General features: G+C 58.0%; 56 protein-coding genes and 1 other annotated feature (1 of these 57 only partly in view). Of the genes, 47 read left to right on the forward strand and 9 right to left on the reverse strand.

Annotation, left to right across the window (positions count from 1 at the left end; genetic code table 11):
- Nucleotides 1-6: 6 nt before the first annotated feature.
- The 4 genes from ACI5FR_RS21020 (at nt 7) to ACI5FR_RS21035 (ending at nt 2,525) form a co-directional block, all read left to right on the forward strand.
- On the forward strand, nt 7-489 hold the full coding sequence (locus ACI5FR_RS21020) for a LysM peptidoglycan-binding domain-containing protein (protein ID WP_405457931.1): 483 nt from the start codon (nt 7-9) through the stop codon (nt 487-489).
- 440 nt (nt 490-929) lie between these two features.
- Nucleotides 930-1,148, forward strand: coding sequence for a DUF896 domain-containing protein (locus ACI5FR_RS21025; protein ID WP_405457933.1), 219 nt, complete (start codon nt 930-932; stop codon nt 1,146-1,148).
- Nucleotides 1,149-1,172: 24 nt separating this feature from the next.
- Nucleotides 1,173-1,703 (forward strand): hypothetical protein, encoded by a 531-nt coding sequence (locus tag ACI5FR_RS21030; RefSeq protein WP_405457936.1) that lies wholly within the window; start codon nt 1,173-1,175, stop codon nt 1,701-1,703.
- Between the two features lie 33 nt (nt 1,704-1,736).
- On the forward strand, nt 1,737-2,525 hold the full coding sequence (locus tag ACI5FR_RS21035) for an HAD family hydrolase (protein ID WP_405457937.1): 789 nt from the start codon (nt 1,737-1,739) through the stop codon (nt 2,523-2,525).
- A gap of 72 nt (nt 2,526-2,597) precedes the next feature.
- Here ACI5FR_RS21035 and ACI5FR_RS21040 read toward each other — a convergent pair whose 3' ends face one another.
- A complete protein-coding gene (locus tag ACI5FR_RS21040; protein ID WP_405457939.1) occupies nt 2,598-3,140 on the reverse strand; it encodes a 1,2-dihydroxy-3-keto-5-methylthiopentene dioxygenase in 543 nt (180 codons plus the stop codon).
- Nucleotides 3,141-3,419: 279 nt separating this feature from the next.
- On the opposite strand from ACI5FR_RS21040, the gene metH reads away from it, so the two are divergent.
- From metH to murC, 4 genes are all read left to right on the forward strand, one after another.
- On the forward strand, nt 3,420-6,866 hold the full coding sequence (gene metH, locus ACI5FR_RS21045) for a methionine synthase (RefSeq protein ID WP_405457941.1): 3,447 nt from the start codon (nt 3,420-3,422) through the stop codon (nt 6,864-6,866).
- A gap of 41 nt (nt 6,867-6,907) precedes the next feature.
- A complete protein-coding gene (gene rnz / locus ACI5FR_RS21050) occupies nt 6,908-7,858 on the forward strand; it encodes a ribonuclease Z (protein WP_405457942.1) in 951 nt (316 codons plus the stop codon).
- Nucleotides 7,855-8,799 carry a DNA-3-methyladenine glycosylase family protein gene (locus ACI5FR_RS21055; RefSeq protein ID WP_405457944.1) on the forward strand — a complete coding sequence of 315 codons (945 nt, stop codon included), beginning with the start codon at nt 7,855-7,857 and terminating at the stop codon, nt 8,797-8,799. Before rnz ends, ACI5FR_RS21055 begins: the two co-directional genes overlap by 4 nt.
- A gap of 112 nt (nt 8,800-8,911) precedes the next feature.
- On the forward strand, nt 8,912-10,216 hold the full coding sequence (gene murC, locus ACI5FR_RS21060) for a UDP-N-acetylmuramate--L-alanine ligase (RefSeq protein WP_405457945.1): 1,305 nt from the start codon (nt 8,912-8,914) through the stop codon (nt 10,214-10,216).
- Between the two features lie 54 nt (nt 10,217-10,270).
- On the opposite strand, the gene ACI5FR_RS21065 is transcribed toward murC, so the two are convergent.
- Nucleotides 10,271-10,585, reverse strand: coding sequence for a heavy metal-binding domain-containing protein (locus tag ACI5FR_RS21065; RefSeq protein ID WP_405457947.1), 315 nt, complete (start codon nt 10,583-10,585; stop codon nt 10,271-10,273).
- Between the two features lie 164 nt (nt 10,586-10,749).
- On the opposite strand from ACI5FR_RS21065, the gene ACI5FR_RS21070 reads away from it, so the two are divergent.
- The 3 genes from ACI5FR_RS21070 (at nt 10,750) to ACI5FR_RS21080 (ending at nt 13,018) form a co-directional block, all read left to right on the forward strand.
- Nucleotides 10,750-11,190, forward strand: a complete 441-nt coding sequence (locus tag ACI5FR_RS21070) for a CidA/LrgA family protein (protein ID WP_405457949.1) — start codon at nt 10,750-10,752, stop codon at nt 11,188-11,190.
- On the forward strand, nt 11,187-11,882 hold the full coding sequence (locus ACI5FR_RS21075; protein ID WP_405457951.1) for an LrgB family protein: 696 nt from the start codon (nt 11,187-11,189) through the stop codon (nt 11,880-11,882). Before ACI5FR_RS21070 ends, ACI5FR_RS21075 begins: the two co-directional genes overlap by 4 nt.
- Nucleotides 11,883-12,055: 173 nt before the next feature.
- On the forward strand, nt 12,056-13,018 hold the full coding sequence (locus ACI5FR_RS21080) for a metal-dependent hydrolase (protein WP_405457953.1): 963 nt from the start codon (nt 12,056-12,058) through the stop codon (nt 13,016-13,018).
- Nucleotides 13,019-13,095: 77 nt separating this feature from the next.
- On the opposite strand, the gene sufU is transcribed toward ACI5FR_RS21080, so the two are convergent.
- Complete coding sequence (gene sufU, locus ACI5FR_RS21085) at nt 13,096-13,545, reverse strand: Fe-S cluster assembly sulfur transfer protein SufU (RefSeq protein ID WP_405458128.1); 450 nt, start codon at nt 13,543-13,545, stop codon at nt 13,096-13,098.
- A 164-nt stretch (nt 13,546-13,709) separates the two neighbouring features.
- Here sufU and ACI5FR_RS21090 point away from each other — a divergent pair, with 164 nt between their 5' ends.
- Entirely contained in the window at nt 13,710-13,922 is a 213-nt protein-coding gene (locus tag ACI5FR_RS21090; RefSeq protein ID WP_405457955.1) for a hypothetical protein, read from the forward strand.
- A 181-nt stretch (nt 13,923-14,103) separates the two neighbouring features.
- Here the strand turns inward: ACI5FR_RS21090 and ACI5FR_RS21095 are convergent, their stop codons facing one another.
- Nucleotides 14,104-15,909, reverse strand: a complete 1,806-nt coding sequence (locus ACI5FR_RS21095) for an ABC transporter ATP-binding protein (RefSeq protein WP_405457957.1) — start codon at nt 15,907-15,909, stop codon at nt 14,104-14,106.
- Nucleotides 15,910-15,915: 6 nt separating this feature from the next.
- Entirely contained in the window at nt 15,916-17,748 is a 1,833-nt protein-coding gene (locus ACI5FR_RS21100) for an ABC transporter ATP-binding protein (protein ID WP_405457959.1), read from the reverse strand.
- A gap of 327 nt (nt 17,749-18,075) precedes the next feature.
- On the opposite strand from ACI5FR_RS21100, the gene ACI5FR_RS21105 reads away from it, so the two are divergent.
- A complete protein-coding gene (locus tag ACI5FR_RS21105) occupies nt 18,076-20,322 on the forward strand; it encodes a DEAD/DEAH box helicase (protein WP_405458130.1) in 2,247 nt (748 codons plus the stop codon).
- A 32-nt stretch (nt 20,323-20,354) separates the two neighbouring features.
- Nucleotides 20,355-21,929: a ribonuclease H-like domain-containing protein gene (locus ACI5FR_RS21110; RefSeq protein WP_405457961.1), complete on the forward strand. Its 1,575-nt coding sequence runs from the start codon at nt 20,355-20,357 to the stop codon at nt 21,927-21,929.
- 78 nt (nt 21,930-22,007) lie between these two features.
- Here ACI5FR_RS21110 and ACI5FR_RS21115 read toward each other — a convergent pair whose 3' ends face one another.
- Complete coding sequence (locus ACI5FR_RS21115; RefSeq protein ID WP_405457963.1) at nt 22,008-22,745, reverse strand: S24 family peptidase; 738 nt, start codon at nt 22,743-22,745, stop codon at nt 22,008-22,010.
- Between the two features lie 159 nt (nt 22,746-22,904).
- On the opposite strand from ACI5FR_RS21115, the gene ACI5FR_RS21120 reads away from it, so the two are divergent.
- From ACI5FR_RS21120 to ACI5FR_RS21235, 24 genes are all read left to right on the forward strand, one after another.
- A complete protein-coding gene (locus ACI5FR_RS21120) occupies nt 22,905-23,171 on the forward strand; it encodes a hypothetical protein (RefSeq protein WP_405457965.1) in 267 nt (88 codons plus the stop codon).
- A gap of 61 nt (nt 23,172-23,232) precedes the next feature.
- Nucleotides 23,233-23,658 carry a hypothetical protein gene (locus ACI5FR_RS21125; RefSeq protein ID WP_405457967.1) on the forward strand — a complete coding sequence of 142 codons (426 nt, stop codon included), beginning with the start codon at nt 23,233-23,235 and terminating at the stop codon, nt 23,656-23,658.
- A gap of 78 nt (nt 23,659-23,736) precedes the next feature.
- Nucleotides 23,737-24,159 carry a hypothetical protein gene (locus ACI5FR_RS21130; RefSeq protein ID WP_405457968.1) on the forward strand — a complete coding sequence of 141 codons (423 nt, stop codon included), beginning with the start codon at nt 23,737-23,739 and terminating at the stop codon, nt 24,157-24,159.
- 25 nt (nt 24,160-24,184) lie between these two features.
- Entirely contained in the window at nt 24,185-24,526 is a 342-nt protein-coding gene (locus ACI5FR_RS21135; RefSeq protein WP_405457971.1) for a phage holin, LLH family, read from the forward strand.
- Between the two features lie 140 nt (nt 24,527-24,666).
- The gene (locus ACI5FR_RS21140; RefSeq protein WP_405457973.1) at nt 24,667-24,960 is read left to right on the forward strand and encodes a YolD-like family protein; all 294 of its coding nucleotides are present in this window, start codon (nt 24,667-24,669) and stop codon (nt 24,958-24,960) included.
- A gap of 41 nt (nt 24,961-25,001) precedes the next feature.
- Nucleotides 25,002-25,802 (forward strand): TIGR01457 family HAD-type hydrolase, encoded by an 801-nt coding sequence (locus tag ACI5FR_RS21145; protein ID WP_405457975.1) that lies wholly within the window; start codon nt 25,002-25,004, stop codon nt 25,800-25,802.
- 97 nt (nt 25,803-25,899) lie between these two features.
- Nucleotides 25,900-26,709: a bifunctional DNA-formamidopyrimidine glycosylase/DNA-(apurinic or apyrimidinic site) lyase gene (mutM, locus tag ACI5FR_RS21150; protein WP_405457978.1), complete on the forward strand. Its 810-nt coding sequence runs from the start codon at nt 25,900-25,902 to the stop codon at nt 26,707-26,709.
- 10 nt (nt 26,710-26,719) lie between these two features.
- Nucleotides 26,720-27,568 carry a deoxyribonuclease IV gene (locus ACI5FR_RS21155; RefSeq protein WP_405457980.1) on the forward strand — a complete coding sequence of 283 codons (849 nt, stop codon included), beginning with the start codon at nt 26,720-26,722 and terminating at the stop codon, nt 27,566-27,568.
- A gap of 12 nt (nt 27,569-27,580) precedes the next feature.
- Nucleotides 27,581-27,955, forward strand: a complete 375-nt coding sequence (locus ACI5FR_RS21160; RefSeq protein ID WP_405457982.1) for a cyclic-phosphate processing receiver domain-containing protein — start codon at nt 27,581-27,583, stop codon at nt 27,953-27,955.
- Nucleotides 27,956-28,042: 87 nt separating this feature from the next.
- Nucleotides 28,043-28,813, forward strand: a complete 771-nt coding sequence (locus ACI5FR_RS21165; protein WP_405457983.1) for an ABC transporter ATP-binding protein — start codon at nt 28,043-28,045, stop codon at nt 28,811-28,813.
- 46 nt (nt 28,814-28,859) lie between these two features.
- Complete coding sequence (locus tag ACI5FR_RS21170) at nt 28,860-29,897, forward strand: SAM-dependent methyltransferase (RefSeq protein ID WP_405457985.1); 1,038 nt, start codon at nt 28,860-28,862, stop codon at nt 29,895-29,897.
- Nucleotides 29,898-29,929: 32 nt separating this feature from the next.
- Nucleotides 29,930-30,213: a binding site (T-box leader), on the forward strand.
- Between the two features lie 68 nt (nt 30,214-30,281).
- Nucleotides 30,282-31,262 carry a threonine ammonia-lyase gene (gene ilvA / locus ACI5FR_RS21175; protein ID WP_405457987.1) on the forward strand — a complete coding sequence of 327 codons (981 nt, stop codon included), beginning with the start codon at nt 30,282-30,284 and terminating at the stop codon, nt 31,260-31,262.
- A gap of 133 nt (nt 31,263-31,395) precedes the next feature.
- Entirely contained in the window at nt 31,396-33,081 is a 1,686-nt protein-coding gene (locus ACI5FR_RS21180) for a protein kinase domain-containing protein (RefSeq protein ID WP_405457989.1), read from the forward strand.
- Nucleotides 33,082-33,246: 165 nt separating this feature from the next.
- Complete coding sequence (locus ACI5FR_RS21185) at nt 33,247-34,401, forward strand: nucleotide-binding protein (protein WP_405457992.1); 1,155 nt, start codon at nt 33,247-33,249, stop codon at nt 34,399-34,401.
- Nucleotides 34,385-35,683 carry a TadA family conjugal transfer-associated ATPase gene (locus ACI5FR_RS21190; protein ID WP_405457994.1) on the forward strand — a complete coding sequence of 433 codons (1,299 nt, stop codon included), beginning with the start codon at nt 34,385-34,387 and terminating at the stop codon, nt 35,681-35,683. Before ACI5FR_RS21185 ends, ACI5FR_RS21190 begins: the two co-directional genes overlap by 17 nt.
- Nucleotides 35,655-36,437, forward strand: a complete 783-nt coding sequence (locus ACI5FR_RS21195; RefSeq protein ID WP_405457996.1) for a type II secretion system F family protein — start codon at nt 35,655-35,657, stop codon at nt 36,435-36,437. The genes ACI5FR_RS21190 and ACI5FR_RS21195 overlap by 29 nt, the downstream gene beginning before the upstream one ends.
- 17 nt (nt 36,438-36,454) lie before the next feature.
- Entirely contained in the window at nt 36,455-37,231 is a 777-nt protein-coding gene (locus ACI5FR_RS21200) for a type II secretion protein F (protein WP_405457998.1), read from the forward strand.
- A gap of 29 nt (nt 37,232-37,260) precedes the next feature.
- Nucleotides 37,261-37,488: a Flp1 family type IVb pilin gene (locus ACI5FR_RS21205; RefSeq protein ID WP_405458132.1), complete on the forward strand. Its 228-nt coding sequence runs from the start codon at nt 37,261-37,263 to the stop codon at nt 37,486-37,488.
- An 8-nt stretch (nt 37,489-37,496) separates the two neighbouring features.
- Nucleotides 37,497-38,507, forward strand: a complete 1,011-nt coding sequence (locus tag ACI5FR_RS21210; protein WP_405458000.1) for a hypothetical protein — start codon at nt 37,497-37,499, stop codon at nt 38,505-38,507.
- A gap of 111 nt (nt 38,508-38,618) precedes the next feature.
- Nucleotides 38,619-40,883 carry a hypothetical protein gene (locus ACI5FR_RS21215; protein WP_405458003.1) on the forward strand — a complete coding sequence of 755 codons (2,265 nt, stop codon included), beginning with the start codon at nt 38,619-38,621 and terminating at the stop codon, nt 40,881-40,883.
- A gap of 20 nt (nt 40,884-40,903) precedes the next feature.
- Nucleotides 40,904-41,578, forward strand: a complete 675-nt coding sequence (locus ACI5FR_RS21220; RefSeq protein ID WP_405458006.1) for a TadE/TadG family type IV pilus assembly protein — start codon at nt 40,904-40,906, stop codon at nt 41,576-41,578.
- Nucleotides 41,579-41,601: 23 nt separating this feature from the next.
- Nucleotides 41,602-42,141, forward strand: coding sequence for an A24 family peptidase (locus ACI5FR_RS21225; RefSeq protein ID WP_405458008.1), 540 nt, complete (start codon nt 41,602-41,604; stop codon nt 42,139-42,141).
- Between the two features lie 16 nt (nt 42,142-42,157).
- Complete coding sequence (locus tag ACI5FR_RS21230) at nt 42,158-43,720, forward strand: DUF6382 and FHA domain-containing protein (RefSeq protein WP_405458009.1); 1,563 nt, start codon at nt 42,158-42,160, stop codon at nt 43,718-43,720.
- Between the two features lie 156 nt (nt 43,721-43,876).
- The gene (locus tag ACI5FR_RS21235; protein WP_405458011.1) at nt 43,877-45,817 is read left to right on the forward strand and encodes an ABC-F family ATP-binding cassette domain-containing protein; all 1,941 of its coding nucleotides are present in this window, start codon (nt 43,877-43,879) and stop codon (nt 45,815-45,817) included.
- A gap of 154 nt (nt 45,818-45,971) precedes the next feature.
- Here the strand turns inward: ACI5FR_RS21235 and ACI5FR_RS21240 are convergent, their stop codons facing one another.
- Nucleotides 45,972-47,402 carry an NAD-dependent malic enzyme gene (locus ACI5FR_RS21240; RefSeq protein WP_405458012.1) on the reverse strand — a complete coding sequence of 477 codons (1,431 nt, stop codon included), beginning with the start codon at nt 47,400-47,402 and terminating at the stop codon, nt 45,972-45,974.
- 196 nt (nt 47,403-47,598) lie between these two features.
- Between ACI5FR_RS21240 and ACI5FR_RS21245 the strand changes: the two genes are divergently transcribed.
- From ACI5FR_RS21245 to ACI5FR_RS21270, 6 genes are all read left to right on the forward strand, one after another.
- The gene (locus ACI5FR_RS21245) at nt 47,599-49,215 is read left to right on the forward strand and encodes an ABC-F family ATP-binding cassette domain-containing protein (protein ID WP_405458014.1); all 1,617 of its coding nucleotides are present in this window, start codon (nt 47,599-47,601) and stop codon (nt 49,213-49,215) included.
- A gap of 142 nt (nt 49,216-49,357) precedes the next feature.
- Entirely contained in the window at nt 49,358-49,897 is a 540-nt protein-coding gene (locus tag ACI5FR_RS21250; RefSeq protein WP_405458015.1) for a hypothetical protein, read from the forward strand.
- Entirely contained in the window at nt 49,894-50,217 is a 324-nt protein-coding gene (locus ACI5FR_RS21255; protein ID WP_405458017.1) for a thioredoxin family protein, read from the forward strand. The genes ACI5FR_RS21250 and ACI5FR_RS21255 overlap by 4 nt, the downstream gene beginning before the upstream one ends.
- A 16-nt stretch (nt 50,218-50,233) precedes the next feature.
- On the forward strand, nt 50,234-50,623 hold the full coding sequence (gene kapB / locus ACI5FR_RS21260; RefSeq protein WP_405458020.1) for a kinase-associated lipoprotein KapB: 390 nt from the start codon (nt 50,234-50,236) through the stop codon (nt 50,621-50,623).
- 34 nt (nt 50,624-50,657) lie between these two features.
- The gene (gene udk, locus ACI5FR_RS21265) at nt 50,658-51,290 is read left to right on the forward strand and encodes a uridine kinase (RefSeq protein ID WP_405458022.1); all 633 of its coding nucleotides are present in this window, start codon (nt 50,658-50,660) and stop codon (nt 51,288-51,290) included.
- An 89-nt stretch (nt 51,291-51,379) separates the two neighbouring features.
- On the forward strand, nt 51,380-51,859 hold the full coding sequence (locus tag ACI5FR_RS21270; protein ID WP_405458024.1) for a hypothetical protein: 480 nt from the start codon (nt 51,380-51,382) through the stop codon (nt 51,857-51,859).
- Between the two features lie 9 nt (nt 51,860-51,868).
- Here ACI5FR_RS21270 and mraY read toward each other — a convergent pair whose 3' ends face one another.
- Together mraY and ACI5FR_RS21280 are read right to left on the reverse strand one after the other, a co-directional pair.
- Nucleotides 51,869-52,822, reverse strand: a complete 954-nt coding sequence (gene mraY, locus ACI5FR_RS21275; protein ID WP_405458027.1) for a phospho-N-acetylmuramoyl-pentapeptide-transferase — start codon at nt 52,820-52,822, stop codon at nt 51,869-51,871.
- 90 nt (nt 52,823-52,912) lie between these two features.
- Nucleotides 52,913-53,515, reverse strand: coding sequence for a biotin transporter BioY (locus ACI5FR_RS21280; protein WP_405458029.1), 603 nt, complete (start codon nt 53,513-53,515; stop codon nt 52,913-52,915).
- Between the two features lie 102 nt (nt 53,516-53,617).
- On the opposite strand from ACI5FR_RS21280, the gene ACI5FR_RS21285 reads away from it, so the two are divergent.
- The 3 genes in view from ACI5FR_RS21285 to ACI5FR_RS21295 are tightly spaced (at most 35 nt apart) and all read left to right on the forward strand, a layout consistent with a single transcriptional unit that may run on beyond the window.
- Nucleotides 53,618-54,451 carry an ATP-binding cassette domain-containing protein gene (locus ACI5FR_RS21285; protein WP_405458031.1) on the forward strand — a complete coding sequence of 278 codons (834 nt, stop codon included), beginning with the start codon at nt 53,618-53,620 and terminating at the stop codon, nt 54,449-54,451.
- Nucleotides 54,448-56,457: an ATP-binding cassette domain-containing protein gene (locus ACI5FR_RS21290; RefSeq protein ID WP_405458033.1), complete on the forward strand. Its 2,010-nt coding sequence runs from the start codon at nt 54,448-54,450 to the stop codon at nt 56,455-56,457. The genes ACI5FR_RS21285 and ACI5FR_RS21290 overlap by 4 nt, the downstream gene beginning before the upstream one ends.
- 35 nt (nt 56,458-56,492) lie before the next feature.
- On the forward strand, nt 56,493-57,003 hold the 5' portion of the coding sequence (locus ACI5FR_RS21295; protein ID WP_405458035.1) for a histidine phosphatase family protein. 65 nt of this gene lie beyond the right edge of the window; 511 of the gene's 576 nt are visible here — the first part of the coding sequence; the start codon lies at nt 56,493-56,495; its stop codon lies off the right edge, out of view.

Consider the following 57,003-nt stretch of genomic DNA (forward strand, 5'->3'; position numbering starts at 1 on the left):
TGACTCATGAACGCTGTATCCAATATGTCCGGTTATTCCACTCAACATCGCGACGGTTCCGCTTACGGAATCTCTTCCTATACGCCTACTCCTTCTCGTATCCGCACCCACAGTCAGTCAACGCCGTCTGTCCGTGCCCGCCAAGGTCGCTATACGATGTTGTCCTTGAAAGCGGTTCGACTGTATATGCTTTGCGCCGCGATTCTGGTCAGTTTCTTCATGGGCGTCATCGTCCATATGGTATCCGGCGGCGACGAAGTCCAGGCCGCCTCGATTCTGCCTAACTCGGCCCAAGCGTCTACTGCTGCGCCGGCTGCGCAGCCTGCCAGGCAGCAAGTGCTCGTGGGCCCTGGGGATACGCTCTGGTCGATCGCCGAAGCTCACGTGTCTTCCGGTCAAGACGTCCGCGCCTATATCCAGAAGCTCAAACAAGTCAACCGTCTCAGCTCGAGCGCTCTGCAAGCCGGCCAAGCCCTTTATTTGCCTTAATGCTTGACGTACCGCCTGATGGCACAAGCCAATATCCCCTTGCTTACATAAGCTATAGTCGAACGATTTGTTCGGGTATGGCTTTTTTGATTTTTCTCTGCAGAAGGTGACTGTACCTAAGGATGCCCGTCATACTTAGCAAGAGGTAACGCCCAGAGGGGACGTAGCTCAAAAGAGGGCACAGGGATGGAGTGGAGAAGCGCCAGCGGTCGCCTTTGAAATCGGGTGCTCACCATAGAAAACTAGAATCCAAGGAACCTGATTTCAACAGCGATCGGAACCCAGCCCTGTGCCCTCCCCCCGCGCGAACGTAACGGACTCGTCTCAACCTTTCCATCCGTAATGCTGCAAACTTGACAATAGGTTTGGAATAATGGCAAATTAATAGAGACTGTTCGACGATACTGAACGGATGTCACGCACAAGAGGAGACCTGCACGATGATCAACGACGAGATGATCGCCCGCATTAACGAGCTGGCGCACAAGGTGAAAGCCGGTCCATTGTCGGATGCCGAACTGGAAGAACGCAATGAGCTCCGCAAGCGATATATAGAAGCGTTCCGAACGTCTTTGCGGTCCCAGCTGGACACGATCGAATTCGTGGACGAGCCGGGCGGCAAGCCCCACAAGCCCCAATTGAAGCCCAAGAAACGCTAGTAAATGAAGTAGGGGGAGTCACACATGTCCCGTAGCTGGGAACGGATGGTTGCGAAAAACAAGAAACAAATCAACAAAAAACGGGTGAAGCTGGGTCAGCCCCGGATCGACGATTCGCCTCGCGAGCAGATGGACACGTTTTATGGCCGGAGCTGGTTTCTACCGGCGTTGTTCGTCGCGATCTCGGCGTTTTTCGGCACGATCTCGGTCGCCTATTACGAAGACAACACGATGACGTGGGTCATGATCGCGGCTTACCTCGCGCTTGGCGTCATGTATTACTTGCGCAGGCCGTACTTGAAGGTCGGCAAATCCCAGATCGCTACGAAAAAAATGGGCGTGGAGCGTGCCTTGAGAGCCGATGAGATGGAATCGATCTCGGTTCAGCCGGGTAGCGTTACGATCAAGCTGAAGCACAAAAATACGCGCTGGGTGTTCACGAAGTTCCAGAACCTGTACGACATTCCAGCGATGGCGGCGAAGCTGAAGCAATTCGCTCAGCAGCATCAAGTGCCGTTCGAGGACAATGGCGGAACTGCCAGCAAAGCCGGTTAAACACACAATGGGGAGCTAGGGGAGAAGAGAAGCATGGCGATTCGAGCGGTACTGTTTGATTTGGATGATACGCTGTTATGGGACGAGCGCAGCGTACGGGAGGCGTTCGAAGCGACGTGTGCGGAGGCCAAGCGGGAAGCTGGGGTTAACCCAGAAGAGCTGGAGCATGCCGTTAGGCGAGAGGCGCGGGCGCTGTATGAATCGTTCGAGACGTTCCCCTTCACGAAAAATATCGGCATTAACCCGTTTGAAGGCTTGTGGGCCAACTTCACCGGAGGCGAGCAGCCGGAGTTTCGAAAGCTGGAGCGGCTCGCGCCGGGGTATCGGGCCCAGGCGTGGACACGTGGACTGAAGGCGCTGGGGGTGGACAACACAGCGCTGGGGCTCCGGTTAGCCGAGCAGTTCCCCGCGGAGCGCCGGTCACGTCCGATCGTATATGAGGAGACGTTCCGCGTGCTGGACGAGCTGAAGGGCCATTTCCGGCTGCTGCTGCTGACGAACGGAGCACCGGACCTGCAGCAGGAGAAAATCGACGGGGTCCCGCAGCTCGCGGGCTACTTCGATCAGATCGTCATCTCCGGGACGTTCGGGCAAGGCAAACCGGCGGAGGCGATCTTCCGCCATGCTATGGAGCTGCTGTCGATCGGTCCGGAAGAAGGGGTGATGGTCGGGGACAAGCTGACCACCGATATTAAAGGCGCGAACGGAGTCGGCATGCGGTCCGTCTGGCTGAACCGCCACGGGATCGATCGGACCGACGAAATTGTACCCGCCTATGAAATCGCCAGCTTAAACGAGCTGTTGACGATCGTAAAAGCATGAGAAAAAACCCGCCGTCTCTCTCGGAACGAGAAAGTCATGCGGGTTTTCTGCGGCTATACGTTCCGTGATCATTTACGCCTTTTGGAACGCCGGGTCGTCGTACGGCTGGGCAATCCAGCCATCGGTTTCGATGAACAGCCGGACGGCTACGATTTGCTTGTTCTCCATCAAGGTGAAGAAGTGCGGCTTATTCTCGGGTACCGAGATCACGTCGCCGGCTTCCAGCTCGACATCGAAGTAGCCGACATCGTCCGTGCCTTTAATGATGAAGATGCCTTTGCCGGCCGTGATGGCGCGAATTTCGTCTTCGGTATGCGTGTGCACCTGCTCGAACTTTTTCAGGAGCTCCGGCAAATTCGGGTTTTCCTCCGAGAGGGAGATCAAGTCCCAGATCTTGTAACCGCGGCGGGCGGCCAAATCCCGGATTTCCTCGTCGTAGGTTTGCAAAATTTGCGCTTTCTCCTCGTCGGTTAGGACGAATTTCTCTTGCAGGTTAGGAGCGAGCTTGGATTTATCCCAGTGCTCATACAACACTTCCTGGCGCTCCAGGAACGATTTCACATTGTGTTCGCCTTGAATGCGTTCATTCGTGGCGCGAATCCGTATCTCAGCCATTGAAATCCCTCGCGATCATAAGAATTATTGGATCAGTTAGTATGTATTATAGACGATCTGACTGGGGATGTCGATGTAGCGGCATAAGATGAACCGATAAATCCGATAAGATAACTATATATTGGACTGGCTTTTCGAAAATGGCCGATTCTGGTACACTAAAGGTTAACTTGCCGCCTTAGCAAAATCACGTGCTTCGCCGAACGGAACGCATGTGCAGTCAGGTTTCATAAGGTTCAACCGAGTAATAATGGTGGATGGAGAGAAGGAGTGGTCGCGATGCAGAAGCTGGCTTTGGCCGAGCAATTAAAAAATAAAATTATGGTGCTGGACGGCGCGATGGGGACGATGATCCAGCAGGCGGATTTGAAGGCGGACGATTTCGGCGGGGAGGAGTATGAGGGCTGCAACGAGCTGCTGTGCGTGACCCGTCCGGACGTGATCTCCCGCATTCACGAGCAGTACTTGGAGGCTGGGGCCGACATTCTCGAGACGAATACGTTCGGCTCGACCAGCGTCGTCCTCGCGGAATACGACATCCAGGAACGGGCGCGCGAGCTGAACTTGGCTGCGGCCAAGCTCGCCGCTCAGGCCGCCCGCAAATATTCGACGCCCGAATGGCCGCGCTATGTGGCGGGGGCGATGGGGCCGACCACGAAGACGTTGTCCGTTACCGGCGGCGTGACGTTCGATCAACTGATCGACAGTTATTACGAGCAAGCCCTGGCGCTCATCGAAGGTGGAGTCGATGCGCTGCTGCTGGAGACATCGCAGGATACGCTGAACGTAAAAGCCGGGAGCATCGGAATTCGCAAAGCGTTCGAGACGCTGGGCGTAAAGCTGCCGATCATGATTTCGGGTACAATCGAACCGATGGGCACGACGCTCGCGGGCCAGAACATCGAGTCGTTCTATATTTCGCTGGAGCACCTGAACCCGATCTCGATCGGGCTCAACTGCGCGACCGGGCCTGAGTTCATGAAGGATCACATTCGTACGTTGTCCAACATCGCCAAGACGGCCGTCAGCTGCTACCCGAACGCGGGCTTGCCGGACGAGAACGGCCAGTACCACGAATCGCCGACCTCGCTTGCGCTGAAGCTTCGCGGGTTCGCCGAGCAAGGCTGGATCAACATCGCGGGCGGCTGCTGCGGGACGACGCCGGCTCATATTCAGGCGATTGCCGAGACGATGAGAAACTTTGAGCCGCGTGCTCAGCAAGGCAACCATCCACCGGCGGTGTCCGGCATTGAGACGGTGTACATCGAGGCCGAGAATCGGCCTTATATGGTCGGGGAGCGTACGAACGTACTAGGCTCGCCGAAGTTCAAGCGGCTGATCGCCGAAGGGAAATTCGAGGAAGCGGCCGAGATCGCCCGGGCCCAGGTGAAAGGCGGAGCGCACGTAGTAGACGTGAGCCTGCAGGATGCCGAGCGGGACGAAGTCACGGACGTGGAAGCATTCATGAACGAGCTGGTCAAAAAAGTGAAAGCTCCCGTCGTTATCGACACCACGAACCACCTCGCGGTAGAGGCGGCCCTGAAATATACGCAGGGGAAGGCGATCATTAACTCCGTTAACTTAGAGGAAGGCGAAGAGCGGATCGAGAAAATCGTTCCCCTCGTACATCGTTACGGAGCTGCGCTCGTCTTCATGTGTATCGACGAAGAAGGGCAGGCGGTCTCGAGCGACAAACGGTTTGCGGTAGCCAAACGCGGCTATGAGCTGTTGACGCAGAAATACGGCATTCCCGCGGAAGACATTATTTTCGACCCGATGGTGTTCCCGGTCGGAACCGGCGATACGCAGTACCTAGGCTCGGGAAGCGAGACGATCGAGACGGTGCGGAAGATCAAAGCGGCGTTCCCGGAATGCCACACGATCATGGGCGTCAGCAACGTGTCGTTCGCCCTGCCGCCGGCCGGCCGGGAAGTGCTGAACTCGATCTACCTGTACCACTGCACGAAGGCCGGACTCGACTATGCGATCGTCAATACTCAGCGCCTCGAGCGCTATGCCTCGATTCCGGAAGAGGAGCGCCGCCTGACGGAAAATTTGATTTTCAACACGAACGATGAGACGCTCGCCGAGTTCGTCGCCCACTTCCGCGAGAAGAAGGTCGAGAAGAAGGAGAAAATCTCCAACCTTTCGCTCGAAGAGCGCCTGGCCTCCTATGTCGTGGAAGGAACGAAGGAAGGGCTCCTCCCGGATCTGGAGCTAGCGCTGCAGAAATATGCGCCGCTCGAAATCATCAACGGTCCGCTCATGCGCGGGATGGAGGAGGTCGGCCGGCTGTTCAACAACAACGAGCTGATCGTCGCCGAAGTGCTCCAAAGTGCGGAAGTGATGAAGGCGTCCGTCGCCTACCTGGAGCCTCTCATGGAGCGCAACGAAAGCGCTGTGAAGGGCAAGATTCTTCTCGCCACGGTGAAGGGCGACGTGCACGACATCGGGAAAAACCTCGTCGAGATCATTCTCTCGAACAACGGCTATCAGATCATCAACCTGGGGATCAAGGTTCCGCCGGAGCAGCTGATCGAGGCGTACCGCAAGGAAAAGCCCGATGCGATCGGCTTGTCCGGACTGCTCGTGAAGTCGGCGCAGCAGATGGTCACGACGGCGCAAGATTTGAAGGCGGCCGGTATCGACGTGCCGATCCTCGTCGGCGGCGCCGCCCTGACGCGCAAATTCACGCGCACGCGCATCGCGCCGGAGTACAACGGCCTCGTCGTGTACGCGAAGGACGCAATGGACGGCCTCGACATCGCGAACAAGATCAGCGATGCCGATCAGCGGCAGATTATGATCCAAGAGCTGAGAGAGGCGATTCAGTCGGATGTGATGGAAGCCGGCTCCCGTGTCAAGGACGGCGAGGCGAAGCCGACCCGCGCGGCTCGCTCCATGGTCGCGAAAGACGTGCCGGTATATATGCCGCCGGATCTCGATCGTCACGTGCTGCGGGATTATCCGGTCGACCACATCTTCCCGTATGTGAACATGCAGACGCTGCTCGGCCATCACCTCGGGCTGAAGGGCAAGGTCGAGCAGCTGCTCGCCGCCCGCGATCCGAAGGCGGTGCAGCTGCGCGAAGTGATCGACGAGCTGTTCGTGCAGGCGAAGGCGACGGGCACGCTGCGGGCGCAAGGCATGTACCGCTTCTTCCCGGCGCAGTCGGACGGCAACGATATTCTGATCTACGATCCGCAGGACACGACCAAGGTGCTGCACCGGTTCAGCTTTCCCCGCCAAGACGTCGAGCCGTTCCTGTGCCTCGCCGATTTCTTGCGATCGGTCGACAGCGGAGAGATGGACTACGTCGGCTTCCTCGTCGTTACCGCCGGCCAAGGCGTTCGCGAGCTGTCAAACGATTGGAAGGACAAGGGCGACTACCTGCGCTCGCATGCGCTGCAGGCGTTCGCGCTGGAGCTGGCCGAAGGGTTCGCCGAGCGCGTGCATCATATGATGCGCGACGTGTGGGGCTTCCCGGATTCGCCGGAGCTCACGATGCAGCAGCGCTGGGGCGCCCGCTACCAAGGGATCCGCGTCTCGTTCGGGTACCCGGCGTGTCCGAACCTGGAAGACCAGGAGCCGCTCTTCCGCCTCATGCAGCCGGAAGATATCGGCGTCAACTTGACGGAAGGCTACATGATGGAGCCGGAAGCGTCCGTGTCGGCGATGGTATTCGCCCATCCGGAAGCCCGTTATTTCAATGTCGACAAGGCCTGATTCAGGCTGTTATCCCATAAACTAAGAAAGGACGACCCGGAATGGACCTGTATTTTCTCGGAACGGGGGCGGGGATGCCGTCCAAAGGCCGCAACGTGACCTCGATCGCCCTCCGTCTCGCCGAGGAGCGGGGGACGTTCTGGTTGTTCGATTGCGGCGAAGGAACGCAGCACCAGGTGCTGAATTCCCCGCTAAAACTGGGCAAGCTCGAGTATATCTTCATTACTCATCTTCACGGGGACCATATTTTCGGGTTGCCCGGGCTGCTCTCGAGCCGCTCCTATCAAGGCGGTGACACGCCGCTTACGCTCTTCGGTCCGCCGGGGATCCGTACGTACTTGGAGACCGCGCTTACGCTCAGCCAGACGCACCTGGCCTATGAGCTGAAGGTGCAAGAGATCGCAGGCGGCATCGTGTTCGCCGATGATCAATTCGAGGTCACCGCCGCGGAGGTGGAACATCGCATCGCGTGCTTCGGCTACCGCGTCCGCGAGCGCGATCGTCCAGGCAAGCTGGACGAAGCGCGCCTGCGGGCGGACGGGGTACCCGCCGGGCCGCTATACGGCCGGTTGAAGCGCGGCGAAGACGTCGCGCTGGACGACGGCCGGATCGTGCGCGGTGCGGATTATGTCGGGGCGCCGATCGCGGGGCGTACCGTGGTCATCATGGGCGACACGCGGCGCTGCACGGCGGCGGTCGAACTGGCCCGCGGCGCCGACGTGCTCGTGCACGAGGCGACGTTCGCCGCGGACCTGTCGCCCATGGCGCAGCAGTATTACCACACGACGTCGACTGGCGCTGCCGAGGTAGCGGCGGAGGCGGGTGCGAAGGCGCTCATCCTGACGCACATCAGCTCCCGATATGCCGGTGAAGAAGCGGAAGCTCTGGCAGCGGAAGCGCGAAGCGTGTTTCCCAACACGGTCGTCGCCTACGATCATACGGTAGTTTCAGTGCCATTCGGTTCGGAACCATCAGAGGAGGAGCGAGAATGAAGGGAACTGTGCCGCTTACGGTGGTATTGGAGCCTAAGCCGCCCTACGATTTCTCCCGCATGGTCCGCCGTTTGGAAGGCGTAGGGCACGAGCTGTACCGATATGAGGATGGCGCGCTTGTACGGACGATCCGGGTCAATGGCTCCGTCTATGGCGTTCGTATGCGCTCCGAAGGGACTGTGGAACAGCCAAGGCTCGTGATCGAGGTGTCTGGCAGCGGAAGTGCATCCCTGGATGCATCCACGGACCGGATGGCGATCACGGCTCATCTCAAGCGCATGCTGTCGGTCGATACGGAGCTGGACGGCCTGTATGAGAAGCTGGACGCCGATCCGCAGCTCGCCTTGCTTAGCCGGCGCTTCCACGGCTTCCGGTTCATTCTCGAGTCGGACCCGTTCGAGTGCATGATTAAGACGATTATCGGGCAGCAGCTGAATTTGTCGTTTGCCGCTACATTAAACCGCCGCCTGATCGAAGCGGTGTCCGAACCGTTCGAGATGAACGGCCGGCTCTATCCGGTGTTCCCTTCGCCGGAGCAAGTGGCCGCGTTAACGGTGGATCAGCTGAGGGAGCGGCAGTTCAGCCAGCGGAAGGCGGAATACGTCATTCATTTCGCCCGAGCGGTAGCGGAGGGGACACTCCCATTCGATGCAGCGGCGCTGGACATGATGACCAACGACGAGCTCATGGAGCGGCTGCTTCCGTTCCGAGGGATTGGCCGGTGGACGGTGGAATGCTTCCTCCTGTTCGGCCTGGGCCGTCCCGACCTGCTGCCTGCGGCCGATATCGGGCTGCGCAACGGGCTGCGCCATCTGTACCGGATGGAGCATCAGCCTGCCGAAGATGAGGTGCGACAGATCGGAGCGGCGTGGTCCCCCTGGTCGAGCTATATCACTTACTATTTGTGGGAAAGCTTAAAGGAGAAAGACCTGCACGGCTAACTGTCAATAGGCAGAAGCATAGTTCCGGGTTGCGTCATATAATGTGGCGAGACCTGTTTTTTGTCAAAACCGCACCGCCCATTTTTAAATATGCAAGTCTGGAGGGATCCTCGTGACCAAATTTCATCTGATAGGGATCAAAGGGGCCGGCATGAGCGCCCTGGCGCAAGTGCTGCACGATATGGGGCACGATGTTCAAGGGTCTGACATAGACACTTATTTATTCACCCAAGCGCCGCTGGAACAGAAGCACATTCCGCTGCTGCCGTTCGACGAAGGCAATATTCATCGTGACTCGACCCGTTGCATCATAGCGTCCAATGCATTCAAGGATGACCACCCCGAAGTGGCTGCCGCCGTTCGCGAGGGAAGGCCCTTTTATCGCTACCATCATTTTCTTGGGGAATGGATGAAACGGTTCACGACCGTAGCCGTTACGGGGGCACATGGGAAGACGTCGACGACCGGCATGATGGCCCATGTGTGCAAGGCGGTTCAGCCCACTTCCTACCTGATCGGAGACGGCACGGGGGCCGGAGTCCCGGACAGCACCCATTTTATATTCGAGAGCTGCGAATACCGGAGACATTTCCTCGCCTACTCGCCGGACTATGCGATCATTACGAATATCGATTTCGACCACCCGGACTATTTTAAAGGAATCGAAGACGTCACGGCGGCCTTTCAATCGATGACCGATCAGGTTGGCAAGCATGTGATCGCGTTCGGCGACGACCCGAATGTGCGTTCGCTTCGATGTCGCGTGCCGGTGCTTCACTATGGGTTCGGGGAACGTAACGATCTTAGAGCGATTGATCTGCAGGTGGAGGGTGACGGCCTCTCCTTCGTAGCGAAGCTGCGCGACCACTCGCTCGGCCGGTTCATGATTCCCGGCTTCGGCAAGCATAATGTGCTCAACGCGTTGGCGGTGCTCGGTGTCTGCATCTTGGAGGACTTCAACCTGGATGTCGTACGCGATCAGATGGCGACGTTCGGCGGGGTGAAGCGCCGGTTCTCGGAGAAGCGTCTTGGGGACAACGTCCTGATCGACGATTACGCCCATCATCCGACGGAAATTCGCGCCACGCTCGATGCGGTTCGTACAAAATATCCAGACCGGAAGGTCGTGTCGGTATTCCAGCCGCATACGTACTCGCGTTTGGAGAAGTTCATGGACGACTTTGCCGATTCGCTGTCGGGTTCGGACGAGGTGTACTTGTGCGGCATTTTCGGCTCCGCCCGGGAAAATCAAGGGAACATCTCGATCGAGAACCTGATGGAGCGAATCCCGTCCTCCCGGCTCATCTCCGAGCAGAACATCGATGTGCTGCGGGACTATCAAGAGTGTGTGCTGCTGTTTATGGGTGCCGGGGATGTGCAAAAGTATCAGGAAAAATACGAGAAGTCGGTCAAATAAAAACGGAAGGTTCTCGTTCGAGAGGACCTTCCGTTTTTTATGCGTGATGGCGCCTTATTGAACTTTGACTGCAGTTCCGCTTACGGCGACCATGAGCATCCCTTCCCGGATCACTTCGTAGTCGATGTCGATCCCGACGATGGCGTTCGCGCCTAACCGGGCCGCAGAAGACCGCATTTCTTCGAAAGCTACCTCGCGCGCTTCCTTCAGCTTGTTCTCGTATGCCCCGGAGCGCCCGCCTACGATATCGGTGATCGAAGCGAAAATGTCACGGACAATGTTGGCCCCCATAATCGCTTCGCCGGTGACGATGGACACGTACTCGACGATTTGGCGTCCTTCTACGGTTGGGGTCGTGGTAATAATCATGATCAGTTCCTCCTGAGTTCAGGCGTATGACTGGCAGCCCGATTTCTGTATTTACGATACCCCTATTGATACGAAACCATCATAAAAAAGTTGCAAACCCCCCGGAGTCGTCGTATAACAAGAGAAGAGTTTTCAATAGCGATCGAGTATGAGGGGTTGTTGGGTTGAAAGGGCTGGCGATATTATTCGGTTTTTTTTGGGCGGGCACGATCATTCATCAAACGACAGGAATCCCGCTGCCAGGCAATGTAATTGGACTGGCGTTGTTCACGGCGGCGCTGTTCACCGGATTGGTGAAGCTGGAGTGGGTAGAGAAGAGCGCGCAGCTGCTCTTGAAGCATATGATGCTGTTCTGCGTGCCGGTTATCGTAGGGACGATCGCGTTCGTGCCAGTCATCGTCAACAATGGGGTACCGATCGTGCTTAGTCTGGTATTGAGTACGATAGTGACGATGCTCGTGACGGGATGGGTGACGCAAGCGGGGGCGAAGCGGACAGCCGCAAAGACGCGTACTGCGGAGCCGACCGAGCTGAAGGAGGCCGTCGCATCGGAAGCCGCGATTGGTACGACGATGGCGGAGAAGACGCAAGGGGGTGCGCTATGAACCCGATCGAATGGGGGGCGAACCCAGTATTCGGCGTGTCGGTTACGCTCATCGCGTATGTGGCGGCACTTGGTTTGCAGCGCAGATGGCCGTGGCTGAACGCTATGTTTATTTGCTGTCTTGCGATCATCCTCTTGCTCGTCCTTAGCGGCATCCCGTACGAATCGTACAAGGTCGGCGGGGACATGATCGCGTTCCTCTTGGGGCCGGCCACGGTGGCCCTCGGCGTCCCGCTCTACAAGCACGCGAAGGTGCTCATCGCCCGGATGCGCAGCGTCTTGTCCGGAATCGTAGCCGGATCGCTGTGCGGCATGTTCACGAGCGCCTGCTTCGTCTGGCTGGCCGGAGGCAACCGCGAGCTGCTGATGACGATCATGCCGAAGTCGGTCACGTCGCCGATCTCGATGGAGATTGCCCGCCTGTTCGGCGGGATTCCCGAGCTGGCGGCGGTGTTGACGGTCCTCACCGGACTGTTCGGCAGTATGTTCGGTCCGGCGCTCTTGAGACTCGTCGGTGTGACCGACGGCTTGGCGATTGGAGCCGCGATGGGCACGTCCGCGCACGGCATCGGGACGTCCCGCGTGATTCAGGAGTCGGAATTGCAAGGGAGCGCCAGCGGGTTCGCGATGGGAGCGGCCGGGCTCATCTCCACGTTCGCAGCGATGCCGATCTACTATTGGATGCACCCTTGACAAAGGCTGCAGCAACCGTCCGAAGGGGCGGTTTATTTTTTTTGGATAAGTTCCCGTAAACACAATAAAACCTTTACAACTAGAAAACGCCGATTTTACGTTTGCCTGCTAAGCTAGCTGGAGGAACTGAGTTAGAGGCTGCCAATAGCCGCATACATGAAGGAGGAATTTGCATGGATACAGGCAGTCATTTGCTGTTCGGGGCGACATTGGCCGGATTGGCCTACTTGGATCCGGCGGTGGCGCATCATTCCGGCATCGGATTGGCCTTGATAGCCGGAACGATGATCGGCTCTCATGCACCGGATCTTGATATGGTAGTACGTTTGAAAAGCTATTCAGCCTACGTGAAACATCATCGCGGCCTTTCGCATTCGATTCCCGCTTTATTTCTATGGCCGCTCGTGATCGCCTTCCCGTTGGCCCTGATCTTTCATGTGATGCCGCTGGCCGGGCATCTCTACTTCTGGACGATGATTGCCGTCATGCTGCACGTACTGCTGGATTTGTTCAATGCCTATGGGGTCCAATGCGCCCGCCCATTCTCCAACCGATGGCTGCATCTGGACACCCTGGCACTGTTCGAGCCGTTCCTGATCGTCCTGCACGTGTCCGGTCTAGGGTTATGGCTGTGGACGGATTTGTCTCCGGGGCCGCTGTTCGCATGGATTTACGGACTTACATTCGTCTACATGGCATGCCGGTATTGGCACCGTCGTTTCATTGCGAGAGCGGTGAGGGAGGTGCTCAAGATGTCTGGCCGTGTCAAGCTTGTGCCTGGGTTGTACTGGTTCAAGTGGCAATACTTGATGGAAGACCAGGATTACTACTACACCGGTCATGTACGCTACAAGCATGTTACGGTTCAAGACAAGTACGAACGTGCTCAGAACCATTTGGTAATCGAAGCGACCAAGGGGACGGATGGAGTACGGGCATTTTTGCAGCTCGCTCAGAACATCCACGTTAGGTTCACGGAACGGGAAAACGGCTACGAGGTACAATGGAGGGACGTGAGGTTCTGGCACAACCAGAAGCTGCCGTTCGGCGCGGACGTGATTCTGGACCGCAATCTGAACGTAATCAGCGACCGCGTGGGGTGGAACAAGAAGTACTGGGACCCGCCCTATGTATGAAAATAACGAAACTCCCGTCCTCATGCCGAGAACGGGAGTTTCATCTATACGCACCCTCTATACCGGATTCCCTGAATTTAGTGACGGTGTTCTTCCTGCTGATGCAGCGCCTTCTCCAGCCCATTCCAGCCGAGGAGAGAGCAGTTGTGGCGGGCCCGCAGCTTGTGAACGCCGGACAGCGCGAGCGCATCGCCGAGGGCATCTTCGTCCTCCGGCAATTCGCCTTTCTTGATCATGTCGTTGAACAGGTGAATCGCATGCTTCGCTTCCTCGACCGTCTTGCCCTTCACGACATCGGTCATCATCGAGCAGGAGGCCATGCTGATCGAGCAGCCTTCTCCTTCGAACTTGATGTCCGTGATCCGGTCGTTTTCGTCCACGTTCATGTAGAGCACCATCACGTCGCCGCACGTCGGATTTTTGTAAGGGAGCTGCAGCGCGCCTTCATCCGTCAGCTTGCCTTTGTTGCGCGGCTTCTTATAGTGGTCCATCACAATTTGTTTATATAGAGCTTCCAAGTTATCCATCATCGGAACGTCACCTCGTGCGATATTAATTAGGTCTACCATGTAGCATGTTCCCTCTATCATACTACAATCCGTTTCCGATTGGAATCGCCGTCGGCTTCGCATAGATCCGCAGTCCCGTAGGCAACCTAAGCCCAACGATCTGAAGAGGAGGATGTAAAGCAATGATCCACTCCAACCCGCAGCATAATTATATTGCGAACACGAACGAGGCGTGGGGCGCCATGATGGAGACGACCGGCTACAATGCGGCGAGCAGCGTGGACGAGGAGTTCCTGCCGCTGTCCGGCTCGGTCGTAGAGATGCAGGATGACCAGAACCGCAACCTCGATCCGACTCGGATTCGCTTCGATTATTACGATGGCTATGATGTGTAAGCGGGGATAGCCGTTAAAAACTTTCCCGGGAAAGCGCAGGAACCGACATCGCTCATCAAGATTATGGCCATACACGAACCGGCCGTTCGACGTAAAAAACCTGTCTCCGACACAACCCGCCACCGCAATACGGTCAGGCGAAGGACGATGTCGAGAAACAGGTTTTTTCATACGTAATGTATTACCCGGACACTTTGAGCTCCAAGCTTTGCTGCATGACGAACTGGTTGTAATACAAGTTGGCGTATAGACCGCCGCCCTCGATCAGTTCATCGTGCGTGCCGCTCTCCGCGATTCGGCCGTCCTGGATGACGAGAATGCGGTCGGCGTCCCGGATCGTCGAGAGCCGGTGGGCGATAATGAACGCCGTCCGGCCTTGCAGCAGCTCCTTCAACGCCTCCTGGATGTGCTGCTCAGTCTCCGTGTCGACGCTCGACGTAGCTTCGTCGAGGATGAGGATCCGCGGGTCCGAGAGCAGCACCCGGCCGAAGGCGAGCAGCTGCCGCTGGCCGACCGACAGCTTGGAGCCGCGCTCCTCGACCTGCGTCGCGTACCGGTCCGGCATCCGCTCGACGAAGCGGTCTACGCGGACGCTGCGCGCTGCGTGCTCCAGCTGCTCGGGAGTCGCATCCTCCTTGCCGTAGCGAAGGTTCTCCTCGATCGTGCCGGAGAAGATAAACGAGTCTTGCAGGACGATGCCCATCTGCTGGCGGAGCGAGGACAAGGTCACATCCCGAATGTCGACCCCGTCGATGCGGATCGTACCGCCGGTGGCATCGTAGAACCGCATCAGCAGATTGACGATCGTACTCTTGCCGGCGCCGGTCGGGCCGACGATGGCGATCCGTTCGCCGGCGCGGACGTCCAGATTGAAGTTCCGAATGACGTCCGGCTTGTCGGGCTGGTAGCGGAACGAGACGTTGTCGAACTCCACGCGGCCTCGTATTGTCGGCATGGAAGGGGCGTTCGCCTTGTCCCGGATTTCCGGTTCGGTGTCCAGAATTTCGAAGATCCGCTCGGCGGACGCCATGGCCGACAACAGCTGGCTGTATACTTTGGACAACGAGCTGAGCGGCCCCCAGAACCGCCACAGATAGTTGATGAAGGCGATGATGAGCCCGATGGTCAGCGCGTCGTTCAGCACCCGGATCGCGCCGTACCAGAGTACGAGACATGTGCCGAGCGTTCCGATCAGCTCAACGATCGGCCACACCATCGACTCGAGCGAGATGGCGCGCATAAATGCGTTCCTGTTGCGATTGTTGATGTCATTAAATTTCTCGTCGTTAACCGCTTCTCTCGAGAAGGCTTGCACGACGCGAATGCCCTGGATCGTCTCGCTCACGTTGCCATTGATGGCGGCCATCGTCCGGCGTGAGCGGGACCACGCGCCTTCGACCTTCGGACGGAAGCGGGAGACGAGCAAGTAAAGGAACGGGAACGTGGTAAACGCCATAAGCGCCAGCTTCCAGTCCAGCCAGAGCAAAATCGCCACGATGCCGACCAAGTGGGTCGTCTCCATCATCAAGGTAATGAGTCCGCCGTTGATCAGTTCACCGATCGCATTCGTGTCGTTCGTGATCCGCGACATAATTTTGCCGGTCGGCCTCCCGTCGAAGAAACGGAAGGAGAGCGACTGGAGATGGTTGAACAGCTGCTGCCGCAGCTGGAACAGGATGCTCTGCCCGGTGAAGTTGATAAGCCGGATGTGCAGGAACCCGAACAGCCATGAGAGCAGCCGAACCCCGATAAAAGCGAATCCGACCGCGTGTACGACGCTCATGTTCTTCTTGAGCATGCCCTCGTCGATCGCATGGCGGATGAGCAGCGGCTCGGCGAGACTGAGCAGCATGTTCAGCACGACGATGATCGAGACGACGATCATCGTTTTCTTATGCGGCTTGAGGTAGCCGATCATCCGCTGCATGTATTGCCGATTAAACGGCTTATCCTCTAATTCTTCATTGTCCATATCCCACTGACTCATGCCGCATCACCTGCTTTTGACTTCCAGGATCGGCTCGGCCTGCGGCTGGATGTGAGGCCGCAAGCTCGTGGAAGCGGCTTGCTGCATCGCATACAGCTTGCTGAAGAAGCCGTCCTGGGAAGCGAGTTGTTTGTGCGTGCCTTCCTGCACGATCTGTCCGTCCTGCAGCACGATGATCCGGTCGGCCCGTTGGATCGAGGACAGCCGCTGGGCGACGATGAACGTCGTGCGCCCGGTCATGATCTCATGCAGCGCCTCATGGATGGCGGACTCCGTCGCCGTATCGACGCTCGCCGTAGCCTCGTCGAGTACGAGGATCGGCGGATCCATCAGAATCGCACGGGCGAGTGCGACCCGCTGCCGCTGTCCGCCGGACAACCCGACGCCGCGCTCTCCGATGATCGTGTCATACCCGTCCGGCAGCGTCTCGATGAAGCCGTGGATCTGCGCTTTCGCGGCCGCCCATTCGACCTGCTCCTGGGTGGCGTCCGGGCAGCCGAACGCGATGTTGTCCCGGATCGAGGCCGAGAACAGGAACGTCTCCTGGGGCACGATGCCGATTTTGCGGCGCAGCTCCTGTACGTCGTAGTCGCGGACGTCGACCCCGTCGATGAGCAGCCGGCCTGCCGTTACGTCGTAGTAGCGAGGCAGCAGGTTGATCAGGCTCGTTTTGCCCGACCCGGTGGCCCCGAGAATCCCGATCACTTCGCCCGGTTGAACGTCCATTCGAAGACCGCTCAGAACGGGTGCGGGGGCGGATTCATGAGACTCTCCCGGAGCGTCCTCCGCCCGTCGGCTGTGAGGGAAGGCGAACGTCACATTGTCCAGGCAAACATAACCTTGGATCCCGGCAGCGGAGAGGCCGCCGTCACCAGGCGTCTTGATTGCGACCGGAGTATCGATGATTTCGAATACCCGGGGGGCTGCCTTCATCGCCTGCTGCATAATATTGATCAGCCAGCCCAGCATGTTGAGCGGCCAGATGAGCCCCCAGGCGTACCACTGGAACGCCATGAGCGTCCCGATCGACATTTCGTCGCGATAGACGTAGTAGCCGCCGACCCAAATCATCATCAGGAACACGACGCCGCCATAGAACCCCATAAGCGGAAACGCGCCGGCTTCGATCTTGGCACGCTTCAGATTCGTCTGGAAGTTCGTATCGTTGCGCCAAGTGAACTTCTCTTTCTCCGTCGTCTCCCGGGCGAACGCTTTCACGACCCGAATGCCGGAGATGCTCTCCTGCAACGTGTTCGTCAGCTTGCCCATCTGTTCGCGGATCTCGGTCCAGGCCGGTCCGACCTTGCGGTTGAACTGCCGGAGCACGATGGCGAGGAACGGGATCGTAATCATGCTGAAGAGCGTCACTTTCCAATGCAGCATGAGCATGACGATGAACGTCCCGACGAAGGTGAATATCCCGGTCACGATCAGCATGAAGCCGAAGCCGACGAAATTTTTGATCGCATCGATATCGCCCGTCATTCGGGACATGATTTGTCCGGTCTGGGCTTTGTCGTAATACCCGAACGACAATCGCTGCAGGTGGGCATAGAACTGCTTGCGGATGTCGAAGACGACGTTTTGCCCGACGCGCTCCTGCGCCACCCCTTGCCAGTACATGCCGAAGCTCTTGACGACTTGCCCTCCGCCGAGCAGCGCGGTGTACAAAATAATGTGGTACACGCTGCTTTGCCCGATGCCGATGTCGATCGTTTCCTTCAAGAACCACGGAGCGAGCAGATCGAAGCCAACGCCCAGCACGAGCATGACAACCGCCAGCACGGCCCACCATTTGTACGGTATGGCGTAAGCCAGAATTCGTTTTAGAATGTTCAAAATAAAACCCTCCTGTAGAACTTGATGCAGGACACGTCGATCGTATCACCGAGGTTCGGAAACGGGCAAGAGATTTGTTGCACTATAGATGTTCTCTCCTTCGCCGGCATATGCGAACACATATTCCCTGTAGAAAATCATAAGGGGGACCCGGCCGGTTTGGCAACAACATTTTCGTGGCGGTTCTGTGCGGATTTCTCCTGTTCTCCTTAAATGTAATCTGAGCGGGCTTGCCTGATGCCGCCCACCGTCCCGCAATTAGGAGAAACACTAGTAAAGCGAACAAATATTCGCTAAAATAGGGGTATAGTGAGGTGTAGCAACATGATCAGGAAAAAGTCCTTGCCGGACATGATCGGAGAATTGAAGGCCAATGAGAATGTGGCCCATTGGTACGAGCTGGAGCCGCAGGAGGCGCGGACGAAGCCGGTTCCGGACAGCGTAGACCCAAGGATCCGAGACGCTTTGACGAGACGGGGGATCGGCGAGCTGTATACGCATCAACATACGGCATACGAGACGGTGATTAAGGGCGAGAATATCGTGGCGGTCACGCCGACGGCGTCCGGGAAGACGCTCTGCTACAACTTGCCGGTGCTGCAAGCGATCGCCGCGGACGATACGAGCCGGGCCCTGTATATGTTCCCTACGAAAGCGCTGGCGCAGGATCAAAAGAGCGAATTGAACGAAATCATTCAGGAGATGGGCATCGACATTAAGAGCTTCACCTACGACGGGGACACGTCTCCGGCCATCCGGCAGCTCGTCCGAAAAGCGGGACATATCGTCATCACGAATCCCGACATGCTCCATTCGGCCATTCTCCCGCATCATACGAAGTGGGTCAGTTTATTCGGAAATTTGAAATATATCGTTATCGACGAGTTACATACATACCGCGGCGTGTTCGGCAGCCATGTGGCCAACGTCATTCGGCGTCTGAAGCGCATTTGCCGGTTTTACGGCAGCGATCCGATTTTCATCTGCACGTCCGCTACGATCGCCAATCCGCAGCAATTGGCCGAGCAGCTTACGGGAGTTCCCATGCGCTTGATCTCGGACAACGGGGCGCCTCGCGGCCGCAAGCATTTCGTGTTCTATAATCCTCCGGTTGTAAACCAACCTTTGAATATTCGCAAGAGCGCTACGGTGGAGGTCAATCATTTGGCCCGGGAGTTTCTGCGGAACAAAATCCAGACGATCGTTTTCGCGCGCAGCCGAGTGCGGGTCGAGCTGATTCTCAGCCATCTGCAGGAACTGGTGAAGGGCGAGCTGGGAACCAAATCGGTTCGGGGGTACCGGGGCGGGTATTTGCCGAAGCAGCGGCGAGAGATCGAGCGCGGTTTGCGCGAGGGCGAGATTCTGGGTGTCGTCAGCACGAATGCTTTGGAGCTCGGGGTCGATATCGGCCAGCTGCAGGTGTGCGTCATGACCGGGTACCCAGGCAGTGTGGCGAGTACGTGGCAGCAGGCGGGGCGCGCCGGCCGTAGGCATGGGGAAGCGCTCGTCGTTATGGTGGCGAGCAGTACGCCGATCGACCAGTACATCGTGAATAATCCCGACTACTTTTTTGAGCGTTCGCCCGAATCGGCCCGGATTAACCCGGAGAACCTGATCATTCTAGTCGATCATTTGAGGTGCGCTTCCTATGAAATTCCGTTCAAGCCGGACGAGACGTTCGGACCGATGGATGTAACGGAGCTGCTCGAGTACCTGGTGGAGGAGAAGGTGCTCCATCGGGCGAGCGATGCTTTTTATTGGGCGAACCAATCATTCCCGGCGAGTGAGATCAGCTTGCGCTCCGCCTCGCAAGAAAACGTCGTGATCGTCGATCAATCCGATGTGGCGAACGTCAAACTGATCGGGGAGATGGACCGGTTCAGCGCGATGACGCTCCTGCACGATGAAGCGATCTACATGCACGAGGGCGTGCAATACCAGGTGGAGAAGCTGGACTGGGACCATAAGAAAGCCTACGTCCGGGAGGTCGACGTCGATTACTACACCGACGCGAATCTGGCCGTGCAGCTGAAGGTGCTCGAGATCGACCGGACTACGGCGAGGAGCCGGGCCGCCATACATTATGGCGATGTGGTTGTGAATGCGATGCCTACGATCTTCAAAAAAATCAAGTTGACGACGTTCGAGAATGTGGGGTACGGTCCGATCAGCTTACCGGAAGAGGAGCTGCACACGAGCGCGACGTGGTTCGAGTTGACGGAGACCGATCCGTCTATCGGGGCGAAGACGCTTGAGCAGCTGCTGCTCGGAATCGCGAACGTGCTGAAGCATATCGTCCCGATTCACGTCATGTGCGACCGGAGCGACATTCATGTCGTTTCGCAAATCCGAGCGTCGCATACGCAACTGCCTACTGTATATATTTATGATCATTATCCCGGGGGCATTGGGCTGGCCGAGGATGTGTATCGACGGTTCGATGAAGTGAAGACGGCGGCGATGAATCTGATCCGGAAGTGCCCTTGCAACGATGGCTGTCCTTCATGCATCGGGACGGAGGTTGAAGGGATGGAGGCGAAGGTGAAGAGCATCCGGCTCCTGGCGGCTTTGTAAGGCAGTATGGGCGGAAGGAGGGTGAGCAGGCGATGAGCGGGTTGAAGGAAAAGCTGGTTAGGCTGAAGCGCAGCAGGAGCGCCGTGGGCGGTGAACGGGAAGCGGGGGGCGAGCTTGCGGTGACAGAGGCGGCTGAGTCGGGAGCTGAGGCGGCGAAAGCTTCTGTGCAAGGGGAGGCGCTGGGCGAGCCGGAAGCATTGGTGTCGGTCGATGCAGTGCAGTTGGGCGGACTGGACCCATCAGAGCTGGATGAGAGTAAAGCTGAAGTTCAGGCTGGGCAGGTGGGGTTAGTGCACCTTCCGATCGAAAATCCCGACGTCCCGGCTCTGGATCCCCGCTGGACCAAGCTTGGGGTTACCGAGCACGGCAGTGGCGACCAGCTCTTCATGATCCGCGAACGGCGGTATGCGCTCGAGCAGGCGCACGGCGACCATCGTCTCGGGGAGCTGCCAGGCAGAACCGGGCTGTTCTCCGCCATGACGATCGGGAGCGATTGGGGAGGAGCCGAGTCGCAGCAGGTGGATGTGGAGACACTGTTGTTCATCGATACTGAGACAACCGGGCTAGGCGTTGGGGCGGGCAATGTCCCCTTCATGATCGGGATCGGCTTCTATGACGCCGATACCTTCGTTGTGCAGCAGCTGTTCATCCGCAATCCTGCCGAGGAGCGGGCTATGCTCACCTACCTGGGAGAAGTGCTGGATCGTCGGCATCGGCTCGTGACCTACAACGGGAAGTGTTTCGACTGGCCGCTCGTCAAAAACCGGTACATCCTCAATCGCCTCCGGCTCCGCGACGAGGAGCCGGAGCACTTCGACCTGTTGTATCCATCGCGCAGCTTGTGGCGGAATACGTTGCCCTCCTGCCGGCTCAGCATCGTCGAGAAGAGCCGGCTCGGCCTGTCCCGGCATGACGACGTGCCGGGCTCGATGGCGCCCGAGCTGTACTTCCTGTTCCTCGCCGAGCGCAATCCCGCCGTGCTCGCCGGGGTGTTCGAGCATAACGAAAAGGACGTCATGACGCTCGCCGCGCTGTCCGTCCATCTAGCCAAGCTGCTAGAGGGGACCATTCCCCTTGAGTCGCTGGACGACGAGGAGCTGTACCGGATGGGCACGTGGATGGAGAAGCTGGGGCTGGAGGCGAAGGCAAGGGAGGCGATCGACCTGCTGGCGGAACGCCCCACGGTCGCGCATTCGCCGCACGCGCTGCTGTGCGCGGCGTTCTACAAGCGGCGGCAGCGGTACGACCGCGCCGTGCCGCTCTGGCGCGAGCTCGCGTTCGCGCCGGGCAGCAGCAGCGGCCTCGCCTCGCTCGAGCCGCTGATCGAGCTCGCGATGCACTACGAGCATCGCGAACGCAACGCGGCCGAGGCGCTGCGCCTGGCCGAGCTCGCGCTGCAGCGCGCTTCCCAGCGGGTCTCCCTCTCCCGAGGGGACCCGAAGGCGCGCGCCGCATGCGAGCAGCTGCAGCAGCGCGTCGCGCGGCTGCGCAGGAAGGCGGCGTCGGCGGCGGAGCCGGCCGCCGACCGCAAGGCGAAGCCGACGCGCCGCGGCAAGCAGCCGCGTGCGGCGGCGTACGAGCAGACGCTGTTCACGCTGACGCCATAGGCTTAGCAGATAGCAGGGCTCCCGTTGATCCTTCCCTAGGAACGGTTGTCCCACACCCTAACACCCCGAGCCTCTTGGCTAAGGGGTGTATTTCACATTCGGGTCAAAAATGACCTGAATGACCTTCCCGCAAACACGAGCGTTCTCGGACTCGATGAGAATCGGCTCATACTTCGGATTGTCAGCGAGCAGCAAGTACTTGCCGTCGATGCGCTTCACACGCTTCAGCGTGGCGTGATCGCCGTCCACATTAACTACGGCGATCTCCCCGTCCTCCACCTCCGGCTGCACCTTCACCAGCACTTTGTCGCCGGCATAGATCCGGGAACCGGTCATGCTGTCGCCCTGTACAATGAGCGAGAACAGCTCGCCGTCGCGATATCCCGGGTTAGGGACTACGTCGTACTGTACGATGTGATCCTGCGCGAAGAGCGGTTGGCCGGCCGCGATGTAACCGAGCAGGGGAACCCGCACGAATTGGTGGACGGACTCGGCACCGGCATTCTGCAGCAGCCGCAGAGAATCCGGCGCACCTGCGCTATCGGCAGACCTCGCAGCCGCCATCCGGAGCTGCGCGTATTCTTCCGTGTAGTGACCGGCAGCCTCCATAAGCATATCGTAGGTGACATCGTTGTGGGCCGCTTCGGCCAGCTTTTTGATCGTCTCCGGCTCGGGGGCTTTGGCGATCAGGCAGCGCATGAGGCGGGAGACATGGGCGTTGGAGACGCCGGCCTGGTCCGCGTACTTGTTCAGCGATCGGCGGCCGATGGCCGTTTTGAGCAGCTCGGCGAAACGTTCTTTTTGGAATCCGGACACCGTGGACCTCCTTGGAATATGGCTTTCTACTCCCATTATACAGCCGCTGTTACTTGCAAGCAACAAATGTGTTGACTAAATGTAACGACATGTGGTAAATTTTGCTTAGAGGCCTATTACATTCAGTTAACAAAACTTTCATACAAGGAGTGATTACCAATGGTCGAAGTAGAGAATCCGTTCCAACCAGACGACAAATCTGAGCCCATGCTAATCCGATTCCAGTCCTTGTCCTTCGGTTTCTGGAACCGATTGCTGTTTTTGTGGTCAGGCAAGATGTGGTTAAAAATCGAATACAACTGGGATGGAAATCCGACCCATGTGGCAGCCGGATTTCAAGCGCCTGAGGACGCCGTTCGCATGACGCAAGAGGAATTGCAACAGGTGCAGCAGCAGATCCAACTTGTTCTTTCACCACAAAAGTAGCCTTTTTTTATCCCAATTTCGTTACATGCATGTAACAAACATTAATGGAGGTGCAGCCATCATGGCTAATCAAGAAATTAGCACGCATCATTTTACTAAATTCGCGCCTAAGGAGCGAAAACAGTTCGTACCCAAATCGCCTGGACAATTCGCTGGATGGATCAGCCGCAGCTGGAATGTGGCTTGGGTGGTCAGTCCCGAGAGGAAAGACAAGCGGTCCGGCAGCGTTCAGCCCCTTACCGACAAGGCACCAAAGCAAAATAACTACGTCTTGCACTATGAAATCAAGGAGCCCGGAAGACGACATAGACAGGCTCGTTTCCATAAAATCGAGGCTCCGAATCAAGAGGAAGCCGTCCGACAAGCGCAAACGTTTATGCACTCGATCGGGCTCGACAGTGGAGGACGATCCAGATCGACTCTTTATTGCAATGAGATGGAAATCAAGCTGAAGGGGGCTCAACTGTCCAGAGCAATTGTGGGTTAGCCTAGGTTCACGAACATCTCCTTCAGTTGAGTCGTTCCATAACGACGGCCTATCGTACTTGGAAAGGGGAGAGGGATTATGGGGGATAGAAACGGAGGGCGCTTTCAGCAATCGGAAGACTTCGCAGAGCAACTTGGCAAACTGTACGAGGAGAGTCTGGAACTGCAGCAGCAATTGAATTGGATTTCCGAAAAGATCGAACGGCTGGAGAACATTTCTCAGATGATTCCTAAACACCACAACGAGACGAATACTCCGGCAGTAGGATTGCTGACCATATTCGAAGGGCTCGAGAACCGCCTCCTGGGCATTGTCCAACAAATGACGAAAGATAACGCCCACCTGCTGCAGCAAATTACGAAAGGCCAAGCCCATGAGCGTCAAAAAAGTGCCAGCGAAAGAACGAGCGCTCATAGATTGTGGATCGGCCTTACCAAATATATCGTTTCGGTTACGCTTGCCGCTGTCATTACTTACATTTTTACGAAAGGTGTATCTTGATCATTCAATAAGGAGGACAACCCTGATGGACTACATCCAAACTTACATGACCGATATCGTGCTAGCAATGCTTAGCATCCTCATGATCTGGACCCTGAGCGCCCTCGTCATCGCCAGGAACCGTATAAACGCCTGGTTGCAAGCCAAGGTAAGCGAAAGCCAACGCGAGCTGCTGCACAAGCTGGCCGAAGAGGCGTTCGCCCACGCGGAGACCGTCTGGAAGGGGGCGGGAGGCGAGGCGAAGCTGAAGGGAGCGTACGATTACGCAGCCCAGAGGATCCAGACACTTGGCATTCCCGTTACGGCAGACGACGTGAAGGCGGCGATTCATAAAGCTTGGCTAACGTTCCAACATCAGCGAAAATAAAGTCACATCTACCGTCGGGCTCAACATTTGGGTCTGGCGGTTCTTTTTTACTTTCAAAAATAACCGTATCTTTCCACCTGGAATTACGCTATAATAAGAACAAACGTTCGTATTTTAAACATTGAAAGGAGTGAATGATTATGAAAAACGTACGCACTCTGCGTATCGTACATGCTGGGCCTTCCTTCAAACCGATTGTGGACGAGCTGCAGCTGCATGATTTTTCGGTCATCCTATTCGAATCTTACACGTCACAGACGATGCTTGAATTCACTCTGTTCGGCGGCATTGAGAATTACACCATTCAAGGCGTTGTAGATCGCATAGATAAAACGATGAACCGGTTCCGCATCGCAGTGAACGGGCAATATGAGTGGATTCGGATGACGGAGCTCGTCAATATTGAACCGATGCTGCAAAAGAGGTACAGTTAATTTCGGAAGCATGATCGACGCAACATGAAGGAGTAGGAACGGTGAACCCCCAATATGGTTTTTTAATCGATCTCGACGGTACGATGTATGCGGGCCGTCAGAGGATCCCGTATGCGAATGAATTTATTGTTCTCTTGAAAGAGCTCGGGTTGCCGTACTTGTTCGTTACGAACAACTCCTCGAGAACTCCGGAAGCGGTCGCCGAGCATTTGAGGCACATGCACATCCCGGCTGAAGCCGAAGAGGTCGTAACCTCCTCCCAAGCTGCGGCCGAGTACATCGCCGAGACGTACGGACGGGGAACCGGTGTGTTCGTCGTCGGGGAGGAAGGCTTGCGACTCGCGCTTGAAGAAACCGGCTTGCGCCTAGTGGACAATGCTCCCGACGTAGTCGTGCAAGGCATCGACCGAGCGTTCAACTACGATACGCTTAGCCGCGCAGCCGGGTTCATCCGCGACGGCGCTAAGTACGTGCTGACGAACCCGGATCGTATGCTGCCCGCCGATGGTAAGCTTCACCCGGGGGCGGGCTCCCTCTCCGCCGCGATCCAGTCTGCATCCGGCATTCACCCGACGGTAATCGGAAAGCCTCACGAGCCGATTATGCAACATGCCTTGCGGCAGCTGCCGAAGACGGATCAGGTGTGGGTCGTAGGCGACAACCTGTGGACCGACATTGCGGCGGGGGCTGGAGCCGGACTGCGGACGGCTCTCGTCTTGACCGGGCTCGCGACCAAGGACAATGTCAAGAGCCAGATCGAGCTGTCCGGCGTCACCCCGGATCGGATCGCCGACCATCTGATGCAGCTGGCCGAGCAGCTGATGCTGCTGCCTCAGGGCTGATCCGGCTCCACTTGGAGGTTCCGATCCGTTTAAATCCGCAGCCAACCGGACATACATGTAACAGTGAAGGAAACGGAAGCGGAATGGAGGAGAGCCCATGCCGGAATTGCCGGAGATGGAGACATACCGGAACTTGCTTGCGCGGATCGTCGTCGGCCAGAAGATTCTCGAAGTTCAGGTGCAAAGGGAGAAAACGGTCAACGTACCTGTAGATGAGTTCATCTCGAAGGTGCAGAACAGCACGATCACCGCGGTGAACCGGAGAGCCAAGCATTTGCTGTTCCACCTGGATAACGGCTATACACTGCTGCTTCATTTGATGCTCGACGGGTGGATGTTCTACGGCACCGAGGAGGAGAAGCCGGACCGCAGCACCCAAGTCGTGCTGACGTTCGGTACGAACAGCCTCTATTTTATCGGGCTGCGACTCGGGTATTTGCATCTGCTGGACGAGAAGCAGCTGCAGGATCGGCTGTCCGACTACGGTCCTGAGCCGTTCGATCCGCGTCTGGACGAAGAGCGGTTTCACCACCTGCTGAAACGGCGGAGAGCGGTGCTGAAGCCAACCTTGGTCGATCAGAAAATATTGGCCGGGATCGGGAACTGTTACGCGGACGAGTTCTGCTTTCATGCAGGCATTTTACCGTATCGCAAGACGGCCGATCTCACGGAGGCGGACACGACCCGTTTGCTCCATGCCATGCGCTTCATCTTGAACGACGGGATGCGTCATGGCGGATACATGGAGTTTCCGCTTTACGCAGGAGATACGCTGACCGGGGGCTACAACGACCAGTGCCGCGTATACGACCGGGGCGGGGAGCCTTGCCTGCAATGCGGACAGCCTATTGTGCAGGAAGAGCTGGCATCGCGTAAAGTGTTCTACTGTACGCACTGTCAGCATTAAGGCGGGCGCCATGTACATCGGGAGTCATGTCAGCACCCGCCAAGGGTACTTGGAAGCCGCCAAATTCGCCATGAAGCTCGGAGGCAGGGCGTTTCAATATTTTCCGAAAAATCCGAGAAGCTTGATCCTGAAATCGTTTGATCGCCGGGATGCGGAGGCATGTGCCGTTTTTTGCATGGAACACGACCTGCCATCGATCGCGCATGCGCCGTATGCCGCCAATCTGGCGGCCGAAGACGACGATAAGCAGGAACTGGTCATCCGAGCCCTTATTAATTGCCTGGACATTGCGGACGCCTGCGGGTCGGTCGGGCTTGTCGTGCATTTCGGGACTTACAGGGGCAGCGATCCGCTGCAAGGCTACATCCGGATCGTCCAAACGTTGAACGAAATTTTGTCTCAGTGGAGCGGAGAGACGCTCATTCTGCTCGAGAATCAGGCGGGAGAGCATGGCCGGATGGGTATGACCTTCGAGGAGCTAACCCAGATTCGCAATTTGAGCGCCGCCCCGGAGCGGATCGGGTTTTGCCTCGATACGTGCCACACGTTCGCCAGCGGCTTGTGGAACGGCTCCAACTGGGCGGAGGTAGTGGCCAAAGGGGAAGCGACCGGTTATTGGGAGCATCTGAAGGCGGTGCACATGAACGATTCCGTCTATCCGACCCGTTCGTATAAGGACCGTCACGCGAACATCGGGCATGGAGAGATCGGGTTGGAGGCGTTCCGGGAATTGCTGGCCACTCCTTTTTTGGCGAAGCTTCCGCTAGTGCTGGAAACGCACGTAACGCCGACGATCCATCACGCGGATGAGATTCGTTTGCTTCACTCCTTGGTTGGGGAGACCGGAAAGCAAAAGTAAGGGGGAACTCGCATGGAGAGCTTGGCGCCTAAACAGCGGATTCATGTGTACCTGGACGATTTGCGGCCGTGTCCGCCCTGGTTCGTATTGGCGAAAAACGCGGAAGAGTGCATCCTGCTGCTGAAGGAGTACGAGGTCGATATTTTGTCGCTCGATTACGATCTGGGCTGGGGGGAGGCGACAGGACTCGACGTGGCGAAATTTTTGGCCGCGGCCGCGAACAAAGCGGAGGTGTCGTATCCTCGCGAGATCTACTTGCATTCCTCCAGCGCGATCGGACGGCTCAGCATGTTTCAAGTGCTGTATCCGCATAAGCCTCCTCACGGGATTTTGCGGAACGGCGCGATGCCGGAGGAGACGCTGGCGCGAGCGGCCGAAGGAAAATAACGGCTGGAAAAGCGCGGACAATCAGGCTACAATAAGTCTATTCCCTACAGAAAGCTTACAAGAAGCTAACAGGAGCGAAGAGGACTTATGAGTGTCATTCAATTGCAGGACATTACGTTCACCCGCGGGGAACGGCGAATCCTTACGGACGTGCAGCTGCAGGTGAACCGCGGAGAGAATTGGGTTGTGCTGGGACGCAACGGCTGCGGGAAGACGACCTTGCTCGAGATGATCAACGGCTACATGTTCCCTAGCAGCGGCTCGGTAAGAGTGTTGGGCCACCTCTATGGGGCGGTCGACCTCCGCGAGGTACGCAAGCATATCGGCTACATCAGCCAGTCGCTCTTGGAGAAATTAACGCTGCGAGATCCGGTGTGGGAAGTCGTGGCGACCGGGGAGTACGGCTACTTGCGGTTTTATCAGGAAATTCCGAAGGAAACCGAAGACAAGGCGCGCGCGATGCTCACGGAACTGCGGCTTTCACATGTCCAGGATCAGCCGCTCGGCACATTGTCCCAGGGGGAGCGGAAGAAAGTGATGCTGGCACGTTCTCTGATGACGGATCCGTCCATCCTCATTCTCGACGAGCCATGCTCCGGCCTCGATTTGTTCGAGCGGGAGCAGCTGCTCCATAGCATCAATGACTTGGGCCGGCGTGAGATGACAATGATGTACGTAACGCATCATATCGAGGAGATCGTACCGGCGTTCTCCCACATCGCCCTGATCGGTCAAGGCCGCGTGCTGGCGCAGGGGGAGAAGAAGCGGGTGCTGACGCCGGAGCTGCTGCAGTCCGCGTATGACGTGTCGGTAACGATTGAATGGGTGAACGATCGCCCTTGGATTCGGGTTGTTTAATGCCGTTAACGAATTCGACTAACGAATTACAGGAGGACAACCGCTTGTGGAAACCGCGACCCTAACCTCGAGCTTTATCGGCACGTCCAATCGCGGGTTTGCCCTCTACGCGCAGGATGAAGTCCGGCGGTTGATTCCGGGTACGAAATGCACTGAGCTGTCGGATCAAGAAGTGTTTTTGATGCAGTGCCCTATTAGCCGGGAAGAGGTGATCGCCCGGTTTGGGGCCGAGGAGCCGATCTTCGTTCGGCATTTGCACCCGGTTGACGCCACGACCGAATTGAACCGTCAGGAGTCGGATTTGCACCGCCTAGCCGCGCTTGTGAGTCGGGAGTGGTCGTTCCGGACCGGCGAACGGCTGGCGATTCAAGTGCGCAAGCAGGACCGGCTCGAGCTGCCGTACTCGCCGGCTCAGGTGCGAGAAGCGCTGACGGACAAGCTCGAGCAGTTGTTCCAGATCGAGCCGGTCCCTCGCGAGGCGGAACGGATTGTGTCCGTTTATGTGACTGCCGATACGGCGTATGTCGGCCTCTCTGCGCCCAGCGACAATTTGTCCGATTGGGCTGGTGGCGCGGTCCGGTTCCAAAGGGAGGAGGATCAAATCTCCCGGGCGAAGTTCAAGCTGCTCGAGGCTGAGCAGGAGTTCGGATTGGACTTGGCCGCGTTCTCGAACGGGCTGGACATCGGGGCGGCTCCTGGCGGCTGGACTTCGCTCTTGCTGGAGCGGGGGCTTCGCGTAACCGCGATCGATCCTGGCGACATGCATCCGTCTCTGGTGAAGCACCCCAAGCTTACGATTTACCGGCGCAATGCCCGGGATGTCCAGTTCCCGCCTCAGAGCTTCGACCTGCTCGTGTGCGACATGAGCTGGAGCCCGCTGCAGATGGCGAAGCTGCTTATCCCGCTTTTGGATGCGCTTCGTACAGGCGGTACCGCGATCGTGACGCTGAAGCTGATGCACGGCAAGCCGTTCCAGACCGTGAAGGATACTTCACGCACGCTCGCGCCTTATCTGGAGCTCGTCCGGGCAAAGCAGCTGTTCCATAACCGCGACGAGGTTACATTATTTTTGATTAAACGTTGAAATTGAGCGCCGGATTTGCTATATTCGTTCTAACAAAGTCAATGAAGAGGAAGAGTACGTGCACCCTCTGTTCCCCCAGAGAGTCGGCGGTTGCTGCGAGCCCGACGTTCAGACTGCACCGAAAATCACCTCCGAGACGTGACCCGAATCCGATCGGTCTTCATCGAGGCGTATCGGCTAGGGGGCACCGGAAGTCCACCGTTACCCGGAACCGCATGTGATGGCATGTCGGATGAGCGCCGAGACAGACTGCAGCGTATTAGCGAGCTGTCGTTTCGGAATTAGGGTGGTAACGCGAGCGAACCTCGTCCCTTCTGGGACGGGTTTTTTTTGTTTTCTCCGATAAAATTTGAAGAAAGCGGTGGTTCACATGGGGATTACTCGATGCAATACCAGAACATCATGCGTGCGAAATACAAGCTGGACGGCCACATTCATCGTACGCCGCTAACGCTCTCGAAGACGCTGAGCGACATAACCGGCAGTACCGTTTATCTGAAGCTGGAAAATTTGCAAAAAACGGGCGCATTCAAAGTGCGCGGAGCCTGGAACCGGATTGCCCAAATGACGGAGGCGGAACGTGCTCGAGGCGTGATCACCGCGTCAGCTGGCAACCACGCGCAGGGGGTGGCTATGGCCGCGGCTCAAGCGGGCATAGCCTCCACGATCGTTATGCCGGTTGGCGCGCCGGAGGCGAAGATTGCCGCGACGCAAAGCTACGGCTCGCAGGTCGTGCTGTACGGAGCCAATTACGACGAAGCGTATGAGCACGCGCTGCAACTGGCCGAGCGCAGCGGGGCGGTCTTCGTCCACGCGTTCAACGATCCGCATGTGATCGCCGGACAAGGCACGATCGGGATCGAGATCATGGATGAGCTCCCGACTGTAGACGCGATACTCGTTCCCGTAGGGGGTGGCGGCCTCATCAGCGGCATCGGCTTGGCGGTCAAGGCGGTCCGGCCCGAGACCCGAATCGTCGGGGTGCAGCCGGAAGCAGCCGACTCGGGTTATCGCTCCTGGAGAGCGGGGGCGATGCAATCCGTAGATCGGCCGCTGTCGGTCGCGGACGGACTCGCCGTTAAGCGGCCCGGGGACATCCCGCTCGCTTGGATGAAGGAAGTGGTCGACGACTTTACAACCGTGAGCGAGCGTCAAATCCGGGATGCCATGTTCTGGCTGCTGCAGCGCAACAAGCTGCTGGTGGAGGGAGCCGGGGCCGCACCGCTGGCGGCGCTTCTCAAAGGCGACTTGGATTTGCAAGGCAAGCGCGTCGTGCTGGTGGTGAGCGGGGGTAATGTCGATTTTTCCAAGCTTGCGGACTTATATGCCCAGCAGCAGTCTATGGCAGAGCCGAGCCCGGTCTGAGGAGGATCGGTATTGAGACAAACTGGAAAATGTGGTAGTTTTATTGGGACTGCGATGAATTGCTAAATCGCGGTCCCTTTTGCCTGGGAGTCCGATTCGAAAGGAGATATGCGGTATTATCCACCCCACACAGATGGAATTGGAAGCAGGCGATCTGTTAGGCGGCCGATACCGGCTGTTGCAGCAGCTCGGGCAAGGCGGGATGGGAGCCGTGTACTTGGCGGAAGATGTCAAGCTTCCCGGGAAGCGCTGGGCCGTCAAGCGAATCGGCCTAAATGCCTATAGTCCGGACCAATCCGGTTCACCGAATGAAGCCGCTTTACTGCTCCAGCTGAGCCACCCGTTTTTGCCCCACATCGTCGACGTTTTTCCCTCCGAGGCGCTCTCCGACAACTCAACCGCTTACATCGTAATGGAATACATCGAAGGGGAGACTCTGCAAGCGTGGCTCGATCGCCAGCCCGGCTTGCCTCCTGTAGAGCAAGTGCTGGACATCGGTCAGCAAGTTTGCGCACTGCTCCATTTCTTGCACACGCAGCGACCCGAGCCGATCGTATACCGGGACTTGAAGCCGGCGAATCTGATGCTCGATCGTCAATTCAAAATCCGCCTGATTGATTTTGGCATCGCCAGGAGCTTCAAGCCCGGACAGCCGGCGGATACGGTTCCTCTCGGGACTGTCGCGTTCGCGGCCCCGGAGCAACTGAGTCATGCCCAGACCGATCCAAGTTCCGACCTGTACTCGCTCGGAGCGCTGCTGTACTACTGTTTAAGCGGCGGGCTTTATTATGCCGTAGCGTCCAAACCGCTGGATCAGCTCAGAAGCGGTCTGCCGGAAGAGCTGACAGAAGCGGTGCACCGGCTGCTGGAGCACGATCCGGGCGATCGGTATCAGACCGCGGAGGAAGCTGGGAGGGCGCTGGCGCGTGTCTGGGTCCAGCACGTGCAGGCGACAGAAGCTGAGTCCCATGTGGCCGCTGCTTCTATTTACTCTGCCGTTAGCACAGCTAGGATCACTCGTATTGACCCGGTACAGATCAGAATGGCTGCCGGTCCGGACCGCAAGCTGATTGTAGTCGGGACGCTCTATGCCGGTGCGGGAGCCACTTTCACGTCGATCGCGCTTGCCCGCGGATCCACGAGACTCGGCGTTCCGATGGCGGTGATCGAAGCGGGCGGGAAGGACCCCGAGTTGGGCCATTTGCTCAGACTTCCGCAGTATGTTAGGACGGAAGAGCTGTCTCCGAAACTCCACATCACTCCTCCACAAGGGTTCGTGCAGGGTGGAACGCGTTGGTTTCCGCTTCCGGCCGGCGGCGGTTTTGATCCGCTGAGCAACCCGCATATTTTGCAAATGCTTAGACACTGCGAAGAGACTAAAGTCCTGTTCGATATATCCGACACGTGGACGGATCCCGACGTTCGTGCGCTCTGCCAAGCCGCCGATGAGCTGGTCGTTGTTCTAGACCCGTTCCCTTCCAAATGGCAGGGCGGGAGGGCAGCCCAGAATATGCAAGCTTTGCGCGAGTTCGCCGATCAAGGGAGTAGCGTACATTGGGTGATGAACAAAGATGCGCCTCATTCGAGACGGAGAGAACGAATGAACCGGGCGCCGGACAAGCCGATCGCCATCGTGCCGAGCATCCCGACCGAACATATTCTTCAGGCATTCGATAGAGGGAAGCTTCCCCATGATTTGCCTGGTGTTCGAGCTTCGCTCGATGCCGCGCTAATGCCTTTATTGCAGCGATTGACTGTATCGGACGGGCGGAAGGGGAAAAAGGGAAGGCTTCGATTTTCGTTTTGGTCCTTTTTTTGAAGGTTGGGAAAATAAGGCTTGAAATGGAGGACGAGGTTGCATATACTAAAAGTACCTCAATAGCAAATCTAAAGCGGAAGCACCGCGAATGGCAGATGAACTCTGCGCATTTGCGAGTGCTTTTTTTGTTGTCTCCATCACTCGAACAAGGAGGAAGATCCACGAATGAATGAACCGCTTAACCTTGTCGTAGCCGACCCGGACACCGCTTATCTGCAGCGGCTCGCGGCCTATGTCCGGCAATCCAAGTGGGCGGAGCGGCTGAGCGTCCAATGGTGCTCGAAGCAGGATACCTTGATGCAAGCCGTTCGCTCCAGCAGCGGCCCTAATCCCTTGATGGTCGTCCATCGAGACTGGCTTCCGGAGGAAAGGGACCACCATTGGGTCGTCCTCGACGAATTCCATACGGACGATACCCCCGTCGCACTGAATGCTCCTTCGCACGAAGAGCCGTTGTCCCGGCTATTCAAATATCAGCCGATCGAGCACTTGCTTGCCTCCGTGGTAAACATAGCGGAACGGTCCCGATATCGAGCGAACGACCGTTCTACATTCTCGGCTTCTTCATTAAGCGTCGTCAGTGTTTTGTCGGCGGCGGGAGGCACGGGGAAGACGACGGCGGCCTATCAGCTGGTCCGCCTTCTCGGCGCCCAGGGCCGGCGCAGCTTGCTGATCAATCTGGAGCCGATTTGTTCGATTATGGCGCCGGACCCCGACTATTCGCAGCTGTTCGGACAATACCTCTACTTCAGCCGAGGCGGCTCGCCCAAGGCGGTAGAGTGGGCGAAGAAGCTCATTCGGCGCCATCCCCGCGGTCCGATCGATGTGCTCGGCGGCTCCGGCGCCTTTCGGGAGATGGAGGAGCTGAGTGTAGACGACATCCGGCGACTGGTCGAGCACATTCGCGCACTCGGTGTGTATCGCGCCGTAATTGTAGACGTGGAGTCCGGGGTTAGTCCAATAGTCAAGGGCGCAATGGCGAGCAGCGACCGGCTCGTGTGCATGTTGACCGAGGAGGGTGCCTCGATCCGGAAGACAGCGCAATTCCTCAACGCCTGTCCGAAGTGGCTCGAGATGGACTCGGAGCTGATCCGTTCCAGGCTTTGCCTCGCGTTCAATCGATGGAACGGTGAGGCCGGCGTCGACTTCCGCGCGCTTGGCGTCCCCGTAGCGGCCAAGCTGCCTTATGTTGCCCAGTGGAAACGGAACGCCGCGTGGGAAGAGGAGCAGCTCGATCCGTTGTTCGAGCGCCAGCTCTTGCAGTTGATGGAGGCGCTGCAGCTGGACGCCCGAGGAGCCGGTCATGCGTCAACCGCTTAACGAGCTGTCGGCCCGCATCAGGGAACGAATTCGGGACCGGCTGAACTGGAACCAGGCAATGAGCGACCGTGAGCTGATGGAAGAGATCGAACGGGAGGTGTTCCTGCACGGCTCCCAGGCCGAGACGTACATGACGGCGCGGGATTTGCAGAGCATCGTGAGAAGAATCTACGATTCTTTCCGCGGAATGGACGTGATCCAGCCGTTGCTCGACGACCTGGACGTGACGGAGATTATGGTGAATTCCCATCAGGAAATTTTTATCGAGCGGGGCGGGAAAGTAACCGCATTTGACGGACGATTCGAATCTCAGGAGAAGCTGGAGGATTTGATCCAGGCGATCGTCGCTAAGGTGAATCGGGTCGTGAACGAAGCGAGTCCGATCGTCGACGCAAGGCTGCCCGACGGATCGCGGGTACATGTTGTACTTCCTCCTATTGCGCTCAAAGGACCCACGCTTACGATCCGCAAATTTCCGGACAACCCGATGGGGATGCAGCAGCTGATCGACTCGGGTTCGATCAATAAACCGGCCGCCGCATTCCTGGAACGGCTAGTCGCCGCCAAATACAACATCTTCATTAGCGGTGGCACCGGCTCCGGTAAGACGACTTTCCTTAATGCTCTATGTCAATTCGTTCCCGCGGATGAGCGGATTATTACGATCGAGGATTCGGCGGAGCTCCAGATCCGTTCCGTACCGAACTGGGTTCGGCTGGAGACGCGCAATGCGAACACCGAAGGCAAAGGGCAGCTGACGATCCGAGATTTGATCCGAAGCTCGCTGCGGATGAGGCCGAACCGCATTATCGTCGGGGAGGTGCGGGGAGCGGAGACACTCGATATGCTTCAGGCGATGAACACCGGACATGACGGCTCGCTCAGCACCGGACACGCCAACTCCGTAGCCGACATGCTGAGCCGGCTGGAGACGATGGTCCTCAGCGGTGCCGACCTGCCGCTTCCGGTCGTCCGCAGCATGATCGTCTCCGCGATCGACATTATGGTGCATCTGGCGCGATTCCGTGATGGCAGCCGCCGGGTGACGGACATAACGGAGCTGGTTGAGCTGAACAAAGGTGAGATGGTGCTGAATCCGTTATTCCGATATGTGGAGGATGCAGGAAGCTCGATCGAGGAGCAATCGCATGGAGCGCTTCAGCCGACCGGCAACAAGCTGTGTCGTACCCAAAAGCTCGGGACGTCAAGAGACGATTTAATTATACGGACCGAAACTTTGGAGGAGGTGGCGGATGGACGTCTTGAACCGAGGCACGGCTAGACCGGGCGAGCTGTTGCCCGATTACAGAGAGTACCGGCTTACTTTTGCTGAGAAATGGCTATGTATTGTGGTTGTGGCAAGCTTTCTGTTCGGGATTGGAATGCTGTTCTACAATCACATTTTGCTAGCCCTCGGACTTAGCACGATCGCCGTCTGGTCGCCGCGAGTCCGCCGGAGGCAGCTTGCGGAGAAACGCCGGACGATGCTGAAGCTCCAATTCCGCCAGGCGCTCTATGCGCTGTCTACGGCCCTCGGAGCAGGGAGGTCGGTGGAGAGCGCGTTCCGCGAGTGTGTTCCCGACCTGCGGCTTCTTTATTCGGGAGCGGATGCCGCCATCCTCGTCGAGCTGGAGATTGTGAACCGCAGGGTGCATGTAGGAGAGCCGCTCGAGGTAGCGCTGCGGGATTTTGGCGAGCGGAGCGGAATTGCGGATATTATGCAGTTCGCCGAAGTGTTCGCCACATGCAAGCGTACAGGCGGCGATCTGGTCGATGTGCTTCGACGAACGTCCAACATGATCGGGGAGAAGCTGGAAATCGAGCAGGACATCTCAGTCGTGATTGCACAGAAGCGGTTTGAGGCGAAGGCGCTGAGCTTCATTCCTTATGTGATCATTGCGTTCTTGGCTTGGAGCTCGCCCGACTATATGGCGCCTCTCTATATAGGAACAGGACGTATTATCATGACCGGCTCGCTTGTCCTGCTTGTATCCAGCTTCGCCATCTCCCGCAAAATCATGAACATTCAGGTGTGATCGAGAGGAGCCTCATTATGGGCTGGTTATTAACGATCGCGTATGCGCTTGTCGAACAGGGGAGGCTCATAGATCGGCTGCCTAAGGTAAAGCTGCTGCTTCAGCCCAAAATGCTGGCCCTCTACGGAGACAATCGGACGTTATTCCATACGAAGCGGTTTGCGGCACGAGCTTTGATCGTTTTTGCATGCTGCGTAGTTGGCGCCATAATCCTGTTCTTCGCTGCTGACGGTGATTGGACGATGCTAACGGTCGGCTTGCTGTTCGCCCTCTGTACCCCGTGGGCGATGGTCATGGAGCTAGACCGCAAGATTAAACGTAAGAAACAATCGATCCTGCTGGAGCTGCCTGAGCTGCTGAACCGGCTGACGCTGCTGCTGAACGCAGGAGATACGATCCACGGGGCATGGATGAAGTGCGCCGCCTTCCGTTCTGGACCCAAGGCTTCCAACGAAGACGGATCCCCTTTGCAAAAGGAGATCGCGATGGTCGCCGTTGGCTTGAGCAATCGGGAACCGCTTCCGCTGTTGCTCGAGCAGTTCAGCAAGCGCTGTGCGGTCCAAGAGGTGACCGTGTTTACCACTACGGTGTTGATGAACTACAGACGCGGAGGCGATTCGTTCGTCCTCGCGTTGAAAGGGTTGTCGAACGAAATGTGGGAGCGTCGAAAAGCGCTTACCCGTACGCTCGGAGAGGAAGCTTCGTCCAAGCTGATTTTTCCGATGCTGCTCATTTTTCTGGTCGTAATGGCGATCGTCGCCGCACCGGCTGTAACGATGATGAACGAACCATAAGATGAAGGAGGAAGATGTGAGTGAACTCGATGAAACGTGCTTTAATCCGTTTTTGGAAGGAGGAGGACGGACTTGGGACGCTTGAAATTTTGTTGATTGTTGCCGTCCTGGTTATCGTAGCCGTTGCCTTTCGCAAATGGATTCTGGGCTTTATTAAATCGCTGTTCGGACAGGCCAACCAAGAGCTCGGCGACGCCGGGAACAAGGACTGCCTCGCCAATCCGAGCACCTGCTCGGCGCCGTCCCCGACACCATGATCGCACTTATGATCGCGAGGTTCAAGCGTGCTGCACGGGAGCAGACCGGCAGCTTCACACTGGAAGCGTCTGTGTCGATCCCGGTATTGCTGATCGCCGTAATCGCTTTGATCAGCTTCAGCCTAATGCTGTACAACCGCTCCGAGCTGTATGTGACCGCTGCGGCAGCTGTGGACCGCACCGCTTACGCGTGGGACAACAGCTCCAAAGATCTGCTAACCGGCTCGTACTCATTGGGGCAATCCGACGGCTTATATTGGCGGCTGGCTAGCGATAGCCTTTCGGATGCGTTCCGATTTCTCGTACCTAACGAGGATACACAACTGCCGCTGCCGGCAGGTGATGCGGATTCCAGTGCCGACTCGCTCCCGCGATCCAAGCTGCGACGAGCCGGTGTGGAGCTGCCGCGCAGCATTGTCGGATCACTTCGCTACACAAACCGACTGTACGATCGCGTCGTCCAAGCGAGTGTTGAACGACAAGCGCGTGTGCCGAAGCTAGTGGACTCCTGGTTCATCCCGTCTACATCGGTTGAGTTGAAGTCTTCCGTCACCGACCCGGTTGAGCTGCTGCGCACGGTCGATCTTGTGCGGACGTTCTCGGGACGGCTGAAGGAGCTGTTCTCCCGCCGCGATCCCGCGATACCCCTGCCGGAATCGCCCTCCGTGCCCAGGCCGGAGATGCAGTTTACGTCGGAGAAGGAGGCCGCGGCGTTTTTGCGGAGCCTGCTCGGCAGCCCCTCGGCCGTCTATGTCACTACGCCTTCGGGCCAGCAGCGCAAGCTCGATTCGTTGGACCCCGACGGGCTGTTCCATGAAGCGAAGTTCGGGTATACGTCCAAGACGGAGGCGGTGGAAAATCAGATCGCCAAAGACTTGGAGCTGCTTCGCAGCGCGGGGCAAGTCAAAGGGGTTGTCTGGCATTTTTTTCGCGACAGCCGCAACGGCAAGGTAGGTCCGTCCAAGCCGCTGAGGAAGGAGCTGGAGAAGCGAGGTATCGTCGTTGTGATCCATGGATAAAATTGGTGAATCATTTAGGCCATAACGGGCGTTCCGTGCGAAAAAGGACCCCTAACATACCCCACAAAGTGAAGATTAAGCTCTGGGGTTCCATGAAGGGAGGAGGAGTAGGTGAGAAAGATTTGGAGAAGCCAGAGAGGATCGGCTTCTGTGATGCTAATGATTCTTGTGGCGCCGCTATTCGTGTTCCACGCGGTGTTGATTGACTTTCTAAGAGTACGGATGGCGGAGAGGGAGACGGAGTCCGCACTGAAGCTGGCGCTCCGATCGACATTGTCTGCTTACGATCCTGAGTTGAAAGAGTATGGCTTATACGCGATCGGCTTGAATGATGCCGATGCGGCGCAGCTGTTCCAGCACGTACTCCAGCGCAATATGGGCGGTACCGGCCAAGGGGACAGCTTCACGATCGTACGGCCCTTGCCTGATCCGGCCTCCGTGTCGTTAACTTCGCTTTACACACTGGGCAATCAGACGGTCATGCGTCAGCAAGTGCTCGAGGAGATGAAATATCGGGCGCCGGCGGAATTTACGGTGAACGTGCTGGACAAGCTGCTCGGGGGGCGCAATCCGGCGTCGACCTTATCGGGTGCCTCGGCGTTCGAGAAACGGGCCGAAGCGATCGAGGAGCTCGTAGTTTCTCGGGATCGCGCATTAGACGAAGCATGGGACAGGCTTCTCCGACTGCAGGAGAAGAGCGGGATTTTTCACTCATATTTTGCCGTGAGGCTGGGGGAGCTGGATGACTATGCGGCAAGAATTGGGGGGCACGATGTGGCGGAGATCGAACAATCGATCCGATCGCTCCGTAGCCAGAGCGAACAGCTAGGCCGGTCGCTTGCCTCCCAGCAGGTCGCCCTTCAGGAGCTGTATAAGCAGGCGAAGGAGAACATCCAATTGATTATGGACATGCAGCGTTCGATCTCCATGATCCAGAACAGCCTGTCGACGGTGGCCGGCCAAATCGAACAGTGGCAGACCATCCTGCGCGAGATTGCGGAATTTACCTTGCTCCTGGAGACGAGCAAGGCGGAGGCGGCAAGAGATGCCGCTGTGTTGAAAGGGATTCAGGACGACATTCTGGTCGCGATCGACGAGGCGCAGTCGTTTGATGAGAAAATCCGTGAGTTGTCCTCTTCGCCGGACACGGCCATGTTCATGTCTCCGGAGCTTCTGAACCGGACCGTGCTGCCGGTAGCTTTCTATGCGCTGTACAAGGTGGAAGCGACTGCGCCTTCGGCACTTAGCAACGGGTTCGCGTCGGCGCTGCAAGCGACCTCCCCGCTTATTGGAGACAATCGCTGGACACCCGAGCGCTATGGGATTTTGTCGGCATCGAACGAAGCCTATGCGGAGCGGGCGAACCGCGCTGTTGCCAAGCTGCAGGAAGAGGAGTCGAAGCGCCAGCAGTCCGCTGAGACGACTCGCCGTCAGAAGCGGGAGCAGCTCACCCGGCTGGGCGAAGTGCTCGACCAAGTCAAAAAGCTTGTGGCAGAATGCGGCGGGGTCCTAGGCGGCCGTGGGATCTACGACAAGCTGCATGGAAGTTCGGAATCCCCCGACGTAGGCCTGTATGCCAAATACATGCAATACAATCGATTCGCGGACACCGAAACCGAACCGCTTCCCGATTTTTCCCAAGAGGCAGATCAGGTGAGGCGAGGGGCGTTCCGTTTCGTCGATTCTCTCCTGCTTAAGCTGGCTTCAGCGGCGCAGACGTTTCGAGACGAGCTGTATGTGAACGAATTCGCGCTGGAGAAATTCAATTACCGTACGTTCGGGAAGGAGTCGTCCGCCGACGGCAAGCCGATCCCGGCGACGTCCATGACGAAACCCGCCCAGCATGCGCTGCTGGGGCAGGAGGCGGAATACGTTTTGTACGGGCAATCGTCCTGTCTGCTCAATCAGTCTGCCGCTTACGCGGAGATGTTCGCCTTGCGGCTCGCCATCCGGACGACGGAAGCGATGCTCAGTCCGAGCAGCAAGCTCGCTTCCATCGGATCTCCCCTGCTGATGGTACTCTGGGCGGCAGCTGAGGGAGCGCTAGAGGCTTATCGGGATATGACCGACCTGGTGAACGGCAAGGCCGTGCCTCTATCGGCGAAGCTCGCCGGAGAAGCCGTTACCATGCAGTACAAAGATTATTTGAGGCTGTTCTACTTGCTGCACAGCAACGACAAGCGGACAATGGCCCGTATGCAGGGTTTGATCGAGGTGAACACCGGGCGGGATTTGACGGGGAAGGCGACTTACGTGCAGGGCTCGGTAACCGCAAGCGAACGACTTTGGTTTTTCCCGTATTTCGAGACGCTGTTCGCTTATGAAGTCAAGCGGAATCGGGTTCTAGTAGCCAAAACCGCCTTTTCGTCGTATTAACTTGGAAGGGAATGAAACGTATGGTTTCGATCATCCAAACGATATGGAGACGCAGTGATGGTGGAATCGCCCTAGAGGCGGCACTCGTCATGCCGTTGTTCCTCGGCTTCATCTTGGCGCTCGCCTCCATGATCAAGCTGACGATGACGGACCTTGCGCTTCAGCGGGCGCTGACCGAGACGACGAAGCCGATCGTAGCCTATGCGTATCCGGCCGAGCTGCTTGCTGAGGAGGCGCGTGCCGCGTACGCGTCCAGCCGGGTCGGCAGCGCAGTTACCGATATTTTGAACCGAGTGAGCTCGGCAAGAGGGAAGCTGCTTCAAGGCGAATTGCTGGCGGACCGGTACGAGGCGTACATTCCGGATTTCCTGCTGCGGCTGATTGAGTGGGAGCAAACCGAACGAGAGTCGCTTGAGACGATGTCGCAGGATCAAATCGACGCGTTCAAGGAACAGCGGCTTAATCCGGCTATCCGAGCCGTGTTTCGCCAATTGGTCATTCAGGGTGCGGATCCTTCGGCGTTAAGCGCGGACCGTCTTAAGGTGGTCGATGTTGATTTGCCTCAATTGGGCAGCAGGGAAGAAGCGTTCATCGGCATTACCGCCGAGTATGAGGTGAGGCTGCCGATCCCTTTTTACAGGAAATCGATCACGCTTCGAAAGCAAGTGTTTGAACGCCTGTGGGTCGGCAGTTAACGAGGAGTGGAGGAGAAGCAGCTGTGGCCGTTTCGATAGCGTTGTTGGTGTTACTTATCGCCGCTTTTGTACAGGACGTCCGGCAATCCAGGATCGCCAACACGATTACTGTGCCCGGTATTTTTACAGGGTTGTTGGTGTCGCCCGTGTGCAGTGAGAACGGCTGGCTGTCCGGACTGCTGGATTCGGCTGCAGGCTTAGTCGTGGGTTTGTCTGTGATGCTCGTCTTCTATGCGTTTGGTGCTGTCGGGGCGGGGGATGTAAAGCTGTTTGGCGCGATTGGGTCGATCGCCGGCTTGCCGTTCGTGCTGTACGGCATGATGAATGCCCTGCTGTGCGCGGGGTTGGTCGGACTTGCGATACTTGTTTGGCGCAAGGAGGTTTTGAGCCGTATCGGCACCGTGCTCGCCGTGTTGTTCCGCTTCTGGATGTGGAGAGAGCTCCGTGCCTTGACTGCCTCGGGTTGGGGATCGAGAACGGCTCCGCTTCACTTTCCATTCATGTACGCCGTTGCGCCGGCGATCGGATTGACTTGGTGGACGCTCGGATATCCGTCGTTCTAGGAAAGGGAGGCAAAAAATGAGTGTCTTCGAGCTTCAATTCGATTTTACCGCCGAGAAGGGAGGCTTTCTGCTGGTGGACCGCGACCCGGCATGGTCCCGTACGGATCTGATTTCTCTCGAGGTTCAGATGCTGCAGCATAATAAAATTCCGCGGCTGCTCCCTGTCCACATAGAAGAGATGGATGGACGTATCCGTTTGCTGTTCGACATTCAAGGGAAGAAGCGGCTCACAGACCGGTTGCGGCGTGAATCGCTGACCCAGCGGCAGTACTTGAACATGCTGTTGAACGCCGTTTCCGCCTTGGCCGATTGCGAAGGGTATATGTTGGGCGAGGACCGGCTGCTGCTCCAGGCAGAGTATTTGTTTACCGGCGCGGACATCACGGATATGTATTTCCCGTTCGTCCCCGTGGTTGGACATTCTGCCGAAAAATCGATCCAGGACCGGTTGAAAGGGCTCTCCGCTCTATGCCTAGGTTCCGTGGAGTCGATGGCCGGGACGAGCGTTCCGCGTATTCTGGCCGCATTGCGGGAGGATACGATGCGCTTGCCTGAGTTAAAGGAGCTGTTATTGACGCTCATGCTGGAGCATCCTGCGGCGGCGACGGAGACTCCTAGGGGGTCGTCTCTACCTGGAGCGAACTCCATTGCTCCTGATTCAATTAGGCCCGCTTGGATCCCGGTTATTAACCCTGTGGAGGAGGAAAAGAAGGGGAACGGGGAGTCCCCGAAGCGGTTGTCCTGGTTGACCAGGATCCGGGAGATGAAGGATGAGATCGACATGTCAGGAGAAACCGGGCTGCTTCCTGACGGGAAAGGACGGGGCGACGCAAAAGTGGAGTCGACTGCATCGGATGCCGGAGCAGTGTCGGACCGAAAAAAACAGCTGTATCTGGCGGTAATCGCGGTTGCCGTTCTCGCTTTGACCTGGAGCTTTTATTCGGAAGTCTCCTCTACAACAGGCTTCGTCGTTATGGCCGGAATTAGCGGGGGCGTCGTGATTGGCATAGGATGGACGATCAAAACGCGCCCTGCCTGGTTATTCGGTAACTCCTCCGCCAAGGGGGAGCTGGATACTGGAGCAGCCTATCTTGAAGCGGCGCCCAGCTTCGACGCGCTAGAGGTTGACGTTGGGGAAACCTCACGTTCGGTTTGGAATCCGCCGCCCTCATTTTCGGAATCAGCCGGAGCATCTCAGGCTCCGGCTCGGCTTCCAACCGCCACCGTAGTCCTGGAGCCGAGTGTTATCGAAGCCGCATTGGGATCGCTCGGTGGTTCGCTTGCGTATCGGCTGGATATTACCGTTGATGGGAGGACGGAGTCGGTACAACTGACGAAGGAATCGTTTCTCATCGGCCGATCGGACGGGAGAGCGGACTACACCCTCGAGGAATCGGGCGTATCCAAGCATCATTTGGAATTGATCCGGAGGGGAAACGCCTATTTTGCCCAAGATCTTGGCTCGACGAATGGGACTCTGTTGAACGGGGAGCGCATGGCGCCTTACAAAGCATATCCGCTGAGTCCCGAGGATACGCTCCGGGTTATCCGGACCCAATTTCTAATCAAGCAGGAATGAAGGGCAGTTAAGGCTATTGGGGAGACGCTCCTCAATAGCCTTTTGCTTCGTCGGCGACGACATGACAAACCATGCGCTAAACGCTACAATGAGAACTGTCAATGCTAATGTGTATACTGACTTATTCAACTTACGGAAAGCTAGAGGGACTATTCCATGACGATCATACATGCCGAGCAGTTGAGCAAAAGCTACGGAGAGAAAGTGCTGTTCGACCGAATCTCGTTCACAATCGCCGAGAAGCAGCGGATCGGGTTGATCGGCGTCAACGGGACGGGGAAGTCGTCTTTGCTGCACATTCTGGCTGGGCTTGATTCGCCCGACTCGGGCGAGGTAATGACCGCGAAGACGATGCGGGTCGAATATTTGCCGCAGAACCCCGAGTTCGAAGCGGAAGGCACCGTACTCGAGCAGGTGTTCCACAGCGATACGCCGCTGATGCGGGCGCTCCGCGACTATGAGCTTGCGCTGTCTGCGTTGGAGCGGGATCCCGGCAGCGAAGCTCTGCAGAAGAAGCTGTTCCAGGCACAGGCCGGGATGGACGCGCAGCATGCTTGGGAAGCCGAGACGGAAGCGAAGACCGTGCTGTCGCGGCTCGGCATCCAGGACATGAGCCAATCCGTCGGGACATTGTCCGGCGGCCAGCGCAAGCGCGTCGCCATGGCTCGGGCGCTCATCCGACCGGCCGACCTGCTCATCATGGACGAGCCGACGAACCATCTCGACAACGAGACGATTGAGTGGCTGGAAGGGGTGCTGCTTCGCTTCCCCGGCGCCCTCTTGCTCGTCACCCACGACCGGTATTTCCTGGACCGGGTGACGAACCGCATCTTCGAGCTCGACCGGGGCAAGCTGTATAGCTATGACGGCAATTATGCCGTCTTCCTGGAGAAGAAGGCCGAGCGAGAAGAGCAGGAGGCCGCGTCGGAGAGCAAGCGGCAAAATCTGCTGCGCCGCGAGCTCGCCTGGCTGCGCCGGGGCGCCAAGGCGCGCACGACGAAGCAGAAGGCGCGGATCGATCGCGTCGAGACGCTGCGCGACCAAGAACGCGAAGGGCCGGGCGAGAAGCTCGACATGGCGCTCGGCGGGAGCCGGCTCGGCAAGAAGGTGTACGAGCTTCGCGACGTCACCATGCAGATGAACGGCCGCACTCTGCTGAGCGGCTTCAGTTATTTGTTCCAGCCGGGCGCCCGCATCGGCGTGATCGGGCCTAATGGCAGCGGGAAGTCTACGCTGCTGAATCTGCTCGCCGGCCAGCTGCAGCCTACGTCCGGCACGCTCGAGACCGGCCAGACGGTCAAGGCCGGCTATTACACGCAAGAGAGCGCCGACATGAACCCGAAACTTCGCGTCATTGACTACGTGAAGGAAGGGGCGGAGGTGATCCGTACCACCGATGGCGAGACGATCTCCGCCTCGCAGATGCTGGAACGGTTTCTATTCCCGCCGCATCAGCAGTGGACGACGATCGACCGTCTGTCCGGCGGTGAGCGCCGGCGACTGTACTTGCTCCGCATTCTGATGGGCGAGCCGAACGTCCTGCTGCTCGACGAGCCTACCAACGACTTGGATATCCAGACGCTCACGATCCTGGAACAATATTTGGAGACGTTCCCCGGCACGGTCATCTCGGTCTCGCACGACCGCTATTTCCTGGACCGGACCGCAGAGGTGCTGCTTTGTTTCGAAGGGAACGGGATCGTGAGGCCGTTCTTCGGCGACTATTCCGATTACCTGGAGCAGAAGCAAGCCGACCAATTAGCCGAACGCGCGGTTGCGGAGGGCAAAACGGCCAAATCCGCCTCGGCTGAGCCGGCGGCAGCTTCCGCTTCCGCAAGCGTAAGCGCACCCGCGCCACTCCGCAAGCTGAGCTTCAAGGATCAGAAGGAATGGGACGGCATCGAGCAACGGATCGCCGATTTGGAGGAACAGCTGGAAGCGGCGAAGCAGGGTATCGCCGAAGCCGGGAGCGATTATGACAAGGTAAGGGACTTATACGATAAGGAGCAGCAGCTGAGCGAGGAGCTTGAGCGTGCGATGGAGCGCTGGAGCGAGCTGGCCGAGTTCGTCGAGCAAATCGAGCGCAACAAGGGGTAGCTTAGGCAGAGTGCAAAATGTACCGGAGAAAGCCTCTCGCGATTCTGAAAAGTAAAAAAGTTACTCTAGAGCACAGGAAAAGGCGGGTTGCCGCTCTGTAGAGTTTACAAAAAAATCCCGATCCCCTAGGCAGGGAATCGGGATTTCGCTTACTTTAACGGTACTCGCGCGGGATACGGCGCGCCACGCCGGTGCGGATGGCCGCCTCGACGACATGGTCACGAATAAGCTTGGACACCTTGTCATTAAACACGCTCGGGATGATATACAGCTTGTTCCGCTCATCGTCCGTGATGACGGAGGCGATCGCTTCGGCGGCGGCCAGCTTCATCTCCTCGTTGATGATCGTCGCCCGGCAGTCGAGCGCACCTCGGAACATGCCGGGGAAGCACAAGACATTGTTGATCTGGTTCGGATAGTCCGAGCGCCCGGTAGCGACGACGCCGACGATGTCCTCGATCTCCTCCGGACTGATCTCCGGCGTCGGGTTCGCCATCGCGAATACGACCGGCTGCGCCGCCATGGAAGCGACGTGCTCGCGCTTCAGCAGCCCGCCGGCCGACAGGCCGATGAACACATCGGCGCCGGCCAGCACTTCATACAGCGAACCGCTCACCCGGTTCGGGTTCGTATGCTCGGCGTACCATGTCCACATCGGGTTCTCGTAGGCTTGTCCGGCGACAAGCGCGCCTTGACGATCGACCCCGATGAGCTCCTTGACGCCGGCGGCCAGAAGAATCTTGCTGCACGCGATCCCGGCGGCGCCGATGCCGCACACGACGACCTTGGCCTCGCGGATCGACTTCCCGACCACCTTCAGCGCACTGATCAGGCCGGCATAGAGCACGACGGCGGTGCCATGCTGGTCATCGTGAAAGACCGGAATATCGAGCTCGGCCTTCAGCCGCTCTTCGATCTCGAAGCAGCGCGGCGACGAGATGTCCTCCAGATTGATGCCGCCGAATGCCGGGGCGATCATCTTGATCGTGCGGATAATCTCTTCCGTATCCTGCGTGTCGAGGCAGATGGGGAACGCATCCACATCGGCCATCTGCTTGAACAGCATCGCCTTGCCCTCCATGACCGGCATAGCGGCATACGGGCCGATATTGCCGAGACCGAGCACGGCGCTGCCGTCTGACACGACGGCGACGGTGTTGCGTTTGATCGTAAGGGTAAACGCCTTGCGCTGCTCCTCATGAATAGCGAGGCAGACGCGGGCCACGTCGGGCGTATAGACACGGGACAGGTCGTCCCGGTTTTGAATCGGTACTTTCAGCTTCGTCTCGATCTTGCCGCCCAGATGCATCAGGAACGTCCGGTCGGAGATGTTGACCAGCTTCACACCCCGGATGAGCTTGATCCGATCCACGATCGAGTTAATATGCGCGGAATCCGTAACGGTGACCGTCAAATCCCGCGTCGTGGAATCGTGCTTCGTCTGGATGACGTCAATGGCCACCAGGTCTCCGCCAAGCTCGACGATCGCGGTTACGATGTCGCTGAATTTCACTTGGTCGGTATGTATTTCCAGTCGCAGAATGATGCTTTTCCCAGTTGTCATCAGCTTGCTCTCTCTTTCCATGACGACCCTCCCGATGGACAAAGTGAACTACTCCCACAGTGTATACCATGTACGGCCGCTTTGAGAAGCGCACCGCTTTAAACCAATTGTTGCAATCGGAATTACAGTCTTTATACCCAACTAGGAACGGAACGCATTTTATGATAAAATGTAAAAATGTGTGCATTCCTTTAATGTACGGAAAGGCGGTTTAAAGATGATCTCAACTACTAACATAACATTGCGCTATGGCAAACGCGCTCTGTTCGAAGACGTCAACATTAAATTCACCCCGGGCAACTGCTATGGACTGATCGGGGCCAACGGAGCCGGCAAATCGACGTTTCTGAAAATTTTATCGGGTGAGATTGAGCCGAACAGCGGGGAAGTCCATGTGACCCCGGGCGAACGGATTGCGGTACTGAAGCAGAACCATTATGAATTCGACGAGATCGAAGTGCTGAAGACGGTCATAATGGGCCATAAGAAACTATTTTCTATTATGGAAGAGAAGGACGCTTTGTATGCAAAACCGGACTTCTCCGAAGAGGATGGCATGCGCGCCGCCGAGCTCGAAGGCGAGTTCCAGGACCTGGACGGCTGGCAGGCGGAATCCGACGCAGCGGAGCTGTTGATCGGCCTGGGCATCGGCACGGATCTGCACGACAAGAAGATGCAAGAGCTCGACGGCAACCAGAAGGTTCGCGTGCTGCTGGCCCAAGCGTTGTTCGGCAACCCGCAAATTTTGCTGCTCGACGAGCCTACCAACCACTTGAATCTGGAATCGATCAACTGGCTCGAGAACTTCCTGGGCAAATTCGAAGGCACCGTCGTCGTTGTCTCCCATGACCGCCACTTCCTGAACCAAGTATGTACCGCGATCGCGGACATCGACTTCGGCAAAATCCAAATGTACGTGGGCAACTACGACTTCTGGTACGAGTCGAGCCAGCTGGCCCTGAAGCTCGCGCGAGACCAGAACAAGCGGACCGAAGAAAAGCGCAAGGAGCTGGAGACGTTTATCGCCCGATTCAGTGCGAACGCGTCCAAGTCCAAGCAGGCGACTTCGCGGAAAAAGCAGCTCGAGAAGCTCACGCTGGAAGACATTCGTCCTTCCAATCGGAAGTATCCGTTCATCAACTTCAAGCCGGAGCGGGAGGCGGGCAAAAACATCTTGTCAGTCGACCGGCTGAACAAAACCGTGGACGGCGAAGTCGTGCTGAACAACATCAGCTTCGTCGTGAACAAGGGCGACAAGATCGCACTCGTCGGTCCGAACGGCAACGCCAAAACGATGCTGTTCCAGATCATTACGGGCGAGCAGGAGGCCGACTCCGGCACGTACGAGTGGGGCGTTACGACGACGCATGCGTATTTCCCCAAAGACAACTCCTCTTACTTCGAAGGAGTGGACTTGAATCTGGTAGACTGGCTGCGGCAATATTCCAAGGACCAGGACGAGACGTTCATCCGCGGGTTCCTGGGACGCATGCTGTTCTCGGGCGAAGAATCGCAGAAGAAGGCTTCGGTGCTGTCCGGGGGCGAGAAAGTGCGCTGCATGCTGTCCAGAATGATGCTGACCGGCGCCAATGTCCTGCTGTTCGATGAGCCGACCAACCACTTGGACCTCGAATCGATCACCGCACTCAACAACTCGCTGATCGAAACGGACGAGACGATGCTCTTCGTCTCGCATGACCACCAGTTCGTACAAACCGTCGCGAACCGCATCATAGAGATTACCCCGAAAGGGTTGATCGACAAGATGACGACATTCGACGAATACCTCGCCAGCGAGGACATCAAGCGTCAGCGCGAAGCGATGTACAGCTAAGCGGAGCATTGAACGCAACAGGGAGCCCCGGGCTCCCTTGTTTCATTTTTGGCGGAATCCGGATCCGAATGTTTTCCATTTTGCCCGCTCGTTTGCTATAATTTAGCCAAAACGATCCATAGAGGACGGGGGGCGGGCGGCTATGTTTGATCCCACAATATTCGAGAACCTGAAGGTCGTCATGGAAGGAGCGGTCTATGACTTGGATTTGGAAGGCGTGATACTGGTCGTCGGTCGTCAAGACCTCGTGGACTTGGCGGACATGTCCAGAGCTTACGTCATCCGGTTCCGGCTGAAGGACGGCAAGTGCACCGGCGAGCTGCGGTTGATCGCGGGACTTGCGGACCTGGCGGGAGAGAAGCTGGAGTGGAAACACGCCACGCCGGGGTGTTCGCTCGAGATCAAGTTTACATTGGAGATGAAAGAGACCGGGAGTGCCTGCCACACGATTCAACGGGAATTGGAAGCGATCTGGGACCACCGCCCGGACATCCGGCAGACCGTCTCGTACCCCTACCATGCGGAGGCCGGACGGGACCGGCTGTTCACGAACGAGATTCGGTGCTCCTTCAACCGCAAAATCGATGAAGGCCATTGGAGCGACTTCCCGGAGCTGCTGGATGTCATGGTCGATTCGCTTGAGGCGCTGGAGCCGCATCATGCCGCGGGGGAGACGGGATGAAGGAGCTGACCGAACGGCAGCTGCTGCAGCTGGAGGCGCCGGAGACGCTCTACTTGTTCGTCTACACTCCCTTATGCGGGACGTGCGCGGCCGCTCGGCGCATGCTGAATATTCTCGAACAGATGCGTCCGGACGTCCTGCTCTACGAAGCCAATATCAATTTCTTGCCTCAATTGACGCGCCGGTGGGAGATTACGAGCGTGCCTTGCCTGCTCCGGCTGAAGCGGGGTCAACCGGCGGACCGGCTATACGCCATGAAATCGATCGATCACGTCTACCGATTCCTCTTCCCGGAGGCAGACGGATTCACGAAAGCATAGGAAGGGAGACCGAGCCATGTCAGATTCACCGATTCCTGTCGGAGCCTTAGCATTAGTAGAATACAAGACCGGGCAATATATCGCCCAGCTGCTCGAATGGGCGCCGCCCCGCGCGCTTGTCCAGATCGCCGCAGTCGTGAAGCATCCCGAGCAAGGGGACTTGCACAACCCGATGGAGACCCAGGTGGCGTTGTTCCATCAGCGCCGAGCGCTCTCGTTCCGCGAGAAGACCTGGATTCCGAAGCAGGCGATTCATCCTTATCATGGCACCGTACCCGATTATCAGGAATCGCTCCAACAGGCGATAGAGGCGGAGATCCGGCTGCTCGAGCGTACCCGGGCCTGGGCGGACCGCTCGCTGCATGAGTTGGCGGCGCTGAAGCAAGACTATTTTCCACAGAACTAATCCACAGAATTAAACGACGCGGAGGCAGCGAGTAATGCTCATCATAGGGATTGCCGGCGGGACCGGATCGGGTAAAACGACAGTAGCGGAAAGACTGGTGCACGAGCTGGGACCGAATTCCGTCGTGCTGTTGTCCCAGGATTCTTATTACAAGGACAACCCGCATCTGACGCTGCAGGAGCGGGAACGGATCAACTACGACCACCCGGAATCGATCGACAGCGCCCTTCTGCTCGAACACCTGCGCAGCCTGCGGAACGGCCGGCCGATCGACATGCCGCAGTACGATTTCGCCACCCACAGCCGCAAGTCGGAGACCATTCGGGTGGCCCCTACTTCGGTCATCGTACTGGAAGGGATTCTGCTGTTCGCCGACCCGAGCCTTCGGAGCGAACTGGACATCAAAGTGTTCGTCGATACGGACCCGGACGTTCGGGTGCTGCGCCGGCTGATGCGGGACATGCAGGAGCGGGGACGCTCGGTGGAGTCGGTCTGCGCCCAATATTTGGATACCGTCAAGCCGATGCACGATGCGTTCGTCGAGCCGTCCAAACGGTACGCGGATCTGATTATTCCGGAAGGCGGCCGCAACGAGATCGCGATCGGCGTGCTGACCTCGAGAGTCCAGTCGTACTTGGGTTTGGCGGCAACGGCAGAGAGGCGCTGAAGGAAGGGTTGTGGACAGGGCTTGCCGGCCCTGTTTTTTTGTATGGCAGCACGGGGAGGATTACACGAGATCGACTACAGGAGGGTATTATGACAGCTTCATGGAAGGACATGCGTCAAGTGCCGCAAGACGCGCTGCAGGAGCGGATCGAGTCGGTCAAAACGCTTCAAGCGGACGAGAACGAGCTGTACGAGATCGTTAAGGATCGTGAAACTGGTGATCATTACTTGCACTATAGCTACCGTCATCTGCATGTGGCCGACGGGACGGAGGAGACGTTCCATCAGCTGCTGCCGCTGGACAGCGACGATGTGCTCAGTTATGTATTCGGCGAACAATCGTATCGGTACCCGGACCATTGGACGCGGGCATTCCTGAGGAACGGCCCGGACGGCAGCTACGTCTGGTTCGACCCGAGCGAGCTCCGGGAGGAAGCCGACAAGCAGCGGAAAGCCGAAGAAATGGCCGATATTATGCGGGCGTTCAAATCATCCGGCCAGGTGGATGAAGCATCGGTAAAGCGGATGCTGGAAGAGATCGATCGTAAACTCGGCGAGGGCGACGAATAGCGCGGCAACCTACATCCACAAGTACCAGATGACCCAGCTAAGCAGGGCGCAGAGGGAGGAGACGGATCCGAAGACGAGTACGATCCGGTTCTCGGTCCACCCGTATTTCATGCTGTAATGATAATGAATCGGCGCCATGCGGAAGATGCGCAGTTTGGTCCGTTTGTAGTACCAGACTTGCAAAATGACCGACAGCTGCTCGGCAAAGTAGACGAAGAACAGGAGCGGGATGAGCAGCTCCACCTTCTCCAGGATGGCGAGGAAGGAGAGCGATCCTCCGATGGCGAGCGAACCCGTATCCCCCATAAACGCTTTGGCCGGGAACGCGTTATAGATGAGCAGGCCGAGGAGACTGGCAATCATGGCTAGACAAAAGAGCTCGACCTCCGGCTTCTCGGTGATGGCGAAGAAGAACATGTAGGTAGGAAGGGCCACCACGATGAGCAACCCGTCCAAGCCGTCCGTGAAGTTGATGGCGTTGGCGGAACCGACGACGAACAGCAGCATGAGCACGATATAGGCCGAAGTGGGCAAGGCAAGCTGATATCCGCCGATCAAGGTTATGTCGGAAGTGAGCTGGAAGTGCTCGAACAACATATAGAGCAGCACGCCCGTGAACAAAAACTGTAGAACGAGCTTAGCCCGGCCGGAGATGCCGGATGGGTCTTGGAAGGCTGCTTTTTTGAAATCGTCGAGAAATCCGACTACGCTGAACAGCAAGAAGGACGAGCCCAGAAAGGCCGTCCAAGGGGTCGGATTCGCTATGTACGCCGCTGCGCTGCCGATCAGCAGGATCAAGCCGGCCATGAGCGGGGTGCCCTTCTTGGCTTGAATCCCCGCGGGCATCTCCGCTCGAATCGGCTGGGTCAGCTTGAAATAGCGCAAAGCTAATATGAGTACTGGGGTCAGAACAGCTACAGCAATAAAAGTAAGGGCGGAAATGCCCATCGCAGACGTGGCCATCGGGATCTAATCCTCTCGTTTCCGGCTTATTCTAGTCTATTTCCATAGCCGGGACGAATATTCCTGCTTGACCGTATATGCGATTTCCGCCTAGGCGTCGAGAGGGACAACGGGACTGCTCTTGCGGGTCAGGATGCCTTCCGGGAACACCACCCGGATCTGGTGGACGATAAGGGTCGCAAGCAAAGCTTTGGCGGCATCGCCCGGCAGGAACGGATAACAGCTCAAGGACAACGATTTGGCCAAAGAATAATGCGTGACATGCGCAAACCAAGGAATCCCGGTCACATAGAGCAGAAGCGAGCCGGAAATTTCAATGGTCAGGAAAAGCAGCACGAACGATTTCCAGCCACGGCCCCGAATCCGAGAAGCGATGAGCCCGATGAACAGGGCGGCGAACGGATAAGCCCAGATGAATCCGGCGGTGCGGCCGGTCAGCAGCGCGATTCCCCCTGCACCATGCACGAGCGGCAAGCCGATTGCGGTGAGCAGGACGACGGCACCGATGCTAATAAAGCCGTACACCCCTCCCAGCAAGGCGCCGGTCAGCATGATCGCAAAATTCGCGAGTGTAATCTGTACCGGAGTGAAGCCGAGCGGAATCTGGATGAAGGTGAATGCGACGAACAACGCGCCGAATAATGCGGCATATGTAATGCCTCGGATGCTCCAATTGAAAGCTGAAGTTTGCATTGCCAAGCCTCCTTTTATTTGTTAACCTATTCATCATGACGTGGTTAACAATTGGCATTGTAGCACACTTATTTTGGACTGACTAGAGGGGGAGAGCGAATTTTGCAGCACTTACGATTGAACCTGGTCTCGGTGGCCTTCTCTAGTCAGGAACCGATCAAGAGAGCTTTGGATGCGATTACGCTTGCGATCGGACCTGGTGAATGGGTGTCCCTCGTCGGGAAGAACGGGAGCGGGAAAAGTACATTGGCCCGGGTATTGGCGGGCCTGCTGCCGGTATCGGCCGGGGGGATCGATCGGGGCTGGACGGCTGAGGACGGAACGAACCGGCTCAGTGTGAGGATGGTCATGCAGCAGCCGGAAGGGCAGCTCATCGGCGAAACCGTCGACGAGGACGTAAGATTTACGTTGGAGCTGGCCGGTGTGGCATGGGAAGCCCAAGAGGAGCCGCTCGTTCGGGCGTTGAACGCAATCGGTTTGCTGGAGCAGCGGTATGCGCGAACGGCGGAGCTGTCGGGCGGACAGCAGCAGTTGCTGGCCGTCGCCGGCTGTATCGCGGCCGAGTCCCGGCTTATCGTATTCGATGAAGCGACCTCAATGCTGGATCCTCTCTCGCGTGAGAGGCTGCTGGAATGTGCCCTAGCTTTGCAAGAACGCGGAGTCGCAATCGTATGGGTAACTCACGCAATGGAAGAGCTGGCTTGGTCTACCCGTGTGGTCGCGATGCAGGAAGGGAAGCTGGTGTACGACGGGGACGTGAGGGCCTTTTTTTATGGAGACGGCAGCGGGGAGGAGCCCCCTTGCGAACGGCTGCAGCTGGAGCCTCCTTTTGTTGTGCAAACGGTGTTTGAGCTTCAGCGGCGCGGGGTGACGCTTCCTGGGCAACCGCTCACATGGGAGGCGCTTCAGGCGGAGCTGGAGGTGCTGCTACCGTGAGTGTACATCGCATCCTTGTGGATCGGGTTACCGTTTACTCTGGGGATAACCGGTCATCTGGCCGGGACGATCGGGAAGGTTCCGGCAAACGCCTCGATTCGATCTCTTGCGAGCTGGAGCCGGGCAAGCTGACGCTGCTCCTCGGCACCGTCGGGTCGGGCAAGTCGACGCTGCTGGATGTGCTGGGCGGTCTTGTGACGCCTGATGAAGGGACGGTGAAGCACGTTCCGGATGTGGGCGGAGCGGGGAAGGTAGAATCGGATGACCCCCGGCACGCAGGTTTGGTAGGTGCAGACATCGGGATGATGTTCCAGTTTCCCGAGCAGCAGCTGTTCGCCCGGACGGTGCAGGGCGAGTTCGATTATTCGCTGCGGCCGCTCAAGCTGCCGCCCGCCCAGGCTGCCGCGCAGACCGCTACTGCGCTGCGCGAGGTGGGGCTGCCCGGGGGGACGCTCGCGCTCCACCCGTTCGCCCTAAGCGGCGGCGAGCAGCGCCGCGTCGCGATGGCGACCACCCTGGCGACGGCGCCCGGGTGGCTGCTGCTCGATGAAGCGTCCGCCGGGCTGGACGCGGAGGGCACCCGCCGCTTCGCGCAGCAGCTGCGGCGGTGGACGCGGGAGGAACGTCTCGGGGTCGTGCTGGCCACGCACGATCTCGAGACGTTCCTCCCGCTGGCGGACGAGGTGCTGATCCTCGTCCGCGGGCGCCTCGCGGCGGCGATGCGCCGCGAGCAGCTGGTGGCTGCGCCGGCCGTGCTGGCGCAGGCGGGGCTGGCGCTGCCCGAGCGCGTGCGGGCGGCGGCTTGGCTGCGCGCGCGCGGGCTCGCGGGCGCGTCCGCGGGCGGCGCGGAGGCCGGGTACGCGATGGCCCCGGCCGGCGTCGCCGACGCGGTCGCCCGCGCGCTCGCCGCGCGCGAGCGCAGTGCCGCGGCTGCGCCGGCAGGCCGCTCGCGGCGCGAAGCCGCGGACGGCCCGGCGTCGTCCGCGCCCGCCCGCGCCACGCCTACCGCGCCCGCGCCCGATAGCGTCAAGCCCGCTGCGCCCACGCCTGCGTCCACCGGCGGCACCGTCGCACCCGAGCCTTCGCACGCTCGAGCGGCGGCCGAGCTGTCGCCCGCCTACGGCACCTTCGCGCCCGAGCCTACGCTCGCCCGAGAGGCGCCCGAGCTGTCGCCCGCCCCGGCCACCGTCGTACCCGCGCCTACGCTCGCCCGAGAGGCGCCCGAGCTGTCGCCCGCCCTGGCCACTGCCGCGCCAGAACGGACTCCCGCCCCTCCGGCAGCCCGCGTCGACCCAAGAGCGGCCTGGCTCTACACCACCCTGGTGTCGATCGGGATGCTGCTCCAGACGAGCAGGCTCGGCTTGGCCGTATCGGCAGCAGTCACAGGCTGGACGGTGGCGCGCTCCACGGTGTCGTTCCGAACCGTTAGCAAGCTGCTGCTGCCGTTCGCCGGACTCATGAGCTTCACGGTGGCCTTCGCCGGCCTCCATTGGGACGGCTATTCCATTGCGGAGGCAGTAGAGACGCTGAAGTCCATGCTGCGGTTCCTGTTTATGATGGCTGTGGGTGTTCTGCTGCCTTTGGAATACAGTCCGCTTACCTTGAAGCAAGCCCTTGAGCGCAGCTTGTCCGGTCTGGCCCGATGGAAGCTGCCGATCGAGCCGATCGCCCTGTACGTGGCGATGTTGACGCGCTTCATTCCGCTTATTCGCTCGGAATGGGGGAGGTTTGCCCGCATTGCCCGCGCGCGAGGTCGGAGACGATCCAAGCCGGGGACCATTCGACTTTGGGAGCTGCCGGCCACAGCGATCCCCATGCTCCTGTCGCTGTTCCGACTGGCCGACTCCGCGGCAACGGCAATGGAGATGCGGGGCTACCCGGCCCCGCGACTCGAGTCGCCCGCCTCGCCGTACAGCAGGCAGCGGTTCGCCCTAGCGGATTATATCCGCGTACTGGTCGGGATTGCCGCCTTTCTCTTGCTTGCGCTAATTCGTATAATGGAGTAGACAGCATCCAACGTACAAAGGGAGAGTGGAGAAGCATGACGATTGTGGGATTGATCCGGCATGGCGTGACGGACTGGAATTTGTCGAGACGCGCTCAAGGGCATAGCGACATACCGCTGAACGAGGAGGGCCGCAGCCAAGCGGAGAAGCTGGCTCTTCGGCTGCAGCATGAGCAGTGGGACCTGCTGTATTCCAGCGATTTGGGCCGCGCCCGGGAAACGGCTCAAGCGATCGCGAGCTTGAAGCGTCTTCCCGTTGAGGTCGATCGGCGCTTGCGCGAGGTGAACTTGGGACAGATCGAAGGGATGACGCATGAGGAGATCGTAGCCAAGTGGGGCGAAGACTGGCGTCACCTCGACCTGGGCATCGAAACCAAGGAGCAAGTGGAGAGCCGCGGGCTGGACACGGTCAACTTGATCGCCGAACGTCACCCGGGATTGAGAATATTAGTGGTCGCCCACGGAGGCTTTATCGGATCGACATTGAGAAAACTCGTCCCTCAAGTCGATACGTCCGCCTTATTGAACAACACGTCGATCACCATCG

Origin of the sequence: Paenibacillus sp. HJGM_3 (genome assembly GCF_045062745.1) — a bacterium.
Classification (GTDB): Bacteria; Bacillota; Bacilli; order Paenibacillales; family NBRC-103111; genus Paenibacillus_AA.

Excerpts from the sequence above, each read along its gene's own strand:
- ACI5FR_RS21020 (WP_405457931.1), top strand. The coding sequence starts at position 7 with ATGAACGCTGTATCCAATATGTCCGGTTATTCCACTCAACATCGCGAC.
- ACI5FR_RS21025 (WP_405457933.1), top strand. The coding sequence starts at position 930 with ATGATCAACGACGAGATGATCGCCCGCATTAACGAGCTGGCGCACAAG.
- ACI5FR_RS21030 (WP_405457936.1), top strand. The coding sequence starts at position 1,173 with ATGTCCCGTAGCTGGGAACGGATGGTTGCGAAAAACAAGAAACAAATC.
- ACI5FR_RS21035 (WP_405457937.1), top strand. The coding sequence starts at position 1,737 with ATGGCGATTCGAGCGGTACTGTTTGATTTGGATGATACGCTGTTATGG.
- ACI5FR_RS21040 (WP_405457939.1), bottom strand. The coding sequence starts at position 3,140 with ATGGCTGAGATACGGATTCGCGCCACGAATGAACGCATTCAAGGCGAA.
- metH (WP_405457941.1), top strand. The coding sequence starts at position 3,420 with ATGCAGAAGCTGGCTTTGGCCGAGCAATTAAAAAATAAAATTATGGTG.
- rnz (WP_405457942.1), top strand. The coding sequence starts at position 6,908 with ATGGACCTGTATTTTCTCGGAACGGGGGCGGGGATGCCGTCCAAAGGC.
- ACI5FR_RS21055 (WP_405457944.1), top strand. The coding sequence starts at position 7,855 with ATGAAGGGAACTGTGCCGCTTACGGTGGTATTGGAGCCTAAGCCGCCC.
- ACI5FR_RS21065 (WP_405457947.1), bottom strand. The coding sequence starts at position 10,585 with ATGATTATTACCACGACCCCAACCGTAGAAGGACGCCAAATCGTCGAG.
- ACI5FR_RS21075 (WP_405457951.1), top strand. The coding sequence starts at position 11,187 with ATGAACCCGATCGAATGGGGGGCGAACCCAGTATTCGGCGTGTCGGTT.
- ACI5FR_RS21080 (WP_405457953.1), top strand. The coding sequence starts at position 12,056 with ATGGATACAGGCAGTCATTTGCTGTTCGGGGCGACATTGGCCGGATTG.
- sufU (WP_405458128.1), bottom strand. The coding sequence starts at position 13,545 with ATGGATAACTTGGAAGCTCTATATAAACAAATTGTGATGGACCACTAT.
- ACI5FR_RS21090 (WP_405457955.1), top strand. The coding sequence starts at position 13,710 with ATGATCCACTCCAACCCGCAGCATAATTATATTGCGAACACGAACGAG.
- ACI5FR_RS21095 (WP_405457957.1), bottom strand. The coding sequence starts at position 15,909 with ATGAGTCAGTGGGATATGGACAATGAAGAATTAGAGGATAAGCCGTTT.
- ACI5FR_RS21110 (WP_405457961.1), top strand. The coding sequence starts at position 20,355 with ATGAGCGGGTTGAAGGAAAAGCTGGTTAGGCTGAAGCGCAGCAGGAGC.
- ACI5FR_RS21120 (WP_405457965.1), top strand. The coding sequence starts at position 22,905 with ATGGTCGAAGTAGAGAATCCGTTCCAACCAGACGACAAATCTGAGCCC.
- ACI5FR_RS21125 (WP_405457967.1), top strand. The coding sequence starts at position 23,233 with ATGGCTAATCAAGAAATTAGCACGCATCATTTTACTAAATTCGCGCCT.
- ACI5FR_RS21130 (WP_405457968.1), top strand. The coding sequence starts at position 23,737 with ATGGGGGATAGAAACGGAGGGCGCTTTCAGCAATCGGAAGACTTCGCA.
- ACI5FR_RS21135 (WP_405457971.1), top strand. The coding sequence starts at position 24,185 with ATGGACTACATCCAAACTTACATGACCGATATCGTGCTAGCAATGCTT.
- ACI5FR_RS21140 (WP_405457973.1), top strand. The coding sequence starts at position 24,667 with ATGAAAAACGTACGCACTCTGCGTATCGTACATGCTGGGCCTTCCTTC.
- mutM (WP_405457978.1), top strand. The coding sequence starts at position 25,900 with ATGCCGGAATTGCCGGAGATGGAGACATACCGGAACTTGCTTGCGCGG.
- ACI5FR_RS21155 (WP_405457980.1), top strand. The coding sequence starts at position 26,720 with ATGTACATCGGGAGTCATGTCAGCACCCGCCAAGGGTACTTGGAAGCC.
- ACI5FR_RS21160 (WP_405457982.1), top strand. The coding sequence starts at position 27,581 with ATGGAGAGCTTGGCGCCTAAACAGCGGATTCATGTGTACCTGGACGAT.
- ACI5FR_RS21165 (WP_405457983.1), top strand. The coding sequence starts at position 28,043 with ATGAGTGTCATTCAATTGCAGGACATTACGTTCACCCGCGGGGAACGG.
- ilvA (WP_405457987.1), top strand. The coding sequence starts at position 30,282 with ATGCAATACCAGAACATCATGCGTGCGAAATACAAGCTGGACGGCCAC.
- ACI5FR_RS21180 (WP_405457989.1), top strand. The coding sequence starts at position 31,396 with ATGGAATTGGAAGCAGGCGATCTGTTAGGCGGCCGATACCGGCTGTTG.
- ACI5FR_RS21185 (WP_405457992.1), top strand. The coding sequence starts at position 33,247 with ATGAATGAACCGCTTAACCTTGTCGTAGCCGACCCGGACACCGCTTAT.
- ACI5FR_RS21190 (WP_405457994.1), top strand. The coding sequence starts at position 34,385 with ATGCGTCAACCGCTTAACGAGCTGTCGGCCCGCATCAGGGAACGAATT.
- ACI5FR_RS21195 (WP_405457996.1), top strand. The coding sequence starts at position 35,655 with ATGGACGTCTTGAACCGAGGCACGGCTAGACCGGGCGAGCTGTTGCCC.
- ACI5FR_RS21200 (WP_405457998.1), top strand. The coding sequence starts at position 36,455 with ATGGGCTGGTTATTAACGATCGCGTATGCGCTTGTCGAACAGGGGAGG.
- ACI5FR_RS21205 (WP_405458132.1), top strand. The coding sequence starts at position 37,261 with ATGAAACGTGCTTTAATCCGTTTTTGGAAGGAGGAGGACGGACTTGGG.
- ACI5FR_RS21210 (WP_405458000.1), top strand. The coding sequence starts at position 37,497 with ATGATCGCGAGGTTCAAGCGTGCTGCACGGGAGCAGACCGGCAGCTTC.
- ACI5FR_RS21220 (WP_405458006.1), top strand. The coding sequence starts at position 40,904 with ATGGTTTCGATCATCCAAACGATATGGAGACGCAGTGATGGTGGAATC.
- ACI5FR_RS21230 (WP_405458009.1), top strand. The coding sequence starts at position 42,158 with ATGAGTGTCTTCGAGCTTCAATTCGATTTTACCGCCGAGAAGGGAGGC.
- ACI5FR_RS21235 (WP_405458011.1), top strand. The coding sequence starts at position 43,877 with ATGACGATCATACATGCCGAGCAGTTGAGCAAAAGCTACGGAGAGAAA.
- ACI5FR_RS21240 (WP_405458012.1), bottom strand. The coding sequence starts at position 47,402 with ATGGAAAGAGAGAGCAAGCTGATGACAACTGGGAAAAGCATCATTCTG.
- ACI5FR_RS21245 (WP_405458014.1), top strand. The coding sequence starts at position 47,599 with ATGATCTCAACTACTAACATAACATTGCGCTATGGCAAACGCGCTCTG.
- ACI5FR_RS21250 (WP_405458015.1), top strand. The coding sequence starts at position 49,358 with ATGTTTGATCCCACAATATTCGAGAACCTGAAGGTCGTCATGGAAGGA.
- ACI5FR_RS21255 (WP_405458017.1), top strand. The coding sequence starts at position 49,894 with ATGAAGGAGCTGACCGAACGGCAGCTGCTGCAGCTGGAGGCGCCGGAG.
- kapB (WP_405458020.1), top strand. The coding sequence starts at position 50,234 with ATGTCAGATTCACCGATTCCTGTCGGAGCCTTAGCATTAGTAGAATAC.
- udk (WP_405458022.1), top strand. The coding sequence starts at position 50,658 with ATGCTCATCATAGGGATTGCCGGCGGGACCGGATCGGGTAAAACGACA.
- ACI5FR_RS21270 (WP_405458024.1), top strand. The coding sequence starts at position 51,380 with ATGACAGCTTCATGGAAGGACATGCGTCAAGTGCCGCAAGACGCGCTG.
- mraY (WP_405458027.1), bottom strand. The coding sequence starts at position 52,822 with ATGGCCACGTCTGCGATGGGCATTTCCGCCCTTACTTTTATTGCTGTA.
- ACI5FR_RS21280 (WP_405458029.1), bottom strand. The coding sequence starts at position 53,515 with ATGCAAACTTCAGCTTTCAATTGGAGCATCCGAGGCATTACATATGCC.